42 protein-coding genes and 2 tRNA genes (1 of these 44 cut by a window edge) are annotated in these 48494 nt (G+C 39.2%); 20 read left to right on the forward strand and 24 right to left on the reverse strand.

Annotated features, from left to right (window positions below; genetic code table 11):
* The 7 genes from MWU56_RS15550 to MWU56_RS15580 all read left to right on the forward strand — a co-directional run.
* Window positions 1–1216: the 3' portion of an HD family phosphohydrolase gene (locus MWU56_RS15550; RefSeq protein WP_247045958.1), read on the forward strand. The gene continues 821 nt to the left of window position 1, outside the view; the window shows 1216 of its 2037 coding nt (coding positions 822–2037); the start codon falls outside the window, past its left edge; the stop codon is at window positions 1214–1216.
* Between the two features lie 110 nt (window positions 1217–1326).
* Window positions 1327–1410, forward strand: a tRNA-Ser gene (locus tag MWU56_RS15555).
* Window positions 1411–1427: 17 nt separating this feature from the next.
* Window positions 1428–1502: transfer RNA gene (locus MWU56_RS15560), tRNA-Pro, on the forward strand.
* Window positions 1503–1723: 221 nt separating this feature from the next.
* On the forward strand, window positions 1724–3004 hold the full coding sequence (locus tag MWU56_RS15565) for a site-specific integrase (protein WP_247045960.1): 1281 nt from the start codon (window positions 1724–1726) through the stop codon (window positions 3002–3004).
* 95 nt (window positions 3005–3099) lie between these two features.
* Complete coding sequence (locus MWU56_RS15570) at window positions 3100–3861, forward strand: SOS response-associated peptidase (protein WP_247045961.1); 762 nt, start codon at window positions 3100–3102, stop codon at window positions 3859–3861.
* Complete coding sequence (locus MWU56_RS15575; protein WP_247045963.1) at window positions 3861–4115, forward strand: hypothetical protein; 255 nt, start codon at window positions 3861–3863, stop codon at window positions 4113–4115. The genes MWU56_RS15570 and MWU56_RS15575 overlap by 1 nt, the downstream gene beginning before the upstream one ends.
* A 5-nt stretch (window positions 4116–4120) precedes the next feature.
* The gene (locus MWU56_RS15580; protein ID WP_247045965.1) at window positions 4121–4336 is read left to right on the forward strand and encodes a hypothetical protein; all 216 of its coding nucleotides are present in this window, start codon (window positions 4121–4123) and stop codon (window positions 4334–4336) included.
* Window positions 4337–4390: 54 nt separating this feature from the next.
* On the opposite strand, the gene MWU56_RS15585 is transcribed toward MWU56_RS15580, so the two are convergent.
* From MWU56_RS15585 to MWU56_RS15625, 9 genes are all read right to left on the reverse strand, one after another.
* The gene (locus tag MWU56_RS15585) at window positions 4391–5197 is read right to left on the reverse strand and encodes a DUF4138 domain-containing protein (RefSeq protein WP_247045967.1); all 807 of its coding nucleotides are present in this window, start codon (window positions 5195–5197) and stop codon (window positions 4391–4393) included.
* Window positions 5198–5199: 2 nt separating this feature from the next.
* The gene (gene traM / locus MWU56_RS15590; protein WP_247045969.1) at window positions 5200–6111 is read right to left on the reverse strand and encodes a conjugative transposon protein TraM; all 912 of its coding nucleotides are present in this window, start codon (window positions 6109–6111) and stop codon (window positions 5200–5202) included.
* Window positions 6092–6718, reverse strand: a complete 627-nt coding sequence (locus tag MWU56_RS15595; RefSeq protein ID WP_247045971.1) for a conjugal transfer protein TraK — start codon at window positions 6716–6718, stop codon at window positions 6092–6094. Before MWU56_RS15595 ends, traM begins: the two co-directional genes overlap by 20 nt.
* An 11-nt stretch (window positions 6719–6729) precedes the next feature.
* Window positions 6730–7569 (reverse strand): hypothetical protein, encoded by an 840-nt coding sequence (locus MWU56_RS15600; protein ID WP_247045973.1) that lies wholly within the window; start codon window positions 7567–7569, stop codon window positions 6730–6732.
* Window positions 7569–8174: a conjugal transfer protein gene (locus MWU56_RS15605; RefSeq protein ID WP_247045975.1), complete on the reverse strand. Its 606-nt coding sequence runs from the start codon at window positions 8172–8174 to the stop codon at window positions 7569–7571. Before MWU56_RS15605 ends, MWU56_RS15600 begins: the two co-directional genes overlap by 1 nt.
* The gene (locus tag MWU56_RS15610; protein WP_247045977.1) at window positions 8158–10581 is read right to left on the reverse strand and encodes a TraG family conjugative transposon ATPase; all 2424 of its coding nucleotides are present in this window, start codon (window positions 10579–10581) and stop codon (window positions 8158–8160) included. Before MWU56_RS15610 ends, MWU56_RS15605 begins: the two co-directional genes overlap by 17 nt.
* On the reverse strand, window positions 10574–10852 hold the full coding sequence (locus MWU56_RS15615) for a hypothetical protein (protein ID WP_247045979.1): 279 nt from the start codon (window positions 10850–10852) through the stop codon (window positions 10574–10576). Before MWU56_RS15615 ends, MWU56_RS15610 begins: the two co-directional genes overlap by 8 nt.
* Window positions 10852–11139: a hypothetical protein gene (locus MWU56_RS15620; protein WP_247045981.1), complete on the reverse strand. Its 288-nt coding sequence runs from the start codon at window positions 11137–11139 to the stop codon at window positions 10852–10854. Before MWU56_RS15620 ends, MWU56_RS15615 begins: the two co-directional genes overlap by 1 nt.
* Before the next feature lie 374 nt (window positions 11140–11513).
* Window positions 11514–12350, reverse strand: coding sequence for a sulfite exporter TauE/SafE family protein (locus MWU56_RS15625; RefSeq protein WP_247045983.1), 837 nt, complete (start codon window positions 12348–12350; stop codon window positions 11514–11516).
* Between the two features lie 979 nt (window positions 12351–13329).
* On the opposite strand from MWU56_RS15625, the gene MWU56_RS15630 reads away from it, so the two are divergent.
* From MWU56_RS15630 to MWU56_RS15680, 11 genes are read left to right on the forward strand one after another with little or no spacing between them, the layout of a single operon-like run.
* Window positions 13330–13764, forward strand: a complete 435-nt coding sequence (locus tag MWU56_RS15630) for a DUF5004 domain-containing protein (RefSeq protein ID WP_247045985.1) — start codon at window positions 13330–13332, stop codon at window positions 13762–13764.
* 22 nt (window positions 13765–13786) lie between these two features.
* Entirely contained in the window at window positions 13787–14752 is a 966-nt protein-coding gene (locus MWU56_RS15635; protein WP_247045986.1) for a DUF4961 domain-containing protein, read from the forward strand.
* Window positions 14753–14765: 13 nt separating this feature from the next.
* Entirely contained in the window at window positions 14766–17894 is a 3129-nt protein-coding gene (locus MWU56_RS15640; RefSeq protein WP_247045988.1) for a SusC/RagA family TonB-linked outer membrane protein, read from the forward strand.
* A 12-nt stretch (window positions 17895–17906) separates the two neighbouring features.
* Complete coding sequence (locus MWU56_RS15645; protein ID WP_247045990.1) at window positions 17907–19406, forward strand: RagB/SusD family nutrient uptake outer membrane protein; 1500 nt, start codon at window positions 17907–17909, stop codon at window positions 19404–19406.
* Window position 19407: 1 nt separating this feature from the next.
* On the forward strand, window positions 19408–22182 hold the full coding sequence (locus MWU56_RS15650) for a GH92 family glycosyl hydrolase (RefSeq protein WP_247045992.1): 2775 nt from the start codon (window positions 19408–19410) through the stop codon (window positions 22180–22182).
* Between the two features lie 39 nt (window positions 22183–22221).
* A complete protein-coding gene (locus MWU56_RS15655; RefSeq protein WP_247045994.1) occupies window positions 22222–25716 on the forward strand; it encodes a VCBS repeat-containing protein in 3495 nt (1164 codons plus the stop codon).
* Between the two features lie 7 nt (window positions 25717–25723).
* A complete protein-coding gene (locus MWU56_RS15660) occupies window positions 25724–28411 on the forward strand; it encodes an ROK family protein (protein WP_247045996.1) in 2688 nt (895 codons plus the stop codon).
* Between the two features lie 13 nt (window positions 28412–28424).
* A complete protein-coding gene (locus MWU56_RS15665) occupies window positions 28425–29774 on the forward strand; it encodes a sugar porter family MFS transporter (RefSeq protein ID WP_247045998.1) in 1350 nt (449 codons plus the stop codon).
* 6 nt (window positions 29775–29780) lie between these two features.
* Entirely contained in the window at window positions 29781–31763 is a 1983-nt protein-coding gene (locus MWU56_RS15670) for a sialate O-acetylesterase (RefSeq protein WP_247046001.1), read from the forward strand.
* Entirely contained in the window at window positions 31753–32940 is a 1188-nt protein-coding gene (locus MWU56_RS15675; protein ID WP_247046003.1) for a DUF4185 domain-containing protein, read from the forward strand. Before MWU56_RS15670 ends, MWU56_RS15675 begins: the two co-directional genes overlap by 11 nt.
* Before the next feature lie 25 nt (window positions 32941–32965).
* Complete coding sequence (locus tag MWU56_RS15680) at window positions 32966–34192, forward strand: DUF4185 domain-containing protein (protein WP_247046005.1); 1227 nt, start codon at window positions 32966–32968, stop codon at window positions 34190–34192.
* A 1-nt stretch (window position 34193) separates the two neighbouring features.
* On the opposite strand, the gene MWU56_RS15685 is transcribed toward MWU56_RS15680, so the two are convergent.
* The 11 genes from MWU56_RS15685 to MWU56_RS15735 all read right to left on the reverse strand — a co-directional run bounded on the left by MWU56_RS15685 (window position 34194) and on the right by MWU56_RS15735 (window position 42123).
* Complete coding sequence (locus MWU56_RS15685) at window positions 34194–34952, reverse strand: GntR family transcriptional regulator (protein ID WP_247046007.1); 759 nt, start codon at window positions 34950–34952, stop codon at window positions 34194–34196.
* A gap of 568 nt (window positions 34953–35520) precedes the next feature.
* Window positions 35521–35820, reverse strand: coding sequence for a type II toxin-antitoxin system RelE/ParE family toxin (locus MWU56_RS15695; protein WP_247046011.1), 300 nt, complete (start codon window positions 35818–35820; stop codon window positions 35521–35523).
* Window positions 35813–36061 carry a type II toxin-antitoxin system ParD family antitoxin gene (locus MWU56_RS15700; RefSeq protein ID WP_247046012.1) on the reverse strand — a complete coding sequence of 83 codons (249 nt, stop codon included), beginning with the start codon at window positions 36059–36061 and terminating at the stop codon, window positions 35813–35815. Before MWU56_RS15700 ends, MWU56_RS15695 begins: the two co-directional genes overlap by 8 nt.
* Window positions 36062–36230: 169 nt before the next feature.
* Window positions 36231–36362, reverse strand: coding sequence for a hypothetical protein (locus tag MWU56_RS16590; protein WP_262917845.1), 132 nt, complete (start codon window positions 36360–36362; stop codon window positions 36231–36233).
* A gap of 563 nt (window positions 36363–36925) precedes the next feature.
* Window positions 36926–37531, reverse strand: coding sequence for a class I SAM-dependent methyltransferase (locus MWU56_RS15705; protein WP_247046015.1), 606 nt, complete (start codon window positions 37529–37531; stop codon window positions 36926–36928).
* Complete coding sequence (locus tag MWU56_RS15710; protein ID WP_247046017.1) at window positions 37531–37782, reverse strand: hypothetical protein; 252 nt, start codon at window positions 37780–37782, stop codon at window positions 37531–37533. Before MWU56_RS15710 ends, MWU56_RS15705 begins: the two co-directional genes overlap by 1 nt.
* 250 nt (window positions 37783–38032) lie before the next feature.
* Entirely contained in the window at window positions 38033–38773 is a 741-nt protein-coding gene (locus tag MWU56_RS15715) for an SDR family NAD(P)-dependent oxidoreductase (protein ID WP_247046019.1), read from the reverse strand.
* Between the two features lie 77 nt (window positions 38774–38850).
* Window positions 38851–39417 (reverse strand): Crp/Fnr family transcriptional regulator, encoded by a 567-nt coding sequence (locus MWU56_RS15720; RefSeq protein WP_247046047.1) that lies wholly within the window; start codon window positions 39415–39417, stop codon window positions 38851–38853.
* A gap of 82 nt (window positions 39418–39499) precedes the next feature.
* Window positions 39500–40459 carry an alpha/beta fold hydrolase gene (locus tag MWU56_RS15725; protein WP_247046021.1) on the reverse strand — a complete coding sequence of 320 codons (960 nt, stop codon included), beginning with the start codon at window positions 40457–40459 and terminating at the stop codon, window positions 39500–39502.
* Between the two features lie 72 nt (window positions 40460–40531).
* Entirely contained in the window at window positions 40532–41095 is a 564-nt protein-coding gene (locus MWU56_RS15730; protein ID WP_247046023.1) for a TetR/AcrR family transcriptional regulator, read from the reverse strand.
* A gap of 677 nt (window positions 41096–41772) precedes the next feature.
* Window positions 41773–42123 carry a tRNA-binding protein gene (locus MWU56_RS15735; protein ID WP_247046025.1) on the reverse strand — a complete coding sequence of 117 codons (351 nt, stop codon included), beginning with the start codon at window positions 42121–42123 and terminating at the stop codon, window positions 41773–41775.
* A gap of 608 nt (window positions 42124–42731) precedes the next feature.
* Between MWU56_RS15735 and MWU56_RS15740 the strand changes: the two genes are divergently transcribed.
* Window positions 42732–43700 carry an IS110 family transposase gene (locus MWU56_RS15740; protein WP_247046027.1) on the forward strand — a complete coding sequence of 323 codons (969 nt, stop codon included), beginning with the start codon at window positions 42732–42734 and terminating at the stop codon, window positions 43698–43700.
* 102 nt (window positions 43701–43802) lie between these two features.
* Here the strand turns inward: MWU56_RS15740 and MWU56_RS15745 are convergent, their stop codons facing one another.
* The 4 genes from MWU56_RS15745 to MWU56_RS15760 form a co-directional block, all read right to left on the reverse strand.
* Window positions 43803–44780: a retron St85 family RNA-directed DNA polymerase gene (locus MWU56_RS15745; RefSeq protein ID WP_247046029.1), complete on the reverse strand. Its 978-nt coding sequence runs from the start codon at window positions 44778–44780 to the stop codon at window positions 43803–43805.
* A gap of 196 nt (window positions 44781–44976) precedes the next feature.
* Window positions 44977–45876 (reverse strand): retron St85 family effector protein, encoded by a 900-nt coding sequence (locus tag MWU56_RS15750; protein WP_247046031.1) that lies wholly within the window; start codon window positions 45874–45876, stop codon window positions 44977–44979.
* 152 nt (window positions 45877–46028) lie between these two features.
* Window positions 46029–47207: a toxin-antitoxin system YwqK family antitoxin gene (locus tag MWU56_RS15755; protein ID WP_247046033.1), complete on the reverse strand. Its 1179-nt coding sequence runs from the start codon at window positions 47205–47207 to the stop codon at window positions 46029–46031.
* Window positions 47204–47695 (reverse strand): hypothetical protein, encoded by a 492-nt coding sequence (locus MWU56_RS15760; protein ID WP_247046035.1) that lies wholly within the window; start codon window positions 47693–47695, stop codon window positions 47204–47206. The genes MWU56_RS15755 and MWU56_RS15760 overlap by 4 nt, the downstream gene beginning before the upstream one ends.
* 237 nt (window positions 47696–47932) lie before the next feature.
* On the opposite strand from MWU56_RS15760, the gene MWU56_RS15765 reads away from it, so the two are divergent.
* On the forward strand, window positions 47933–48494 hold a 562-nt coding region (locus MWU56_RS15765; RefSeq protein WP_247046037.1), incomplete at its 3' end, for an IS110 family transposase.

Raw genomic sequence — 48494 nt, forward strand, 5'->3', positions numbered from 1 at the left:
TCTGATCATGTTGTTTCTTTTCTTGAAAAGGTATCGGATTGAAATTTTTCTGAACAACAATAAAGTAACTTTTATCTTCTTTAATATCTTGTTGATGGTAGTTGCCACAACCTTGATGGTAAAACATTACGAAAACTACATTTACATGGTTCCCTTGTGTATTTTACCATTGATATTAAAAAACTTTTTTGATGCCAGATTGGGATTGTTTGTCCATGTTTTGACCGTTTTGATTCTTGGTTTTGTGGTGCCCAATAGTTTTGAGTATATCTTTTTGCAGATCATTGCAGGAATAGTTACCATTCTAACCGTTTCTGAGTTGTATAAGAGAGCGAATCTATTTATATCGGTAGGTCAGATTACCTTCATCTATATCGTTGGTTATTTCGCATTTCACGCCATTCATGAGGGTAATCTTCAAAATATTGAATGGACATTGTTTGGGGTTTTTGTGTTGAACGGTCTATTGACCCTTTTTGTACAACCACTTATTTATATGTTTGAGAAGGTTTTTGGACTTATATCCGATGTGTCTTTGTTGGAACTATCCGATACCAATTCTAAATTGCTCAAAGAACTTTCGGACAAGGCACCTGGTACGTTTCATCATTCGCTTCAGGTAGCCAACCTTGCCGAGGCCGCTGCTAACGAAATCGGGGCCAATGCCATGTTGGTTAGGGTAGGAGCACTCTACCACGATATAGGTAAAATGGAGAAGCCTACCTATTTTACCGAAAACCAGATTACCAATGTGAATCCACATGATGACCTACCTCCAAAAGAAAGCGCTAAAATTATAATTAATCATGTAATCAATGGGATCGAAATAGCAAGGAAATATAAAATTCCAGATCGGGTCATTGACTTTATAAGAACCCATCATGGAACCACAGTGGTTTATTATTTTTTAAAAAAACAGCAAGAGTTGGATAAAGGGACTGATCCAGATAACTTTAAATATCCGGGGCCAATTCCATTTTCTAAAGAAACAGCTATACTAATGATGTCGGATGCTGTTGAGGCCGCTTCTAAAAGCTTAAAAAACCCAACTTTTACCATAATTGATGAGTTTGTGGAGAAAATAGTAAAAGGACAAATGCAGGCTAATCAGTTTTTAAATGCCGATATTACACTTAAAGAAATAGAAATGGTGAAAAAAGTGCTCAAACAGAAGCTTACAAACATCTATCATTTGAGGGTGGAATATCCTGAATAGCAGGGTAGTGATAAAAGTTCCATTAAAAAAATCAAAAAATAGTTGCGATCTTACTTCTGAAAAGGTACATTTGCATCCGCATTTTCAGAATGTACGATCTTATAAAAACAGGAGAGGTGCCGGAGTGGTAACGGAGCAGATTGCTAATCTGTCAGCGCGTAAGTGCTGCCCGGGTTCGAGTCCCGGTCTCTCCGCTTTTTCCAATACACCTCGGGGTGTAGCGTAGCCCGGTTATCGCGCCTGCTTTGGGAGCAGGAGGTCGCAGGTTCGAATCCTGCCACCCCGACATTTATGGTTTAATTGACAACAATCAAAACCATAATTAATTGAAAGCCAGAAAATTAATATTTTCTGGCTTTCTTTGTTTTGGTCTGAAATCAAGGGTGAGGATGTCCTATATGATGTCCTATTTTTGTCGGGGATAATTCCTTAACTTGTACTTCCTGATTCGATTTTTCGTGTGATTTGACTTTCGCTTAACGGATTGTTCCATTTAATGCGAAGCACATGAACAGCTCTAATTCATTCAGTATCAGCTTTTGGCTAAAAAAGTCGGCCAGAAAAAAAGATGGGCGGATTCCCATTTACGCCCGAATCAGATTTGAGGGAAGATATTCAGACCTCAGTGTCCATAGAACAACTTTAGAAGAACGATGGTGTCCTATTTTGGGTAAAATCGATCATCGTGCCAATCAGGCGAACAGTATCAACCGATATCTTGATGATGTCCATGCCAAACTTATGGAATGCCATCGGCAGTTAATGGCCGAGGGAGCGGTGGTCAATGCGAAGATCATCAAGTTGCGCTACCTTGGAAAGGACAAGGTGGTCCGAACATTAAAAGATATCATAGAATTCCATCGCATCCATGAAATGCCCAAGCTGGCCAAGGGCACGATCAAAAACTACTCGGCCACTGAAACCTATCTATTGCGATTTGTCAAAAAGAGATATCGGAGCGCAGATATCAAATTGGCCTTTATCGACTATGCCTTTATTCTGGAATTCGAGACCTATTTGCGAAATTGTGAGTCCATAGTCAAGAATATATCCTTGAGCAATAATGGAATTATGAAACATATGGAGCGTTTCAAAAAGCTGGTCACCCTTGCTTTTAAGTTTGGGTGTATGCCCCAAAATCCTTTTACCCTTTATACCATGAAGTTTGAATCCTATGACAGTGATTTCTTGGAAGAGGAGGATATCCAAAAATTAAAAGATTTGGTGCTCAAAGAGTCGGGAATCCATGTGGTCCGAGACATTTTCTTGTTTTCGTGCTATACCGGATTGAGCTATATTGAGGTAAAGCTGCTCAAGCAAGGAGATATTGTCAAGGGTATCGATGGTGACCTATGGATCAATGTCAAACGTAAAAAGACAAAGACACCGGTAAAGGTACCGCTCCTATATCAGGCCAAATGTATCTTGGAAAAATATGCCGACCATCCAAAGCATGAGAATGAATCTACCCTTCTCCCGGTGTTTTCCAATCAAAAAGTGAACAAGTATCTAAAGACCATTGCCCAAAAGGCCGGTATCGATAAATACCTGACCTTCCACGTGGCCCGACATACTTTTGCTACGACCATTACGCTAATGAACAATGTGCCGATTGAAACCGTTTCCAAACTATTGGGACACACCAAACTATCGACCACTAAGAAATATGCCAGGGTACTTGAAAAGAAGATAAGCAAGGATATGTCACATTTGAAGAAGTTAATGGATGGAAATCAAAAGGAGGAAACTAAAGACAGGAGAAATTTTGGTATGAGGGTCATTAGGTGAGCGGTTAAGCGTAAAAGTTTTTATCCCTGATCCACTATTGGAAGTGATAAAAGATATAGGTATCTTAATGCCAGTATCATCAGACAACCTCAATTATGTGCTACGATGTCAAAGCCCAGTTGGAATCTCAATTGAAAAGGGCCATGCGAAATGCGGATGAACATAGTATCCGTGAGATCAAGGAAAAGTTGGTCAGGGAAACGGACCTGCCCTTGTTCCATGTGACCGGTTTTCAGCACCCCAAAATGTTCATATACACTCATGATAGTCCGAACTATCCCGTGGTGTCCCAATGGGGCTTGGTCCCCAGTTGGGCCAGGGACAAAAAGGATATCTGGAACAAGACCCTGAACGCCCGGGGAGAGACCATCTTTGAGAAAAACTCATTTAAAAAGTCCGCAAAGGACAAGCGCTGCATCATTTGTATCGATGGGTTTTACGAACACCACCACCACGGAAAAGAGACCGTCCCCTATTACATATCCCGAAAAGACAAAAAGCCCCTTTCATTGGCAGGGCTGTGGAACGAATGGACGGACAAGGAAACGGGGGAAGTATTGAACACCTTTTCCATAGTGACCACGGAAGGGAATCCCATGATGGCCGAAATACACAACAACCCAAAACTCAAAGGCCCACGGATGCCGGTCATTTTACCCGACGCATTGGAAGATGAATGGTTGGTCGAATACAGGGATGAACTTGACAAAAAGAAACTGGAGGAACTTTTAAGACCCTATCCCGAATCGGAATTGACCGCCCATACCGTTGGAAAGCTCCGTGGTAAACATGCCGTTGGCAACCAATCTGAAGCCACGGATTATTTTGAATATACGGATGTTAAAGTTGAATATTGATGGGAATATATGACTATATGGCCTTGTGTAAGGACAAACAATGGGAAATCCTTTGGGAAGATGGTATTTTCCTAACTTCCTATAAATCCATTGACTGTTGGTTTATACTCTATGCCATTGATAAATTTTTTGTGGAATTGGAGCTTTGCCCACTTAAGGGGACTATTTTGGGAATGGGCGTATTTGTCCATGGGAAAAAAATGGACAAGTACATCAATGGGGAGCTCCATCAAATCTTTGGATTGAGACCTTGATTACTATGGTATATTCATTGAAACTAGCGCAACAAGTCTACCATTCCACTGACTTTAAAAAAACATTATTTGCCAACTATATGACCAACAGTAATGGGATTGATATGCAAAAATACGCACGGTTGGAAAAAAGACTTCTCTGTATGGGTGTGTACGGTGTTGAGGATTACCATAGAAAGGTCACTGCCTATATCCGGTTCTTGGAAGAAGTGATTGAGTGAATCAAGGATTTAGGGAATTATTGGCTCTGCGTATCTCACTGCCACATTTGAAGTTTAAAAGCGTTTAATCCGATATTTTAAAACAGTTTTTCTGCTACCTTTCGATTCATTCAAATCAAACAAAACTATTTCACCCGAGATTGGAACAAATTTGGGAAGTACATATACAAACCGTTTTGTCTCACCGCTTTTAATAGTCTTTGGTTGCTTAAAACGAAATATTGGTTCTATTGATAACCCTTGGTAGGCCGTCCTTCGTTTGTTGGTGCCGATTTTTCTCAGGATATCCAGATAGTTCATTGCGAAATCGATCGTCGAGCTGTTTTGTATGGCAAATACCAAATACATCTTGTCATCCTTATAGGTCATGCTTTCCAACCCTAATCGTATTCCATTTTTACGTTTGGTTTTTAGTATACCATGTTTTTGATCTAAAAGAAGGTTACAGTTTTTTATGAGTTCGGGGTCATGGGTTGCTTTTTTCATTTCAATTGCCTTCTTCTCTGGCAAGGGCCATGCATTCCCGATACTTTTTTCCAATCCGATGAAATAGTTGAATTGGGGCAGTTCTTTTGCATATTGCAGTAGAAAGGTATAGACCCTGCCATCTGATGTCATGACCAATAAATTACTGGTTTTCCCCTCCACAGCTTGCAATAGACCGAAGTATCCTTCCTTTTCCCGGTTATAGGTAAATACAAAACCTTGATGTCCGGTTACTGCTTTTTGGATGGGAATTGGAAAGAACAGGGCCACATTTTGATGTTCGTTGGCATATAATGTATCCAAGGCTTTTTGTGCATGGGTCTCTATCGAAATTGCTGTGATAATGAGGATAAGGTAGATTTGTTTTAAATACATGGTCAGGGTTTTAAGGTTAACTGATAATTGTTCGGGATGGACACTTTAATGGCTCGGTTATCCTTTCGGAAGATTCCTTTGATACCACCCAGTTGTGGGATGCCCGGAATATTGACCGCGCCAATGGTCTTGTCCAAGCTTTGAGCTGCAATCTCACCCCGTAGGTGGTTCTCCACATAAATGCCCTCCATCCTATCCTGTGCATCATATCCTTTTAGTGATATGGTTTGATCGCCAATTTGGGAAATCTCGATCATGACCCTGTTGGGACGGATCTTTACAAAACCATATACCCTGGTGTTCTTTGATAGATGGATTGCATTGAAAATGGCATCGGTAGAGAGCCGTAGGTCCAAACGATGCCCCTCCCTGATCGTTTGCATGCCATCTACCCGGACCTTGAGCCCGTCTTCCAACGTATGGTTTACGGTTTCTGGATTCGAGGCAAAAAATAGCTGGTGTTCCAAACCGAGTACTTCAGGATCGGTCTTGTTTGGTTCGGGCAGGGCAGTTTCAGGTAGGTTGTTTTTTTGTTCTTTGACAAGCGGACGGGCAGTAGGTTTCGGGTTTAGGTTTTTGGGATACTTGCCTTGCCCTGTCTCAAGGATGCTATCGATGATTCGATGCTTTTCATATTCCATGTAGTCCGGATTGAAATACCCCTTGTCATCCACCATATGGTCCGGATACATGGAGGGGGCGGAAGATTCCCTTTCCTCCTCGATGGCCTCCAGGGCTTCCAATTTGGATGCATATTCCGTATTGTTTTCCTTCAGGTCGGGTACAGGTATACGGTCGGGGTCCAATTCAGTTTTCGTGTCCTTGCCAAAGGTCATTATGGAATAGGCAGTGATGAACAGAACCACACAGGCCAGGAGCAGTACAAATACGATTTTATTTTGCTGTAATTTCATTGATGTCCATTTTACGTAAGGAGTTTTCAAAAAAGTCCGTGATCAACAGGCCGTGCGGGTTGTGCGGAAAATTGCGCTCCACTGTAATCAATCGGCCCGAGGTGAGCAGTTCATAGGTGTCCGTAACGGTACCCCGGTTGATATGGAACACCGTCCGCGTTTCGAAACGATAGGGTTTTTGGTTCATATCAATAGTGGAATCGATTCGTTCCACCTGTTGTACCAGCGAATATTGTAGCAATCGGTTATAGAAACCATTGGCCTTTTTTTGCCTGTAAAGCGCGTCCACGGAACCATTGCCCAACCAAAGGGCCTTTTCCATATGGTCCCCATAACTGCCCGCATCGACCCCATAGAACCATTGATGGAACCGCTCCAAATGGGAAAGGGCCTCGACCTCCAGATGCTCTCGTTGGTCCACCAGTTCCAAGGGAATGATATCCCCCATATCACTCACCACAAAGGCACTGTTGAGCATAGCCCTGTGCATTCGGGTTACCATGGTTATGGAAATGATGCAGACCATTCCGGAAACGATGACCACGGCCAGGACCACAGCACGGTTCATTTGCAATTGTTGTTGAATGTTTTTAAAGGGTGCTTTCATGTATGTGAGTTTTATCCGGTGAACAATCGAAGGGTAAAGCTGGTAGCCTTTCGGTATAGTTTGAACTTGAGGAGTACGATAAAACCAATGGACCCGAACTCGATTATCGGTGCAAAGAATTCGTCGCCCCAGTCCGTTCCGAAGAGACTGCCCCAAAAGTTGGTGTTGATCTCAGTATACAGATTGTTCACGAATACATTGACCAGAAAAAAGGCGGGTACCAGCATGTAGACCCCCGCATAGAGTTTGAAATAGGTATAGGCCAAGTTTCGGAACTTTTCAAATACCGATAGACTGATGACCAAGGGAAAAAAGGCCTGAAGGATACCCAAAAGGAAATAACGTTCTGCCAAAAAAAGGGGATAGATAAAGATATCCAATAACCAAAGGAGCACTCCGATGATAAAAGCCAGCATCTTTAATCCATATAAGGGTGTGACCAAAGCTTCGTACAATATGGCCATGGCTTTCTTGGCGGCTTCCAGGGCACCCACGTCCCGTTCCAGGTCCACATCCTGCAGCTGCAAGGGGAGGAGTGCCGGAGCCGTGTCCCGGTATTGGGATTCGATGGCCACCAGTATCCCATCGAACGCCCCCAATACCTGTGTGGAAAAGAGGACCAATAATACAATCAAAAAGTTCTTGGCCAGTTCCGTTGGGGTAAGCCCCCAGGTGTGGCCATCGGTACCCGCAATACCCTCATTGTATTTCTTTAGGATATTGACCAAAAAGAACAGCACGGCCAGCCCCTTCATTCCTACTATGGTGTATTGTGAAAAGTCACTGTCCTTGATGGTCTGGAAGACCGCATCCACATATTCCAATCCTATGCCCAAAAAGAAGTTTGACATCAGTATTTTTTTTCACGATTGTTGATGATATCCTGCATCTTACGGAAGGAAATAATCTCCCGGTACCTTCGGGTCTTGACTTCCAGTTCGGCCACCATTTCTTGGGACTGCTCTTTCTTTTCCATCAGGATGGCCGTGCGCTCCGCATCAGTCATTTTTAGAAGGTCACTGGACAGGATCTGGTTGACAAAATCCAGATCATCGATGGCAGTATCCATGATAACCCCAAAGGAACTGGATATTTGGTTCACCTCATGGGCCTTGATATAGGGGGAGTTTAGAATATCCCTCAGGTCATCTTGGACCGTGTGAAACAGGATCTCATTGTTCTTGGCGAGCTCCTTTACCGCTTTCAATTGTTTTATGGTATTGCTGACCTTGACAATGTTCTCTTTTTGCTCTTTTAAAAAGTTTACGGTATTCAACAGTTCCGAGGTCTGTTTAGCGGATTCCAAGAGGGATTTGGTCATGCTGATAAAGTTGGTATTATCAAACACCGGCATCCCCTGGGCCGTGGCACGGCCAGGCAGGTTAATGGCCAAGATCAGGGCCAAGGCCAAAGTATAGGCCATGTTTCTGGGTCTAGTGCTATTTTTTGGATTCATATTCCGTTGTTTTTTGTTTTATAAATTCCTTGATGGCCTGTTCCATATCCCGGGTCTTTTCAAAACGTTCCATGATTTGGTGGTTTTCTGCCCCGTCCGTGAGATAGGCCGCATAGACCTCTGGGGGAACTTCCAGGCGAAAGACATTGCTTTCTTTGCCGATCTTGATAAAAATCTCGGTATACCTTCTATTCCCTGTCAGCTTGTTGCGGATGGACTTCAGTTGGTTCAGGTCATGGCCGGACAAACTCAGCCTGTCCTTTAATGCTTCATAACCCTTTTCGTTGCGCAGACTGTATATGACCTGGGTGTTTTCCAGAATACTGGCCGAAGTTGAATTTTCCGGTAGTTGGTTGATGGATTGCAAGACAATGCCAATGGCTCCATTTTGCTTTCGGATGGCCTGGTAATAGAATTCCACGCTTTCCAAAACATTCGGAAACTTCAATTGTTTGGCAAACTCGTCGAAAAGGATGATGCCCCGCTCCGAGCGGTTGCGCCAAATGGTTCGTTGGATGGCGGATTTGATGAGCTTGAGCATGACCGAAAGGATTTCCTTATTGTCCCGCACCTCGTCCAGTTCAAAGACAATCAGTCGTTTGTCCTCGATGGTAAAGGTCTGGTCTGCCCCGATAGTGAACAGAAAACTGTACAGTCCCCCTTCCACGTATTCCGATAGGATGTGCAAAAAGCTATAGACACTAAAGTCGCGTTCGTCCAGCCTGAGCTCTTGGAGCAAGCAATCTTTTTTACTGTCGACATAACGGTATAGTGACGACAGGGAATGTTGGGTCCGGATATGTTTGTAGTAATGCAACAATACTTTTTTTACGGCCACTTCCTTGGATTTGTTAACCTTGGTTTCCGCCAATAGTTCCAAAACGAATAGGGCGAGGTCCTCCAAACGTTCCGGTGTCAGGTCGGAATCATCACCGATATAAAAGGGATTGATGCCCAGGTTTTTTCCTTTCTCATATCTGAGGATGACATGGTCATCGGGATAGAGCTGGGCAAATTTGCTGTAGGACCCGCCTAGGTCGATAATGACCATTCGGACTCCCGATTCAAAATACTGTCTCAAAATATTGTTGGCCAAAAAGGACTTGCCTTCCCCAGTCGGTGCAAAAATGGCAAAGTTCCTGGCCTTGATGCGTTTTTTTTTCGCATCCCATACATCTTTGAGCACTGGGATATTGTAGTGCCTATCATTGAATGCCACGCCCTTATCATCGGAGCGGTAATTGGTATTGTTCAAGTACAGGCACAGGGCATGTTTCAGGTCGGTCACAAAAAGATCTTCGTTGGAGAAGTTGGTGGCATGACAAGGATGGGAATTTAAAAAGTAATGTTTCCGCTCTTCTCCATGGGGGTGGTAGGGGCGCACATCCAATTCTTTGAAACCGGCCTTGATCTTGGATGCTATTTCCTTGATGACACCTGGCTCGGTATGCCAGTAAACAAGGTTTAGATGACCCCTGATGATACGGGAACTTTCATCGGTATTGATCTGATCTACGATTTGCCGGATCTTTTTAAGGACGACCTTGTTCTGCGTTCCGAAATTTGAACTTTTGGAAAGTTCTTCGATCTTTTTGTCCAAGGCCTTGCGCCATCTGTGCCTGTCGTCCAGATACAGGATGTGGTTGATGATATGGTTCTCCTGTAGCTCCAATCCCAGACCATCGAGAAAACCTTGGTGAAATATAAAATCGTCCTGGGCAAAATTATCATTGGGGATACTGCTCTGGACCGTTTCCCCGAAGCACTGTTCATTGTTGACGGCTATCACATCAAAAAAATGGTCACCTATTTGGATGGGTCTTTGGTTCAGTTGGATATCGGTTTCAAAATCAAGATTGAACCCATTGAAATATGTATGGGTATGATCTAAGATAGCTTTGGTCTCCATTGGAGAAACGGCGATACTTTTGGAATTGTTGATATAGGCAACCGCATCGTTCACCGCCGTGATGAATCCGGCTACCTGTACATCCAATTTTCTGTGATATCCTTTGTCCATTCTTCGAAAGGGATTGACATATTTGGTAGCGTTCAATGTCTTGTCCAAAGGGAGTACAAAGAAGAGGTAGCTTTTATGGACCAAATATTCCCTTCCCTTAAAATGCCTATGGGTGGCTTTTCCCAAAAAGGTGGTATTGGGAAGGGATTCCGCAGTATATCCTTTCTTTTGATAGCAATCCTGTTTGTGGATCACGGTTCCGTTAGGGAGGGATTTAAAGGCTTGGAACCAGATGCCATGTAGTGTCTCAAAATCCGATTCGGAAAGGGAGTACACCTCCGGCAGGGCCACTTGATAGCACAGTAGAACATTGCCGTTGTTGGCAAAGACCACTTGATTTTGGATATCGAGGATAGGATGATAGGTGTTCAAGTTGATTTTAGTCATAGGGCAATGGACTCAATCGTTTAGTACTGATGGCATCGGGAAATTTTTTTTGGAGGGGGATTTGGAAAGGTCTTTTGACCCACCGCACCAATGCCCCATAAAGCAAGGCATTGAACAGCAGTAGGGCCACGATGACACCAAAATTGAAGGAAAAGATGATGACCAATAGGGAACCGATGACCGATACCATTTGTAGGACAAAAAGGGCTATGGGGAGTCCCATGACCATCGCTTGTTTTCGGATGTTCCGATAGACCTGATACCTTTTCATTAGACTACGATTCCAATGAGATAGGTAAAGATGCCCACGACGGCACCGGCGATAAGTACAAATACGAGTACACGTGTGATGCCTTTTTTAAGGTCTGAATTCTCCCCAAAAAAATGTCCGGCATTAAAAAGGAAACCTACTAAAAAGATGACCCCAAGGATAATGGGGAAGATGGCCCGGATGGTTTCGGAAATATCATTGACGGAATCCTCAATACCTCCGATCTGGGCCAAAGTGGAACTGGAAACAAAAAGTAAGAGGATGGTAACAAAAAGTGATTTTCGCATATCGTAAACGTTTTTGGGTTGGACGATTTTTGATACTTGAAAAGTACTTTGTATTCTATTTAAAAAACTGAAAATCAGTATTTTGTGTATATTATAGTATGTAGGGGATTATGGCATGGAATACACTGAATTGGTGTCAACCGATATGGGAAAAAAAGAGGGATTGTTGATAAGCTGATTTTGTAAAATGACAATATGGGAACAAAACGTCAAGTTGACCTCCTGGAGGGTTGGTATCTCTGGACTTTTAGATGGGCAGGGTCAGTAGAAGAAAGGTTGAATACATCGATTATGAAATAGTTTAGGTCTGACATGAGAAAGTTGTTTTAAAAACACAAGTAGATGTAATTTTTTTAAGAAAATACTTAGGGTAATTAAATAGTAAAAACATCAGAATCCAACACTAATCTAATCCCCACAATTAACAACAAAACTGCGAATGCTTTTTTCAAGGTTGCTGCAGGTAATTTATGTGCAAGTTTTGCTCCGATTGGTGCGGTGAAAAAGCTAGCTAAACTCACACAAATAAATGCATAAACATGTACAAAGCCAAACACGCCATTAGGTAATGTTTCTTTGATACTGGCATCAAGAAATTGCCCAAAGACAAGAAACCCAATTGCACCTGCACTTGCAATAGGTAAGCCACAAGCAGCTGATGTACCTACTGCATTCTGAATTTTCAAACCATAATTACTCAATAATGGAACCGTTAATGTACCTCCTCCAATACCAAAAATAGCAGAAGCAATACCAATAAAACCTCCTAAACCTGTTTGTCCAATAGGCGAAGGTAGTTTGCTAAAGTCATTTTCTTCCAAGGTTCTATTTTTCATAAGCAACATTTTTAATCCTACCAAAAATGCACCTACACCAATTATTACCTGAAGCGAATTACCATGGATAATAGATGTGATACCTGCACCAATTAATGAACCTATTACCAGTCCTGGTGCCATATGTTTCCATACATTCCAGTTTACGGCACCCCGACTGTGGTGAGCTCGAAGTGAACTAATAGATGTAACAATGATTGTTGCTAGAGATGTACCAATACCAATATGTGTAAGTGCAGATTGAGGAATACCTTGTGCTGTAAAAATGTAAATTAATGCTGGTACGATTACCATACCTCCACCAATTCCAAATAAGCCTGCAAGTATGCCAGCAAATGCACCCGCAGCGAGAAAGTAAAGAATAAATATATCCATGAATGGAGTAAGTAAATTGTTTTTTGTTTAAAGGTCGCTATATGGCAATATTAAGATGAAATGAAGCGTAAAAGTAGACCATTATTTGATTAATAAATTAGGATTATTCTACTTTTATACAGTACAGTTTTAAAGGGAGGAGCTCATCATGTATAAGAAGTTTGGAACAAGGCATATACTTGAAAAACACCTATACTCCAAACTATGGTCCCCAATGATAAGGTTCTACCAATAATTCGGTTAAAAGCAATGATAGTAAAGTTGACCTTGTAAGTTTTTAGTTGTTCCTGTTCCTTAAAAAAAAAACGATAAAGTATTCTGCTATAAGTAAAATGGAAGAGCGATAAAAATACAAGAAACAATACCGTCAAAACTTTTAAAAAAAAGCATACTTTTCAGTTTTTAGCGCGTCCAGAACAGCGGAAGCTTCAAAAAAGTTGATTACTTCCTCCAAAATGGCATTTAAGAAATCCATAGGTCAATTTATATAGGTTATTGTTAGTATAGCCAGTATGTGGACATAATAAATGTTGAATTTCAAATAGATAATATTTTTAAATGTATGAACATATGAACATAAGTAGATTTTCGATTTACGAAAACGTTTTATGGTGTTTTGACCTAAGAAGCACGAAAGAAGACTATTTGAATAGATTTTATAAAATTGTTAAATTTTCATGCAGTAGAATGATAATGAATTAAAAAAAGAACTTTTTTTTTGGAGAGATGAGATAATAATCTATATTTGAACATATGTATGAACATATGAACATATAAATATTGATTTCCCGCTTATTGACTGTTAGAGAGTTCTTTGTTTAGAGTGTTCAAAAAATAATTATTTAAGTTGTTGAGTTTAATTTTGAAAGAAAAAAGGGTGATATGGAGACATTGTAAAATAAGCCTTCGATCTTCCTTTTTTCTCTTTTTTGGCACGGCGGCCTTACCGTAAACTAACTAATTATCAAACTTTAGAGTTATGAAATGCTTACGATTAATTATGACCTTGTCGATTCTAGCCTTTATCAGCTGTGATGACGACCCTGAGCAGAACCCGGAAGGGTTTACCGAGTTTGTTGTTGATATCGAGGGGAATTGGAAAGTAGACCAAGTCCTCCAAAATGGAAACGACATAACGGCACTTATGGATTTTCAATCCTTTTCACTTCAGCTGGATTATGAGAATGGGGAGCCTTCGTCTTTCTCTTTTCCAAGTCAGACAGTTCCCTTTGTGTTAAGTGACCTCAGTGGTGATTGGTCCTTTGATGACCCTGTGTATCCTACAAAACTAAATTTTTCAGATGGTACCAGTTTGGATATTCAAGGAGCTGTTCTTTCTGGATCGAATAAGATGACAGTAATCGTCCCGTTAGGATGTTCATCAAATACCTATACCTATAAACTGAGCAAATAACAAGAAACCAATATGCACTAAAATGAAGAACAAACTAAACAAACTAAAACGCATTATTTTTCAACCAAAGGCACTGTTTCTATTGTTTTTGTTGTTGAGCATGTGCGTGACCATAACCAACGTAAACCAACCTTCATCCGTTACAGTTGGTGAACAAATGGATGTAACTATCGATGTTGACGTAGCACCTGCGGAGGATGCGGCTTATAATATCGTGTTTGGGGTTTTGGTTCCGGAAGCATGGGATATCGCTTCCAACGCAACGGTCACTTATACTTTGGACAACGGCGATGGGACCATGCGTTTGGCCAATGGCTCTGATCCCGACTATAAAACCCCTATAACAGATCTTGCAGGAATTGGTGAAAATTACGGTCTTGTGGAATGGGTAGTTTTTATTTCCGATCAAACTGTTTCGGGAGCCAATGGTGTAAACTTTTCGGGCCAAATTCAGCTTTCCATGGATGTGGGAACGGAAAATATTAAAACACAGTTAGGTTACATTGTAGGTACTTCCGGCTACGGTATCACGCCAGGGGAGACTGATATTAGATTTACTCCTTGCATGGAAGTTACCGGAGGGGCAAACCCTGTAATCGATTTATGTGGCCCCCTTCCATTTCCTGTAACCTTTCAACCCGCGGAATATACCTATGATGATATTATCCATATCGGTTTTGATGCAAAAAAAGGACCCGAAGGCGCTCCAACCGCCCTATCAGGGGCCACAGATGTTTATCTGTGCGCCAAAGCTGTTATAGATGGAGAAGCGGTGGTAGCATGCGATATTTCCGATATAACTAAAATGCGTTCGATTGGCACCGATCAATGGAATGTATCTGTTTGGCCAAGACAACTTTTTAATGCTCAGCCTAGTCAAGAAATAACAGATATCACTTTCAGTTTTAAAAACCAGAATGGGGATGTCGAGGTCAAGAATCCAGACACAGGTGAAGATTTTCAACTAATACCCAACTGTGCAAATTAAAAACATGACGATTATGAAAAATAGAATAAAAGGCCTTTTTGTCGTTTTTTTGATGCTTGGCAATCTACTTGCCTTTGCACAAAATATAACCATAAATGGGGTGATTACGGCAGAGGATGATGGTTTTCCGCTACCTGGGGCAAATGTGATAGTGAAAGGAATGTCCATTGGGGCATCGGCAAATTTTGATGGAGAGTATACCCTTGAGGTTCCCAATGAGGATGTAATCTTGATTTTTAGTTATCAAGGGTTCAGTTCCCGAGAAGTTACAGTGGGTAAACAGCGAACAATCAACATAGTGTTAAAAACAGATGTGAACGAATTGGATGAGGTAGTGATAATAGGTTATGGAAGTACGACCAAGAAGGACCTTACCGGATCTATTGCCACTATAAAGTCGGAAGACCTTGAGGCTGTCCGCTCCACAACGGCAGATGATTTTGTGCAAGGTAGAGTTTCCGGTGTGTTGTTAACACAAACCTCAGGTCAGCCGGGAGGAGCTACCTCCGTACGAATACGGGGCAGTAGTTCCATAAACGCAAGTAACGAGCCCTTGTACGTAATAGATGGTTTTCCGGTAGATAACAACAGCGATAACCTTTCTGCTGGTGTAGCAGAAGGCCCTTCCATAAACGCCTTATCTACCTTAAGTGCAAATGATATAGCATCCATCGATGTGTTGAAAGATGCATCTGCTACCGCTATATATGGGTCTCGTGGCGCCAATGGAGTAATTATTATTACTACCAAACGCGGGTTAAATGGGGAAGTTCAAATCAACTATGATACGTATGTTGGGGTAAGTAAGGTTATTCAGAAGTTGGATGTATTGGATGCCTCGCAGTTTGCGTTTTTTGTGAATGAATCCAGGTACAATGGTTCCGGTGAGCCAAGATTTTACACAGATCCAAATTCTTTTGGAGTGGGTACAGATTGGCAAGATGAGATTTTTAGGACAGCCATAACCAAAAGTCATGACCTTTCCATAAAGGGTGGTAATCAAGACATTAAGTACGCTATTTCCGGATCATATTTAGATCAGGAAGGCGTAGTTATCGAAACCGACTTTAAGCGCTACAATTTTAGGGTAAACCTCGATTTTAAAGCTACAGAAAAGCTTTCCATAGAAAACTCTTTGAGTTTGAACAAGACAGATTTCAATACGGCCAGAACAGAAACAACAGGAGGTACAGAAGTTGCAAGTAGTGCCATTACAGGGGCATACCAGTTTAATCCGTTGTTACCTGTTTTTGATCCTGAAGGAAATTATACCAAAGGTAATTTTATTGTGCAGAACAATGGAACCTTTGTAAACGATGTAAACAATATTCAAGAACAAATTCCAAATTTTCCAAGTCCGGTGGCCTTTCAAAATTTATCGGAAAGCCAGGGTAAGGCAACAAGAATATTGGACAACTTGGCCATTAAATGGAATTTTGCAGAGAAATTCCAGTTGAAGACAACACTCGGGGTGGATATGAATATCAATGAGCAATTTTACTTTAGGACAGAGGAAATAGACTTTGGGAATACACCAGGAGCTTTCGCTGCTCAGGCCAAGAACACGGCTACAAGTTATTTGGCGGAAACTACCGTAACCTACACCAACACATTTAGTAATAGGCATCGGTTGAACGCTTTGGTCGGGGCATCATGGCAAGATTTTAGCATAGAAACCCTTTCGGGCGATGCCTTGGGTTTCCCAACCGAGAATTTTGGTTCCAATAATTTGGGACTTGGCCTAAATCCTGGAGTAAATTCCAATATTATAGAATCACGATTGATTTCTTACTTCGGTAGGGTAAACTATATTTTGGACAACAAATATATTTTTACCGTTACTTCCCGAGTAGATGGTTCATCCAAGTTTGGCGATGGAAACAAGTATGGTTTTTTTCCTTCGGGAGCATTCGCTTGGAATGTTTCGGAAGAAGAATTTCTTCAAGATTCGGGCCTCTATCTTAAGCTGCGCTTAGGTTATGGTATAATAGGGAATGAGTCGATCGCACCATATTCCGCCCAATCAACATTTAAACCTACATACCATTTTTTTAACGACAATGCGGTAGTGGGACAATTACCCAGTACTCCGGCCAATAGTGCTCTTAAATGGGAACGTACCGAACAATACAATGTAGGATTGGACCTTGGTTTCTTTAATGACCGGTTGGGACTTACCATCGATGCTTACCAGAAGAATACGGACGATTTGCTGTTGAACCTGCAAGTGCCTTCGCAAACTGGGTACATTCAAAGTGTGGTCAATGCCGGAAGTGTTCGCAATCAGGGAATAGAGTTGGGCATCAATGCACAATTGTTCAAAGGTGGATTCAATTGGGATGTAAACCTAACAGGGGCATATAACAAGAACAAAATACTGGATCTGGCCGGTTTGGACAATATTCCCACAGGTTTTGGGATTTTGGGGATAACCAATTGGCAGTTGCTCGAAGAGGATGGTGAAATCGGGGCGTTTTACGGCTATGTTTCTGATGGAATCATTCAATTGGACGATGACCCCACGACCACTCCGACCTTTGCGACAGATACATTTACTCCAGGAGAACGTAAATACAAGGACCTGAACGGGGATGGGGTAATCGATGCCGATAACGACAGAACGTTTATCGGAAACCCTATACCGGAATATACTTTTGGTATCAACAACACGATTACATGGAATAATTGGGACCTTAACGTATTCATGCAAGGTGTATATGGTAATGAAATAGCCAACTTTAATAGGATAAACCTGGAAAACCTAAATGGACAGGGAAATGTTTTGTTGGAAGCATTCTCTAATAGATGGACACCGGAAAATCCAAGTAATACCTATACTAGGGCTGCGGATGGTCCCAGAAATATTGTGTTCTCGGATAACTATGTAGAAGATGGCTCCTATTTAAGGCTAAAATCCGCCACTTTGGGATATTCCATATCAAGTAAGTTCTTGTCCAAAATGAACATAAATAAACTCCGACTCTATGCTACCGGGAAAAACTTGTTCACCATCACCAATTATAGTGGGGTCGATCCCGAAGTAAGTTTTGGAGGTCAGAACAATAATTTGAGTGCCGGTGCGGACTTCGGCGGGTATCCAACATCTAGAACGTATCTGTTGGGCCTTAACATAAACTTTTAAAAAATCAAAATCATGAAACAATTCAAAAATTATAGAATTTACTTCGCTGCCCTGATTTTGATCATGGGTTGTGAAAGTGCCTTGGAAGAAGATGTGAAGACCTTTTATACCGAAGATACATTTTACCAAACAGAACAAGATGCCAAACTGGCCATAAACGGTATATATGGACATTTGGGAGCCACTTTCGATGAGACCCTGAATTCCAAAGGACTGTATTTTGCAAATTACTGGACAGCCAATGCTCTTTTATCGGATGAAGGGGAGACGAGTTTTAATCGAGGAGATGGCTACAACCAACTTTCGGCAATGGCACATACACCGGAGAACACCATAGCACTGGAAATTTGGTCCAATCTTTATTTAGGTATAAATGCAGCCAATATGGCCATTATCAATATCCCGGATATAGAAATGAACGAGGAGACCAAAGACGATTTATTGGGCGAAGCCTATTTTTTGCGAGGACTTCTTTATTTTGAATTGGTGCGTTTTTTCGGAGAAGTACCGTTACAGTTAGAACCTCAGACTGTTTTTACGTCCAGTGCATTTTTGGGCAGGGCATCAGTCTCTGAAGTCTATTCACAGATTTTTGCAGACTTGACCATTGCAGAAGAACATCTTCCAGAAGAACAAACAGGAATGGACAATGGTAGGCCCACTAATTGGTCGGCAAAAGCCTATTTGGCCAAGGCAGCGCTTCAACAAGGAGAAAGCCTTCAGCTTGCCAAGACCAAACTGGAAGATATTATGTTAAGTGGACGGTTCGGTCTATGGGAAGATTATGCAGATGTATTCAAGATAGAGAACAACAACGGAAAAGAGGTTCTGTTTGCAATAAGTTTTTTAGAAGGAACGGATTTGTTCACGACCCTTTGGGAAGGCGGGCATTTGGTATTTAGGACCCTTCCCGGAGGTGTTTACGATGGAAGACCCAATGGAGGAGGGCTTGAAATACCCACTATGGCCCTCTACGAATCTTTCGATGATGAGGACAGGAGAAAAGAAGTCACTTTTATGTCCGAAGATGTGGTCAACGGAGAATTGGTGGAGTTTAGTTCCCCACACATTGTAAAGTACTGGGATAGAGTAGCAGAACCCTTGGTAAATAATACGGCCAATGACCTGCAACTTATTCGGTATGCAGATATTCTCTTAATGTATGCCGAGGTATTGAACGAGCAGAATAGTGGCAGCACTCCCGATGCCTTGGATGCTATTAACCAAGTAAGAAGAAGAGCTAGGTTTGCGGACGGGGTAGAAAGGGATGTACTTCCCGATCTATCGGCAATGGGATATGATGCATTTAAGGAAGCTATATTGGAAGAACGAAAAAAGGAGCTGACATGGGAGGGTCACCGATGGTTCGATTTGGTTCGATTTGGCAAGTTGGAAGAAAAGGTCTCCGAAGCAAAGCCCGAAGTTCCTGTAGCGGCACGACATTACTTATTGCCTATTCCACAAAGGGAAAGGGATATTAACCAAAATTTGTCACAGAACCCAGGTTACTAAAATGAACAAAAAGTTTTATCAAGGATTAAAAGCAATATTTGTAATTTTCCTTGCCCTGACAACTTCAAGGTTGGATGCATCGGAAAACATCGCAGATGAAGCCAGACTAATAGCTTCTTCAGAATTACAAGGGAGTGAAGTTGCCAATTTAGTCGATGGTGTCATTAGGATGCACGGTATTGGCGAATGGGCCATTAAAGGTGAGCGAAGGGCATGGGGAGCTAATCTGTTGCCATGGCTTCAAATGGAGTGGGAAAGGGCTCGAAGCATAAATGCCATAGTTATTTATGATCGGCCCGGACTAGACGAACATACAGCAGGCGGCGTCCTAAAATTTAGTGATGGGTCTATTATCCGTGTAAACACCATCCCGAACAATGGAGATGCTAAAAGAATTGAGTTTCCTGTTAAAACTGTTGAATGGGTGCGTTTTGAGGTAAACGATGGAGAAGGACTTAACCTAGGACTTTCCGAAATAGAGGTGTTCGCATCACCAACAGACAGCGAAAACCCTTTGTTTTGGGTAAACCCGTTTATAGAATCCGCCAAGGGACGTTATTTTTTCTTCACGCCCGGGGCACACCCAATGGGAATGGTAGCTGCAGCTCCTGTAACTCGAAATAAGAATCAATATGGGGGAGGATACAACTATAACTCTACAGAGGTGTTGGGGTTCGAACAGATTCATGGTTGGTGTCTTTCCGGGATACAGATTATGCCAACATTGGGAAATATAGACCCCACTTTGGGTGATCAAGGTTGGAAGTCCAGTTTTAGTCATGATGATGAAATAGCCATGCCCGGATATCAACGCCTATATCTTAAAGAGCACCATGTGTGGACAGAGCTTACCAGTACCAAACGTACTACCCTGTATCGATTTAAATACACAAAAGCGGACAAGGCCAGTATCTTGACCAATTTAGGAGGGTATTTAGGGAACTCTACCATGATCAATGCAGATGTTCGCAAGGTCAGTCAAAATGAGTTGGAAGGTTCTTTTGAGTCAGCAGGTAGATTTTGGGGCGGTCCGGAAAAGGTAAAAGTGTTTTTTGTGATTCAATTTGATAAATCCTTTAAGTCCTTGAATGGTTGGAAGGACAACGAGAACCTAAACAATATCAACTCTGTAAAAGGCTCCAATGCCATGACCCGAAGGGATTCCGTCGTTTTTGCAGGGATTACCCAGAGCTATTGGGATGCTCCCACTACGGGAATTGCTGCCAATTATGATGTTGAGGCAGGAGAAGAAGTTCAAATGAAAATTGCCATATCGTACACCTCCGTGGAAAATGCCCGTAAAAATCTTCAAACCGAAGCTCCACATTGGGATTTTGACAGTTATAAAGAAGACTCGTTCAAAATTTGGGAAGAACAGCTGGGAAGAATTGCGGTGAAGGGCGGAACAGAGCAACAACGCGTAAAGTTCTATACCGACTTATGGCATATCCTATTGGGCAGAAGAATCCTAAATGATGTTAGTGGTGATTATCCAGATTATACCCAGGGAGAACGCCAAGGAAACTTTACCAAGGCCGATTTAAATGTTAGAACACTGCCAAAGGATAAGGATGGCAAGGCAAAGTTCAACATGTATAATTTTGATGCCCTATGGCTTACCCAATGGAACCTGAACATTGTTTGGGGATTGGCTTGGCCCGAGATTTTAGATGATTTTTCGGCCTCCTTGGTCCAATATGCAGATAATGGTGGGTTGCTACCTAGAGGCGCCATTGCAGGTGGATACTCGTATATAATGACAGGAAACCCGGCAACAAATATGCTGGTGAGTACCTACATGAAAGATCTGATGACCAAAACAAGTCCAAAACACGCGTTTCAGGTCATGAAAAACAATCACATGCCCGGAGGCATGATGAGCGACTCTGCGGAAGCCCTTGAGTTTTACATTGAAAATGGGTATTGCCCAGGTAATGCTGGCAAAACATTGGAGTGGGCTTTTCAAGATTGGTCACTGTCCCAGATGGCAAAAAAAATGGGCAGGACAAAGGAACAAGCTTATTTCTCCAAGAGAGCGGAAGGATGGACCAAATTATTCCACGCCGACTCAAAATTACTATTGCCCAAGGATAAGTCGGGTAATTGGGTACACACAGATTTATTATCTGGTCAAGGTTGGGTAGAGTCCAACGCATGGCAGGGAACCTGGTCGGTCTCCCATGGCATATCAAAATTGTCGCAGCTTATGGGAGGGAACGAAGCCCTTGCCGATAAGCTCAATTTTGCCTTTGAGCAGGCCGCTCCCGAAGATTTTGTATTTGGTTATTCCGATGGCTACGTTAGTTATGCCAATCAACCAGGTTGTTCCAATGCGCATGTTTTTAACCATGTTCAAAAACCGTGGCTCACACAATATTGGGTGAGAAGGGTAAATGAGCAGGCTTACGGAGCAACAACTGTAGATCAAGGATACGGAGGCCATGATGAGGACCAAGGTCAGATGAGTGGCGTTAGTGCCTTGATGTCCATGGGGCTTTTTAGCTTAACAGGGAACAATTCGATCACACCGACCTACGAAATTACGAGTCCCATCTTTGATGAGATAACCATAAAACTTAATCCAACGTACTACGAAGGAGAGGAGTTTACCATCAAAACTTTGGACAACAGCAAGGAGAATACCTATATCCAAGGGGCGACATTGAACAATAGGCCGCTCCAAAAGTATTGGTTCACGCACAAAGTATTTCAAAAAGGAGGAGAGCTCATTCTACAGCTAGGGCCCGAACCAAATACCAATTGGGGCATTGAATAGTAAAAATGACGAATAGCTTCCTTAGGGAAGAAGGCAGCAATGAAAAAAAGGAAGGTAACATTTGGAATTTGGTCTTTTCCGCTATTGATATTAATGGTCTCCTGTCAGAAGACTGTAGATCAAGGGGAATACCTTTTTGAGCCAATTGCTGCCGAAGCTTCCGGAATCCATTTTTCCAATGATCTTCCTTTGGATGATGATTTGAATATCCTTAACTATATCTACTATTTCAATGGCGGTGGTGTTGCAGTGGGAGATATAGATAACGATGGATGGGATGATCTATTTTTTACCGGAAACCAAGTTTCCAATCAACTGTTCCTTAATCAAGGTGGGTTAAAGTTTAAAAATATTACTAAGGAATCCGGTCTGGCGTCTGAAGGATGGTCTTCTGGTGTGAGCATGGTGGATATTAATACAGATGGTTGGTTGGACATATATGTGTGCAGATCCGGGCATTTAGATCCTGACCAACGTAAGAACCTGCTTTATATTAACCAAAAGGATGGAACCTTTGTTGAAATGGCCCATGAATATGGTTTAGCAGACCCCGCTTATTCTACACAAGCAGCCTTTTTCGATTATGATCTGGACGGTGATCTGGATATGTATTTACTCAACCATATGCACCAAATGACAGGAATGAACAATCCTGTACCAAGAAAACTGAACGGTGAATCTGAAAGTACCGACAAACTATACAGAAACGATGGTGTGGGGTCATTAGGGCATCCAACGTTTACAGAGGTCTCCCAAGAAGCAGGTATTACGATTGAGGGATTTGGCCTTGGTGTTGGGATAAGCGATCTAAATCAAGATGGGTACCCCGATATCTATGTGTCCAACGATTTTATTTCCAATGATATCCTCTATATCAATCAAGGTGATGGAACATTTATAGATCGGGCCAAGGCATATCTCAACCATCAGAGCCATAATGGCATGGGCAACGATATTGCGGATATCAACAACGATGGCCTTACCGATATTTTGGTATTGGATATGTTGCCGTCGGATAATCGCCGCAGAAAGCTAATGCTGAACAAACCCAATTATAACTTATTTGAATTCAGTAAAAGTTTGGGATATCAACCCCAATATATGAGAAACACCTTCCAGTTGAACAATGGCAAGCATGCCCCGTTCAGTGAGGTTGGCCAACTTATGGGAATAAGTAGCACCGACTGGAGTTGGGGAGGGCTAATGGCAGATTATAATGGTGACGGTCTAAAGGATATGTTCATTACCACGGGCTACTTGAAAGATATGACCGATCTGGATTTTATTGTATATCGGAGGAAACAGTTCAAATTTAGGACCCGAGAGGAAGCGGACAGTATATATTTGGCCAGTATAAACAAATTACCAGAGGTTCCACTCCAAAACTACTTCTATAAGAACAACGGAGGCCTGAATTTTGAAGATACATCATTAAAATGGGCACCAGGGTCGCTAGGATTCTCAAATGGTGCGGTGTACGCAGACTTGGACAATGATGGAGATTTGGATATTGCGACCAATAATATTAATGGAAAAGCCATTATACTTAAAAACAACTCACACCAACAAGGGGATGGTAAACGAGCTGGTTTAAAACTAAATTTTGAAGGTCCACAAGCCAATCCAAATGGGATAGGGGCGAAAGTATGGGTTTATGCAGATGGTAGTGTTCAATTTTTGGAAAACTACACCACACGCGGGTTTCAATCCAGTGTGGCGCCTTCACTGTACTTTGCTTTTCAAGAGCATAAGAAAAAGGACAGTCTAGTGGTAGTTTGGCCAGATGGAAAGAGAAAATCTTATGGCAATTCAGTCATGGACTCCATTGCAACACTTCGATATACGGATGCTACCGAAACAGTCTTGCCAAAAAGGGATATAGAAGAGGGGCGAATTTTTGCAAAGGTGGATGGGTTACTCCAGTTTGAACACCAAGAAATTCCATTTTCAGATTTTGATATAGAACCACTTATTCCACAGAAATTCTCTACTAGTGGGCCCTCACTTGCAGTTGCCGATGCAAATGGGGATGGTTTGGATGATATTTTCATCGGAGGCTCGCATGGCTTTTCCGGTCAACTTCATACACAAACCATAGCTGGGAAATTTATCTCCAATACCATGGAAATAGATGCTGAACACGAAGATGTTGGCAGTTTGTGGTTTGATGCGGACAATGATGGTGATAATGATCTCTACGTGGTCAGTGGCGGGTCGGAGTTTTCATTGATGAAACCGGGGTATTATCAGGATAGAATGTATTTAAATGATGGTCAAGGAAATTTATCCCTGTCCGTTGACGCTTTGCCCAATATGAATACAAGCGGAAGCTGTGTAGTTGTTTCGGACTATGATCAGGATGGGGATCTAGATCTTTTTGTTGGGGGAATGGTAGTTCCCGGAAGTTACGGGGTGTCTCCCAAAAGCTATGTATTGGAAAATAATGAAGGCAAATTCTCCGATGTAACTTTGATGAAGTTGGGTGAACAACAATTGGGCATGGTCTCCTCGGCACTTTGGACCGATGTGAACAATGATGGCTGGACCGATCTTATGGTTGTTGGAAAGTGGATGCCGATAACTATTTATCTAAATAAAAAAGGAAGCTTCGAAAAGATAGAATTGCCCATTTCAACAGGTTGGTGGAATAGCATCAATGGTGGGGATTTTGATAATGATGGGGATACGGATTATATCATTGGAAACCATGGGACAAACAGTGTTTATAGTGCAACAGAAGAATATCCGATGGAGCTATATGTAGGCGATTTTGATAGGGATGGAAAGATAGACCCACTTATTTCTCAATATAGCTTGAGTCCTGAAGGTGGTTTTAAAAGTTACCCATTGGCATCCAGGGATTTATTGGCGGAACAAATGGTTTCCATTAAAAGTACATATAAAAACTATCGTTCCTATGCCGATGTACAAATCAAGGACCTTCTTTTGAACAGTATGGAGGAAAACCCTATTAAGAAGGAAGTAAGACAGTTAAAAAGCTTATATGTTGAAAACCTAGGAGAGGGCAAATTCAAATTAAAGGAATTACCAATGAAAGCTCAATGGGCCCCGGTTATGGGTACCAATATCACTGATTTAGATCAAGATGGCAATCTCGATGCGGTCCTCATTGGAAATTTCTACGATTACGAAGTGGGTTATGGGCAGAACGATGCTTTTCTAGGGCTTGTTTTAAAAGGGGATGGCAAAGGGAACTTTGTACCTATGGACCATAAGGCCACTGGGTTTTTAATACACGGGAATGCCCGGGCCTTGGTCAAAGTTATGGGGCAAGACAAAGAATTTTTGGTGTCCTCACTCAACAGAGATAGTATTCAGGTTCATAAAACCCAGGGAGTGTTGGGCAATATAATAGAAATTCCAACTAATGCGAAATCTGGGATAATCACTTTAGAAAACGGAATAAAAAGAAAAATAGAATTCTATTACGGTGCGGGCTATTTATCACAATCCACCAAAAAGATTGTTTTGCCCAAGAATGCCCAGATAAAATTTAAAACTAACAAAGAATAGAGGCTCCATGCAGGATAAAAATACATACTATCTTGGTATAGATATAGGAGGCAGTCATTTTGCCATGGGTGTTGTTAATGCCAATTCGATGTCTTTACTAACAGAAACAGTGAATCGCTTTCCAGTGGATAGTGGATTAACCGCTCTTCCTGTATTGAGGCAATTAATTTCATCCATAAGGCAGACCTTTGAAAATTTCCAAAAACCGATTAATGGAATTGGTGTATCCGTGCCCGGTCCGTTCAATTACGAACAAGGTGTTTCACATATAAGAGGGCTAAATAAGTTCGATTCCCTTTATGGGGTAAATCTTAAACTGTTTTTGTGGGCACATCTGCAGGACACCTTGGAGACTATTGAACAGATAGCCTTTCTTAACGATGCTGATAGTTTTGTACTCGGAGAGACTTATTTCAATAATCTTCAAACGGGCAAAGTTTTAGGGGTAACTTTAGGTACAGGAATCGGTTCAGGATTTGTGGTCGATGGAGAAGTAGTCACAATTGACGAGAATATCCCAGACGAGGGTAACATTTATAACCTTCCCTTTAAAGAGAAAAGAGTAGAAGATTGGATTTCTACCCAATGGTTTCTGGATACTTACTTTAAAGTATTTGGCACGTCCGTGGACAATGTAAAACATATAGCCGATCAAGCGGAAACCTCTATAAAAGCAAAGGATATATTTGAACGGTACGGACGGTATTTAGGAGAAGTCATAAACTCTCTTTCGGACTCGTTTAAGCCTGAAGCCATTATTATCGGAGGCAGTATCTCAAAAAGTTATCACTTGTTCAACAACGCATTCGAAGCGTGTTTTACGATTCCCCCAAGTATTCGAATTACAAAAGGCACGGCCAACGCGGCCATATTAGGTGCCGTTATACATTTAACCATTAAACAGAATAAATTGAACACAAAAAGAAAAACGGAGCAGTATGTGATGCCAATGCGGGCAGATGAGTCTAAAAAAGGTGAAGGTTATACGGTTTACCCCTCTTTTGAGATTGCAACAGGGACCGTTTCCATGGGTGTTGAAAACCTTGTTGATGAACTTCCCAAAGAAGGATGTATTCTCATAGATGGTTATATGGGAGCCTACTGGGAGGAGTTTATGGGGCAACTTACCGCTGCCCTTCAAAAAAGGAATGTGGAACATGTCACTTATGATATGGCCTCGGCATATAAGGATGTCGAGAGCATTGAAAAAATGGTAGAACCCTTTTTGGGCGGGGACGACCCAGTTTTTGGAAAACTTTACCCAGGGAATCTTGAAGATTTTTTTGATGCAGATAAAGTAAAATCAATGCAATGTTTGGAAGGAGCGTTAAATATTTTTTATGGACCAGGAGCAGCCTTAAGTGGGCAAAATGGAACTATAGTTTATATAGATATACCAAAGAACGAAGTACAGTTCCGTTCCAGAGCTGGGCAAGTTGCCAATTTGGGTGATGTATTGGTAGAGGATAAAAAACAACAGTACAAGCGAATGTACTTTATAGATTGGCAGGTACTCAATAAACACAAACAACAACTTTTAAAGGATATTGATTTTATTATTGATGGGCAGTTTGGAAATAACATCACCTGGTGTACCGGTGATACCTTAAGGGAAGGTCTCCAAGAAATGACCTCGCATGCTTTTAGACCAAGACCGTGGTTTTCTCCGGGTATTTGGGGTGGCGATTGGATGAAAGAAAGGTTTGGGGAATTGGCCCAAGATGTTCCAAATTATGCATGGTCTTTTGAATTGATCGCCCCAGAAAATGGAATTGTGATATCTAAAAATGGGGTAAGACTGGAAGTTTCATTTGACTTTTTAATGTTCCAGGACAATCAAGGTATTTTAGGTGAGGCAGCAAGTGTATTTGGTACAGAGTTTCCGATTAGGTTTGATTACCTGGATACTGTAAATGGACAGAACCTATCCGTACAGTGTCATCCAACTGTAGCGTATATGCGAGAAAATTTTGGACATAATTTTACCCAAGATGAAACATACTATATTCTCGATGCCGAACCAGGGGCAAAAGTCTATTTGGGATTTAATGAAGGAGTTAAAAAAGAAGAATTCCAAAATGCCTTGGAACAGAGTCATAGCAAAGCAAAACCTATGAACGTTGAGGATTACGTCCAAACTTTTAACGCAAACAAGCACGATCTTTTCCTAATACCAAATGGTACGGTGCACTGTTCGGGTATAGGCAATATGGTATTGGAAATTAGCAGCACCCCTTACATATTTACTTTTAAAATGTACGACTGGATGCGAATGGATTTAGACGGGAAACCAAGACCTTTGAACATAGCCCGTGGTGTACAAAACCTAAATATGGAATGCCAAGGTGATAGAGTGGAAGCGGAGTATATCTCCAAGCCAGAAGTGTTGCAATCGGGCAATGACTGGAAAATGATTAAACTGCCAACACATCCCAAGCACTTTTATGAAATCAATAGATATGAACTTGATAGTGAAATGACCGTATCGACCAATGGGCAGTGTCATATCCTTAATTTAGTGGAGGGTACCAAGATTAGCGTTACGACAAATGGAAGGAGTATGGATGTACACTATGCGGAGACATTTGTGGTGCCGGCCGCCATAGGTAGTTATACCATCAAAAATTTAGGTGCGGGAACTGCCAAAGTGGTTGAATCCAACGTTAAGCCAGAAATTAGTAAAACGGGTCTATAAACAAGAACAAAGCATGGAAGCACATAAAAACTATTACCTCTTTAAGATTACGGCCATTGGAGCTTTAGGTGGTTTGCTGTTCGGGTACGATACCGCGGTGATCTCTGGCGCAATCGGTTTTATGGAAAGCAAGTTTTCCCTGACCCCAGCATTAAAAGGATGGGCTGTGTCCAGTGCCATTGTAGGCTGTGTTATTGGAGCTTTGACAGCTGGATATGTAGCGGATAGGATGGGGCGTAAAAAAGCCTTGATCATAACAGCGTTGCTATTTGCCTTATCGGCCATCGGGTGTTTGTTGGCACCAAATTTCACGCTTTTGATCGTCGCAAGAATCATTGGAGGAGTAGGAGTAGGTGCGGCTTCCATGCTTTCACCATTGTATATTTCAGAGATTTCTCCAGCAGAAAAAAGAGGCTCTTTGGTCTCTTTGTACCAACTGGGTATTGTGTTGGGAATAATTATAGTGTACTTCTGTAACTATTTAGTGGCACAATCAGGAGGTGAAGCTTGGAACATTGAATATGGATGGCGGTATATGTTGGGTTCTGAGGCCGTACCTGCACTACTGTTTTTGGTGGCCTTGTTTTTTGTTCCCGAAAGCCCAAGGTGGCTTTCCAAGAACGGCGACAATGTTAAAGCACTTCAAATACTGGAAAAATTGAATACCCGGGAGAAGGCACTAAAAACCCATCAAGAAATTCAAATGGCTTTAAAACAGGAAAAAGGCAAATTGTCAGAATTGTTCGAAAAAGGGTTTAGAACCGCGATCATTATAGGTGTTGTACTTGCGCTTTTTTCACAGATTACAGGAATAAATGCCATAATGTACTATGCGCCGGAAATATTAAAATCTGCAGGTTTTAGGGTGGATTCTGCTTTAATGCAGACCGTTTTGATTGGCGTGATAAACTCTATATTCACCTTTGTTGCCATTAAATATATAGACAAGGTTGGGCGAAAAAAGTTGTTGCTATGGGGAATAATGGGCATGATTATATGTCTTTTGGTTATAGGTTCGTTATATCATTTCAATGCGCTTCAAGGACCATGGCTGCTCATTTTTATATTGGGATTTGTAGCCTGCTTTGCATCATCATTAGGACCGATTCCTTGGGTAATCATTTCAGAAATTTTTCCTACAAAGGTACGTGGTGTTGCCATGTCCATATGCGTTATGGTACTATGGGTGGGGGTTATGCTCATATCACAGTTTACTCCGGTACTGTTAAGTGACCTTGGGCCATCATACACCTTCTGGCTTTTTATGGCCAACGCCATTTTCCTATGGATATTCACTTTAAAAATGATTCCGGAGACCAATGGACAAACTTTGGAAGAAATTGAAATGGGCTGGAAAAAATAAAGCACTATGATAAAAACACATTTAAAATTATTGTGGGCAACTTTTATGTTTATACCCTTGCTCGTATGTGGACAGGTTGAATTGCCACCGGTATTTTCATCTAATATGGTATTGCCCCGTAATGTGGATATTCCCATTACAGGAAAGGCCAAACCAAAAACCAATATAACGGTAACTATTGGTGAACAATCTCATAAGGTCAAATCTAATAGTAAAGGTAGGTGGGAAATACTTTTAGATCCTATGCCCCACGGAGGTCCTTTTATTCTTGAGATTAAAGAAGAGCAGGGAGATAAACTGGTCTTGGATAATTTATTGGTGGGAGATCTGTGGCTTTGTGCGGGGCAATCCAATATGCAATATACACCCAACATGCTAAATTATAAGGAAACTCCGGATGATGATTACATCGCTCCAAATCTAAGGTTATGCTCAGTGTGGGTAGGTCAAGATTATCTTCCAAGGGAGAAGGTGTCCAATGCGGTTTGGCAGGAAGTTAACAAGGAAACAGCAAGAAATTTCAGTGCTGTTGGGTATTTTTTTGGAAAAGACTTGGTCAAGGATAAGAACATTCCTATAGGGTTGATCAGCAGTAACCTCGGGGCAACCACTATAGAAACTTGGATGGGAATGGATGTACTTAAAACTTTTCCACAGTTCGATGAGGTCACCGAAAAAATATCCAAAATCAATAAAAGCTATGAAACTATAGAAAAGGAGTTTAATAAAACCCGAAAAAAATGGGATAGCAAATATTATTTAAAAGGACCTGGATTGGATGAAAAATGGTACGAACAAGGTTATGACTATTCGGATTGGGAGCAATGCACCCTGCCTGCATTTTTTAGTGAATTTGGATATGCCTCTCACGATGGTAGTATGTGGTTCAAGCGTACTTTTGATTTGGATACCGACCAATTAAAGAATGATTTTAATATTGTTCTCAACCAAATTGATGATTATGATAGGGTATGGGTAAATGGTGTCCAAATTGGTGAATCTTTTGGAAAAAGTAATTTTAGAAACTATACTGCACCCAAGGAAATTCTTCTGGAAGAAGGTAACCTACTTACGGTACGGGTCTTTGATATTGGTGGCAAAGGAGGGATTTATACCAATGCTTTTTGGGGAAATCCCGTTCTGAACGGTACTTGGAAATATAAAAAAGGGATAAGTATAGATAGTAGTAATTTCCCTAAGCCGGAAGTAGGCAACGGAAGCCCTTTTTCGCATCCTATGCTCCTGTACAATGCCAGTATAGCTCCCTTGCATAAGTTGCCGATCACCGGGGTAATTTGGTACCAAGGCGAAGCCAATGAAGCTAGAGCTGTGGAATATGCCGACTTGTTGCCTGCAATGATCAAAGATTGGCGAGAAAAATGGAACCAGCCCGAAATGCCATTTCTGGTGGTACAATTGGCCAACTATAAGCAAGAGGATAAAATACCTGCAAACAGTAACTGGGCCGAGTTACGCGAATCCCAAATGAAAGCTTCAATTTTGAAAAATGTGGATATTGTTACCACCATCGATATTGGAGATGCCAATGATATTCATCCCTACAATAAAAAAGAAGTAGCAAAAAGGTTGGCATTATTGGCCAAGCATTACAATTACGGTGAAGAACTTAAAAAAGGCCCAGTTTATAAGTCCCATAGCCTAACTAAATCATCTATTTTAATTCAGTTTGATACCTATGGAAGTAAATTGACTAGCAAGGATAAGTTTGGATATTTAAGAGGCTTTGCCATAGCTGGCGAGAATGGTGAGTTTAAATGGGCCAAAGCCGAATTGGTCGATACCAATACGGTAAAGGTGTACCATGAGAATGGCAATGATCCAAAGTATGTAAGATATGCTTGGTCGGACAATCCCGGGCCATTAGATCTAATAAATACAGAAGGACTGCCCGCCTTTCCTTTTCGAACAGACAATTTTGAGTTGAGCACTTCCAAGAATACATATCAATACGATCCGCATGCATTTTAAATATAAAATAGGAAGCTTTCTAATAGCACTATTGTTGACCATCAATAACATTTGTTCACAAGAGGAGTCGGCAGAGAATACCAGTTCATATGAGTTTCAGGCATCGCCTGCCCCTGAGTGGACGGCATTAATGGTACGAACCAAAGGTTGGTTTGGTGCCGATGGAATATTTACCATACCGTTGGACGGAATAGAAAATCAAGGAGATACAGATAAGGAGACCCTCTTTATTTTTAGTGACACTTACATTGGAGAAGTAATAAACAATGTGCCAAAACCTGGTAATGTAATGGTGAACAATACCACCGCATGGATGAAGGGATTGGAACCAAAGAAATCGGCCATCGATTTTGAGTATAATTTGGATAGTGATGGAAAACCAACATCGTATTTTGTTCCGAAAAATAAAAATGCTCGAGACAATGAATATTTTTGGTTGGGGGATGGGTTTATAAATCACCAAAAAAACAACGCACTTTATGTATTTGCCTATCATGTGCATAAAACTGGACCAAATGTTTTTGATTTTGAGCAGACCAATGTAGCATTGTTAAAAGTTGAAGACCCTACTAAAGAAGGAATCTCAACATCGACTCAAATTACGACCGATTTAGGGTTTGTGCACCCAACAGAAGGACGTGTGTATTTTGGTAGCGGACTTTTTGTGAACACTAAAGAAGCCAATGCACCAAACCCAGATGGATATGTTTACATCTACGGTATCATGGAAAGGAAAAAATCCTTGATAGCCGCACGGGTACGACCAGAAATTATTGAGAATATTAATGAATGGCGATTCTGGAACGGTAAAACATGGGTTGTGCAAAAGGAGGAAGTTGTGGAAATAACCAATGCAATTTCCAATGAGCTTAGTGTAACACCAACAGAGGACGGTAATTTCTTGCTCACTTTTACGGTTCTGGGCCTGTCCGATAAGGTAGGTATCCGTGTGGGGACCAGTCCTGTAGGTCCATTTGGTCAAATCCATGAAGTGTACACCTGTCCTGAATATAAGGAAAAAGGACTTTTCCCTTACAATGCAAAAGCGCATTATCATTTATCAAAACCGGGAGAACTGTTGATCAGTTATAACACAATAACCCTAAATTTTTGGGAAGATATTCAAAAGGATGCGAGTATATATCATCCTCGATTTATAAAAGTAAAATATAAGTAACGGGCAACGGACCTAAAAAAAGTATATGAAAAACTGGATAAATAAGTATTTAATTACCGCAGGAGCATTATCAATTGTCTTGGCCGGCACAAGCTGTAAAGATGAGACAAAGAAGAAACCGGCCGAAGAAAATAATGGGAATACGGAGGCTATCGGTGCCAATGTTTCATCAGAATGGAGCCAACTCTTTATTAAAAATGAAGGATGGTTCGGTGGAGACGGAATTTTTGGGATTCCTATGGATGGTAAAGAATTTGTAACGGCAACAGATAGTACAATCACACTTTTCACTTTCGGGGATACTATGATCGGGCATCATGATGGTAAAACTTTAGTGCCGGAAGATTTTCAAATGATAAATAACTCCGTTGGGATTTTGCAAGGTAAGACACCAAATAAAAGTCAAATTTCTTTCCATTGGAAAGAAGGTGAAGATCCAAAGGACAAAGCCCTTTTTAATCCAAATACGCCCAACTCCGAAACAGATGATTATTATTGGTTAGGGGATGGGTTTGTAAATACCGAAGGAGATGATAACCTGTATATTTTTGCCTATCCTGTTCGGGAAAAAGATACTACAGGTATAGGAGGCTTTAATTTTCAACAAGTAGGGGTAAACCTATTACAAATTCCGAAGGGTAGTAAACCACCGTATTTAGATCATGCCCAACTGGAGACCCCATTTTTTGATTCGGAGACCCAGACTTCATTTGGAAGCGCCATTTATGTGAACACTAGGTCTGCAGGAGCTCCTGATTCAGATGGCTATGTTTATACCTATGCCGTGTCAAACCAAGAAGGTACCAAAGGCCTGTTGGTGGCCAGGGTACAGCCAAAAAACTATGTAAAGTTTGATCAGTGGAGGTTCTGGAACGGGCAAGATTGGGTTCCAGAAATGGGAGACGCCACCATAATAGCTAGGGATGTATCCAATGAAATGAGTGTATCCCCTACATCGGATGGCAGAATTGTATTGACCTACCAACGGTTTACCATGGGGCCAGAAGTTGCCATACAAATTGGAGAGTCTCTCGTTGGGCCGTTCGGTGAACCCGAAATAGTTTATAGGACAACGGAAAACAAATCTAATGAAACCTATTTTACCTATAATGCCAAAGCTTATCCCCATCTATCTAAACCGGGAACACTTTTAGCTAGTTACAATGTGAATTCTTTCGATTTTTGGACGGACATTTTAAAAGACCCCAATCTATACCGACCAAGGTTTCTGGAAATTCCATTGGAACGGTAAGCTATCGTTTAATATCTATACTGTAAGTAAATTGATCGGCCCTGTAATAACCTATATTGTATTCTATAGGTCTGTTTCCAGGGTCGTAAACTACCCGTTTTCTTTGAAGAATGGCAGAGTTCACTGGAACCCCCAATTTTACCGCAAGGAATTTATTGGCCAGAATAGCACTTATCTGCTCTCTGGATAGAACAGGTATGGTATGGTATTCATGCTCAAGGATATCGTAGAGGTGACGTTCAAAATCCTCATTGCCGGTAATACCAATTCTTGGATGAAAATAACTTATAAAATACACAAAAGGACCATTGTCCAAACCCCGTAGTCGCTCCAGTTTAAAAAGCTCATGTCCCTCCTTTACCTCTAACTGCTCTGAAATATCCGTGTCCGCTTTTATTTGGGATACCTTGATTTCATAATTTCTGAAGTCAATACCTTGGGCGTGCATTTCTTGGCTAAAACTGACCCAATTGGAAAGTTTGGTCTCGACCTGTTTTTTGGCCACTTTGGTACCTACCCCTTTTTTCCTTATCAATAATTTTTCTTGGACCAATCTATTAGTGGCTTGCCGAATTGTATTTCTTGAAATTCCAAGTCGTTTGGACAGGTCAACTTCTTTAGGTAGGAATTTACCATTTTGGTATTCCGGGTCATTGATCATATCCCTTAATATCTTCTCAACTTGAAGATGTAAGGGTACAGGACTATCATGATCGATACTAAGGGACTTAAGAGTTTGTATGTTCTTTTGTTCAGACATTATACAAACTTATAAAATTTGAACGTAACAATAGAAAATCATTATAAGGTAAACTTTGGCCAGTGTTTTGATTTTGATTATCCGCAAGGGAATCGAGTGCAATATTTTATATACTCTTGGATTATATCCTCATTTCTCTTTAAGTAGGACCATTTTCCGTGTCTTGTTGAAATTAATAATCCACATTTTTCCATGTTATTTATATACGTCGAGATAGTAGACTGGGATAGACCTGCTTTTTCTTGAATATAGGTAACACAAACGCCATCATTAAAATGCTTCAATGTTTCATGTGGAGGAAAGTTCGTTTCAGGTTTTTTCAATCACTCCATGATCTGCACTCTGGTTTGATTCGATAAGCATTTACCTATTTCTGTAGCCGTTCTTAAATTCATAATACAAACACATCTATAGTTTGCGATATGTGAAAATGTTTTTCATGCATTTTAACGGAATCTCTGTATGGAGCTTGTTGCCAACGGATTTGGCTATGGTTTCGTTACGGAATGGTACGCGAGTATCATTCAGCCGTAATGAACTATAGCCGTCTTTGTTGGGTGTAGTTTTTTTATTCGATTATTCTATTTTTTAAATCCATTCTCTCGTGTAGAATTCTGATTATTTCAATTCTATCATTTGACATTTGCTGATAAAATATTATATGCTTTCCAGATTTTAGTCCTAGTAAGTTTTTGTTTATTCCGTAATATTCTGTTCCAATATCGGGATTATCTCCAATTCCATTACAAGCCATTTTAACTGTTGCATAATATTTATCAGCTTGCTTTTCAGACCATTTTTCGAAAGTGTAATCCCAAATACTATTTAAGTCATCAATAGCTTTTTGTCTCAGTATAACGTTAGCCATTCTTTCTTTTTTCAGCTTTTAGTCTTTTCAGATTTTCATCAAAATCAAAATCCTCAACTATTGGACTGTTCAATCCTTCTTGTATTGCATTTCGCAATGCAATTGCTTTACTTTCTTCATTTTCCAACATTCTGAGTCCAGCTCTGATAACTTCACTAACGTTTTTGTATCTCCCAGCAGAAACTTGAGATTGTACAAACTGGTCAAAATAATTCCCGAGTGATATTGATGTATTTTTCATTTTTTTAATTTTTTATTAAAATTACCTAAAATTGGTAAAAACTCCAAATTATCGATTTTGCTCAAATTACACCCAACGCCCTGCTAAACGCAGTGACGTTCGGGATTTTAAATTAGGTGAATTTTTTACAAATAATTTGAAAGACATTAAGAACGTTTCCAAACTGCTTTTAGGTATTGTTGGTACGGGTTTTTACTGTTTTCAATAGTGGGGCCGAAGGGCTTCCTGTCCCGACCGTTTTGGCAATTTGGTTTAGCAGGGCGTTGGGACGGATGTCCAAGGGACGGGAATTGCGCAGCAAGTAGCAACTTGGTTAAGGACGAGTCAAAATGTTTGCCACGGTTTTGTGTATGATTTCGTTGCGTGTTTAAGCGCTAAAGTTAGCAAATAAATCACAGATAGAAAGTCCGCGAGGACTTTCGTAAGTAGTCTAAAACCAGGCAATTAATTTTATACAGCTTAAGTTTGATTCTCTTTAAATTGATAGTATAAATCAGAAAGAACAAAAGAGAGAATTAAGGTTAGTATATACGGTGAAGCTTTGGACTTCGAAAACAATGATAATCCCCTCTCTTTTACTGCTCCGATCACGTTCAGTTTTGTGAGACCTTAGATTTCGTTTTCAAGTTGTTGTGGCCAAGGTAGTCTGCTCTTTCATAAAATTCGTTTGATTCTATTGTAGTCTTAATATTATCTATAAACTTCTTGGTATTCACTTCTTCCATATTGTGGGCAACGGATAGTATATGAAAAGTAGGTGATTTCGAAACACAAAAATTTGCGGTTAAGCACAAAGTTTGATACGAGCCGAAAGCCTTGAACTTACTGCGATTTCACCTATTTTAAATACATTGTTATCGCTTTTTATTCTTTTTTCGTACACTTAATTAAATAAAAAGGGTAGTCCTCAATGACTTCGGTAATTTCAAATAATCCAAATCGACCAAATTCTTTCTCTATTGTTTCTTTATCGTAGAAGAAAATTTTAACACCACCAAACATTTCATAACGGTCTGTACTTATCTGTGTTCCTTGTCCGAAAGTTTGAGCATCTTTTGTGATAGCTGTAAAAACCATATGTCCGTTTTCTGATAATTGGTTAAAACAGTCTTGGATAAGTTTTTTTCTTTCTTCTTGGTCTAATAAGTAAATTAATCCATAACAAAATATTCCATCAAATAATTTGTTGTCAAAAGGCATTTCAGTTACTGAACCGTGATGAATTATTACATCATTACCAAAATGTTCGTGTGCTAAATCAATAGCGGTTTGTGAGATTTCAATTCCCGTTACAGAAATTCCATTATCTCTGAAAATTTTAGCATTCCGACCATAGCCAATTCCTGGAATTAGAATGTTCTGTATATTCTTTTCAACAAAGAAGTCATTTGTCAAAATAGTAGATTTTGCAGGTGATGATCCCCACATTTCTTTTTTGTCTTTAAATGCTTCTTCCCAAAATTCAGCCATTATACACAGATTTTATCTTCTAAAATATGGCATTTAAGTCCTAATCTATTTAGTGAAGTGATTATTTCGTCAGAATTAAAGTTGTCTCCTTCAATTCTCAAAATAGTATGTCCACAAGGAAAACTCAATGCTGTTTCATTCTCATTCAAGTCGGTGTTTATTTTTAAATCTGAGTAGTTGCTGAGAATTGATTTTACAGCTTTGTCCGCTTGATTTTGATTTTCAATGTTTGTAATAAATACTTCTGTCATTGTTGTTTGTTTTAAATTTTTAGTGTCGTTTTTTAATTGCCCATAACGATTAGTATAAGAAACGTAGGGCAGTGGATAAGCAATTTTTTTCGGTTTATTACTTAGTTAAAAATAAGTGTTTTGCATTTTTTTAAAAGCCAAATTTCATTTTTAGTGGACTTTGTAAATAAACACAATAGCTTTGGTCAAGCACAAAAGCCCTATGCTTTTTTTATACATTGTCAGCGGTTCGTTGTTTTCCTCTTTATTATTACCAAGCAATTTCCTCTGTTTCAGGATTTGTTTCTTCACTAAAGAATTTTCCTGTTGAACCGTTTTGGTCAATTGTTGCATATTTGACAACTCTTCTAGCTGCTGTTTCCACTTCTCCTCCATTTCCGAAAGTGAAATCTGTAGCAGTTAATCCCGGACAAACGGCATTTATTTTAAAATTTGTATCACGTAATTCGTGAGCTAAATGAATCGTGTACATATTTAAAGCGGCTTTAGAAGCTGCATAAACGGCATATTTAGCATAGTTGCAAGCGGGCCAGTTTGGGTCACTTTGAAAGGCTAGAGAACCGACACTTGTACTTAAATTTACTATTCTTGGTTCTTCGGACTTTTTAAGTAACTTGATAAATGCGTTGGTAACTCTTGATGTTCCTATAACATTTACATCAAATGCAGCTTGAAACTCTTCTGGTTTGGCTTCTAAGGCGGTGTATGGTTCATTTCCTCCATTAACACCAGCATTGTTTATTAAAACATCCAAAATATCGGTTTTTCTACCAATTTCTTCACGAGCTGTTTTGACTGAATTGTCATCTGTTACATCTATTTGAATATCTTCAACATTGGTTAAATCTTCCGCTTTCAGCTTATCAACAGCCGAAGCACCATTTTGGTTGCTTCTACTCCCGATATAAACGTAATACCCTTTTTGTAATAATAATTTAGCTGTAGCAAAACCAATACCTTTGTTGGCTCCTGTAATTAATACTTTCTTCATTTTGTTTCTTTTTTAATGATGAAGCAAAATTCTGTCGATTTAAAAAGATTTGATTTACCAAATGATAAAAAGTATTTTTAGCTTATATTTTTTCGAATTCGGCTTAACGATTGTTGTGTTACTCCTAAATAAGATGAAATATATGATAGAGGTATACGATTAACTAATGAAGGATAGTTTTCTATAAATTTCAAATAACGTGTCGTAGCATCTTGGGAAATTACAGGATTTTTTCTGGATTTTTGATACATACAAATTTGAACCATCTTACTCTTTATAGCATCCCACTCCACAATAATTTGTGAAAGTTCTTCCCAATTTTGTCTTGAAAAAACAATAAGCGTACAGTCGGTACAAGCTTGTATATAATCTGATGAAACGGTATTCGCCTCAAAATTCACGTAATCGCACATGATACTGTTTTCTTGAATAAAACAACGTGTTATTTCTTCTCCTTTGTTGTTATAATAACAACCTCTAAAAATACCTTCTACTACGAATGCAACTTGTCTCGGTATTTTTCCTGCTTCGGAAAAGTATTCACCTTTATCGAGCGTTGCTATTTCAACTTTTCTCTTTATTAGGTCAATTTGTCGTTGATTTAGTTGACCAAATTCAAGTAGATAGTTTATTAATTCGTCCATATTACTAAAAATTGCCATTTCATTTTTCTTGGAATTTGTCAAGTAGTAGAAAATATTGATTTGCTTTAATCGTGCTGAAGGATTACTGAGCATTCATAAAATATCGTATTTTGGATATAATCTCATCACCATTTTCTTCAAGAGCAAAATGCCCAGTATCATAAATATTATAATCTATTTTTTTTACATCTTTCTTAAATGCTTCTGCACCGCTTTCTGGAAAGTACTCATCATTTTTTCCCCAAACAACTAATAATGGCGGCTGGTTATCTCTTAAATACTGTTGCCATTTAGGGTATAATTTTAAATTATTTTGATAGTCGTACCATAAATCTAAATTTACTTTGTGTGCATTAGGACGTGACATTCTTATATAATCTAAATGCCACGTATCGGGATTAATGTTTTCAGGATTTCTAGTACCGTGAGTATATTGCCATTTTAAACCTTCTAGTGTAAATGCCGGTAACAAAGCTTTTTCGGTACTATCATTTCGGTTTTTCCAAAATTCTTTAATTCCTGCCCAAGCTTCCCCAATACCTTCTTCATAAGCGTTCCCGTTTTGAGTAATAATTGCGGTTACCTTTTCTGGATTTGCAGTTGCAATTCTGAAACCGATAGGAGCTCCATAATCCTGCATCATTATGGCATAAGAGTCTAAGCTTTTTAATTCAATAAATGATTGCATTGTGTGAGCCAAATTATCAAAGGTATATTCATATGTTTCAGGAGAAGGAAAATCACTATTACCAAATCCTGGATAATCTGGAGCTATTAAGTGAAATTCATCACCAAGTTGATTAAGCACTTTTCTGTATTGATGTGATGATGATGGGTAACCGTGTAACAATAAAATTGTTGGTTTACTTAGGTCTCCAACTTCTCTATAAGCAATTGACACGCCATCAACTATTGTTTTTCTGAATTTAATTTGATTCATTTTAGTTTCAGATTTTATGTTCTTTTTTTGTTCGAATGTATTATTTGTACAGCCAATACATAATGCTATACACATTATGAGAATCCATTTGGTTTTTTTCATATCAATTGATATTATAGTTTCAAAACAGTGGTAAACAACCGAACGTTCGTTAAAATACTAGGGTAAATTTTTTTAATTTTTTGTATAGATTGTTTCAATGTTTTTTAAGGTATTCATAAAAATATTGGGGTTATTAAAGCCTTTCGAAACGATAAGACTACCTTGAATATCAATAAGTACTTGAATTGCTTTTTCTTTTGCTACTGCTTGGGTTAAATCAAATGCGATACCAACACTTGTAAAAGTATCCACCCAATGTGACATAGATTCGTGTATGAGTTGATTAATTATCTCTAATCTTGATTGTGTAGAAAAGGCCTGTAATAAACACGAACTATTACCATTATTATAAAGTTGTTGAATGGACAACAATCCGTTTTTAAGTCTTTCTTCAGCAGGTAAAGATTGATTAGTTAATGTGTTAAAAATATTTTTCTCTACCCAATTATTAATATTTAACAATACAGCTTGTGCCATTTCTTGTTTACCTTTGGGAAACCTATGATATAAGCTTGCTTTTTTTAACCCAGTAACTTCTGCTAATTCAGCCAAACTTGTTCCTTCATATCCTTTGCTTTTAAATAATTTTGCAAAGCGATTAAGCATTTCTTCTTCTTCTATTTTTTGTGGTCTCATATTGCAAATGTATAAATTGAAAAGTATTTTACCAAACGTTCGGTTATTAACTTATGCGAATTGTTGTACCGTAAATAATTACCCTTGATTAGTTATGATATACTGTATATATAAGTTGTTGATTGTAGCAAGTGAGGAGCGAGCGCATGAATAGAACCTGATGGAAGTAAGTAGTTGTATTCGTTGGTATTCAAATTATTATGTAAAAAAGGTTGTTTTTTCCAAATTCGGGTATTTCGTTATCGTCTAAATGTGGGAGCATTATTGTTTGTATAATTAAATGCTAGCTGTCAGGATGTGAAGTGGATATTTGTAGTTTTCCAGAGGTTTTCAACTAGGCATTTAGCTTTTCATATGCACTTCTGCGACCTTGATGTTTATCAATATCCTCCTTATTACACTTTTTTCATTTTCATTCTCACACTGTTCAAGCGCTTTATTGTACTGCTCTAGTTTGTTGTTTATGTAATCTAAATGGCGTCGTATTTTCTTTTGCTTGAACTCCGTTGTGTACTCTCTTATTGGTTTTGATATGTATTCAAAGTTAATTCAAACAGTCAACATGCTCCTATCTCATACTCCAGTCAAATGTAGTAAGTCCAATAGCTAATTCTATTCCAGAAGTTGACCCTGTTGTCAGAGCTACTCTTTTCGTGATTTCGTTATATTTTTGATTGTTATCCAATGCGTGTTCCATTTTCAATCTTTCTTTCAGGTTCGATTAAGGTAACTTCCTTGTTTCCGCCGACTCCTCCCAAAACTAAACATTCACTCATTATATTTGCAATTTGTTTAGGGGGAAAGTTAAGTACTGCAATTATTTGTTTTCCTATTAATTTTTCAGTATCATAAAGTTTGGTTATCTGTGCAGAAGTTTTTTTAGTACCAAATTCACCAAAATCTATAACCATTTTGTAAGCTGGGTTTCTTACTTCTTTAAATTGCTCGGCAGAAATAATGGTTCCTACTCTCATTTCAACGTTCATAAACTCATTCCAAGTTAATTCCTTTTCTTTTATTTGTTCCATTTATTTTGATGTCTTAATTTATCTATTCAGTTTTTAAATTGTGCCTAACGGTTTCGTGTATGAGCAGTAGCGGATTTTAACCCACTAAACTGTCAAATAGCACCGACCTTTGAATTAAAGTTTTACGTTTCAAAAATAGCACTGAACCCGCTATTGCTTATACACAACTTAAGTTTGATTCTCATTAAATTGATGTAATAATCAGAAAGAACAAAAGAGAGAATTAAGGTTAGTATATACGGTGAAGCTATGGACTTCGACTACATTGATAATCCTCTCTCTTTTACTACTCCAAGCACGTTCAGTTCTGTGAGACCTTAGATCTCGTTTTCAAGTTGTTGTGAGCGGAAGTAGCCAGTTCTTTCATAAATCATTACTTATGAATAAATATAAAGAAACTTTTGGAGTCGACATCAGTAANATGTAATAATCAGAAAGAACAAAAGAGAGAATTAAGGTTAGTATATACGGTGAAGCTTCGGACTTCGACAACATTGATAATCCTCTCTCTTTTACTACTCCAAGCACGTTCAGTTCTGTGAGACCTTAGATCTCGTTTTCAAGTTGTTGTGAGCGGAAGTAGCCAGTTCTTTCATAAATCATTACTTATGAATAAATATAAAGAAACTTTTGGAGTCGACATCAGTAAGGATGTCTTTGATGTACATGGTAATGACACAGGTCACGACCAGTATAAGAACGACGAAACGGGGTTCGGGAAATTCCTTAAGGAATTACCTAAAGGTTCATTGGTCGTTATGGAAGCCACCGGTTATTACCATTACAGGCTTGCGCAGTTTCTTTACAAAAATGGAGTGCTCGTTTCCGTGGTAAACCCATTGTCGATAAAGCGGTTTATCCAGATGAAATTGGCCAAGGTGAAAACGGACAAGAGCGATGCCAGGGCCATCTGTGACTATGCCCTGGTCAATGAGGTCCCTCTTTACGGTGCCCTGACCGATAACCAAAGTGAGTGTTTACAGTTGTTCCGGTTATTGGATGCCTATCTGAAACAGCGCACCGCGACCAAGAACAAGATACATGGGGAGGATGTTCTGGGCGTCCCATCAAAGTTCGTATATCGCTCCTTGGTGCGCAACAAGAAACAGTTGGACAAAGAAGTTGTGGCCATCGAATCAAAAATTCTATCATTGGTTAAAGGGGATCAACAGGAACAATTGACCTTGTTGACATCGATACCAGGGATAGGGCAAAAGACAGCGTTGTTCTTAATTGTGGTTACAGATGGTTTCCGTAAGTTCGAAACGGCATCACAGCTTTGTAGTTACGTTGGTATAACCCCAACGATACGGGAATCGGGAAGCAGTGTCAGGGGCCGGGCCCGGATCAGTAAGGTGGGAAACAGGAAACTGCGTAACCTATTGTTCCTGTGTTCGTTCAATGCCTGTAAGCACAACAGGGCCTGCAAGGAGATCTATGAGCGGATAACGGCAAAGGGCAAGAGCAAGAAGCTGGCATTGATCGCAGTGGCCAACAAACTACTCAAACAGTCCTTTGCCATTGCGAAATCAGGCAGGCCGTACGATGAATCGTATGTTTCGGTGTTGCCAAGGTAGTTTTTGATAAAAACAGCATAGAAATGGCCCGGGGAATTTGATTTATGGATCTATGGGCCTGGAACAATAGTGTTTCGGATTAAAGAAGAATTTACTTGTTTTTTACCTCAGTTCTTTGTTGGCAATAGTTATTTTTTCCACAAGCGTTTTCGGATGTGCCTTTTTTAATTCCGTAACATATTTGTAAAGTTTTTTATATCGCGGTTTATCTACGCTATTTAAATATGAAATCCAGCCGTTTACTTCATTTAGTAAGACTGTGTTTTTTTGTTCTTTAGGTTTTGTAAGGTGGTATATTTTTGACCTCACAAGTCTATATTTTGTTTTTCCAATTCCAAATCTATTGTTCGAGATGACTAATCCCGTTATTCTTTTTGCTCGACTTGCTCCAGCCATTCGTGTTTTTTTAGGATTTATTAGAAAACCCTCATCTTCTATAATGTTTTTTACTACTGGTAAAATTTGAATGGTATTTGCAGGGTGAAGTCCAGAAAAAGATAAATCATCTGCGTATCGTGTATAAGTAATTCCTCTTTTTCCAACATAACCTTGAATACGTTTGTCTAGTTTCCAAGTTATTAGATTAGCCAATTTCGGCGAACAAGGACTTCCTTGTGGTAAAGAACTATCACAAGTACAAATATTCGTAAGCATTGTCGATATTAGCTTATTATATCCTATTGACTTAAATACATTATAAACCTGAATGTCAGTTACAGTTCCAAAAAAATCTGATAAATCAATTGTAAGCATACAATTAGCATTTATATGAGGTCTTGCGTTGTCTGCTGTTGAACTTCCTTTTTCAAATCCTTTGCAAGAATCAGAAACCTTTAGTTTGTTTAGAATATTTACTAATATCCAAGCCTGTAATCCTTTAAGGTTTTTACTTGGCTGACAAATTGTTCTTGTACCTCCAGATTTTTTCTTTATTGGAAATTTTTTATAATGAAAGTCCGACCTTTCTGATAATTGATAAAGTGTGTATTTTGAAAGGTGTGTAATTTGAGAGAAATCATCGATTGTTTGGATTATTGGTAGTCCAAGCATATTCAATCGTATGTTTTCGTTTTTTGCCATTTCTTTGTTAGAATGAAGGAAAGAAAGTTCTTTATACTTCTCAATAGTTGAGTGAAATTTAAGGATATCTGAGGTGTCGAAGATATCCTTAAAATTTGCGATGATAGTATCTAAGTTTAAAACTCGAGCGTCGGAACAACACTCACTCGCTTTTTTTATTACATAACGTAACAAAAAGCGTCTAAAAAGAACTTTCTTAAATCTTCATTTTTCTATTTCTTAATTTAAAATTTAATATTTCTAAGCGTAGTTTATCTAACGCTTCTGTTTCATCTTGTACCTTTATTCTACTACTTATTTTTCTTAGTTTTTCAAATTGTTCTAGACCTAAATCCGTTAATTTATAACCATCAATTGTAAACTCTACAGCTTTCTTTTTTGTAAGAGTTGTCAATGCTGTTCTGGTAGCTTCAAAGGAATTAGAAATATCATCTATCGCTTCTCCGACAATTTTACCCAATGTTAAATCATTTATTGGCTCAAGTAAATATATTGTTGGTAATAAAAAACTGTCCAATTGAAGCAGATTGACTGATTTTGTCTTTACTGCACTATTTTTTCTAGTGAAATTAATCGCGTATTTAATTTCATCCATTTCGTTTGATAAATCATTTGGGTCTATAAAAAGCACTCCACTTTTATTAGCTTTTTTAATTAACTTTATTGGACCTTGATTTATAAAACTTTTATTTTTCTTATACTTTTCATCTATTATGCATACAATCTTTGCTCTCAATTTTTCATTGTTTGCAAATGCACCAAGTTCTGCAAAAGAACCGGGACTTTCAGGAATCATTAATATTACGTCAACACTATCAGCAAGTAAATTCTCTAATGACAATAAATCTTTGCTTTTTGAACTATATAAAAGTTCATCAAAAATATCTTCTGGATATATTATTTCATACCAATAGGAATTCCAGAAATTTTTAAACTCATTTGCTATCTTATATCTCAATTTGTCTTTCAATGAGATGTCAGCTCCACATAAGAACATATTGATTTTTAAAGTATTCAGCGGTTTGTAAAAGTCATCGCGAATTCTTTTCGCTAGCTTTTTACAATCTTCATCTGATATTTTTCTTTGTGTGCTCAATGTTTCTTTATAATTATTGTCAACGGTCTTGTATAAGCGCAGTAGCGGTTTTCACGCATTAACTTTTTGGCTTATAACAGACCTTAAAATTATACTTTTCTTTGGTTTTATCACTTTACCCGCTATTGCGCTTATACGTTGTTGGCATTTCGTTATTTTTTCACTCCGAGTGTTTCTATTATTTCCAAAGGTTGGTCAATCCTTTTTAGTTTCTTCTCTAAATCTCTATTTTTCGTATTTCTTAATTCGCTTATCTTTTCAGATAACTCAATACCCAAAGTTAACAAATCGACTTTCTGTTGCAAATCGTCTGTCTTTCTCAATTCAGCCTTGACATAATTTGTTGCAATGACATAGGCATTATACAAATGTTTCTTTTTGGTCTTATAAACTGTTTCGTCAAAAAGCATTGACCCAGCTTTATCTTCCACTACATATAATTTCTCAATGTTTTTGATTTGTAGCTCGAACTCTTTCGATTGCTCATTGACCTTTTTGGTCAAAGCAAGTCTTTCTTCTTCAATTCTTTTTATTCGTTCGGTCTCTTTTTGTTCTGCCAATCGTTTTTCTTCAAGTAGTTTTCTTTTCTCTTCTTCTTTTTTGGCTTTTGCTATTTCCTTTTGGTGAGCTATTTCTTGTTCTTCTGGTGTTTGCATTCGCTTACCCAATTCGTATAACTCTTTTGATTTTATTGTGCCGTCTTCGTTATATTCAATCCAAGCGCCATCTTTTTCGTCATTTACTAAAAATCCTTTTACTTCTAAATAGCCAGATTTGCTCCAACCTAAATATTCGCCGTCAATTTGTTCGTTTTCATTTAATGTATATTCAGCAAATTTGTTCCCATTTTCGTAGTACTCAAAGCTTTTCCCAATCTTCAATATTTTTTTCTTTTGACCATTTGGAAAGTAAAATATATTGCTGACGAGAATGTCATTTTTATAAGTCTGTCTGAATTCTAAATACCGTTTACCGTTTTCGCTAAAATTATATCTCAACCTTTCGCCATTCAATTGGCCATTTTTGTAATTAGCTATATCGGATATTTTACCTAAACTCTGAACTCCGCCATAAGTGACAGAAGCCTCGTTTGCTCCAACATAAGTTGTTGATTTACCATTCAGTTTGTTGTTTGTATAGTTTCTATGTTCCAATAAGTTTCCGTATTCATCGTAAAGTTTATAATAACCGTTTATTGTCGGCGTATTTGGCTTAACTTGATAAACTTCTTTTAATTTGGTTTTGGCATAAGGGTCATAATAGGTTTTTACCAATGTTTGAGAGAAGATAAAATTTGAGACGAATAAAAGTAATAAGGTTAATTTTTTCATTTTATTGATTTGCAAGGTTTGTGAAATACGTTATCGAAAGCTTTTTCCATTTGTTCTCGGATTAATTTTGAGCTATTCTTCATTTTGTGAACTATTACAATCCATTTCCAATCTTTGTAAGGTTCTTGATTTATATTTATTCCATTGATTTTGTCTTCAATTTTTAAGCAAACTTTGTAATTCGGTTCGTTGTTTTTTCTTGTCGAGTTATAATATTCATTTGAAAGATGACTTAAAAGTCGTTTTTTAATAAAGTATGAATGTCCTCTATAAATAGCTTTCAAGTTTTCATATTCAAATTGACACGGGTTTTCCTCAAATGTTTTGTTAGTTAGAATGATATAAAAACCAGTTCCGTAATAAATCTTTTTGAGGTCATTTTCTGTTTCGACCTTTATAATTTGAATGTCACTATTAGGTTTAGAATAGTCATAATTTTTAAAGTAGTCTTTTAAATCCTCTGCAATTGATTTGGATGTGTCCTCCATCAAAACAGCAATTATTTTTATACGTCTTAAGTTTGATTCTCATTAAATTGATGTAATAATCAGAAAGAACAAAAGAGAGAATTAAGGTTAGTTTATACGGTGAAGCTTCGGACTTCGACAACATTGATAATCCCCTCTCTTTTACTACTCCAAGCACGTTCAGTTCTGTGAGACCTTAGATCTCGTTTTCAAGTTGTTGTGGCCAAGGTAGTCTGCTCTTTCATAAAATCATTTCTTATGAATAAATATAAAGAAACTTTCGGAGTCGATATCAGTAAGGATGTCTTTGATGTACATGGTAGTGAATATGGTCATTCCCGATTTAAAAACGATTCTTCCGGTTTTAGGTTGTTTATAAAATCATTACCTCAAGACAGTCTTGTGGTCATGGAGGCGACCGGCTATTACCACTATCGACTTGCACAGTTTCTTTACAAAAACGGGTTGGCCATATCGGTAGTGAACCCTTTGTCGGTCAAGCGTTTTATACAGATGAAACTTGCCAAGGTAAAGACGGACAAGAGTGATGCCAAAGCTATTTGCAATTATGCATTGTCCAATAAGGTTCCCCTGTACAATGCCCTGACCGATGTACAGGCAGAGTGCCTTCAGCTCTTTAGGTTAATGGATAGTTATCTGAAGAAGCGTACAGCTACAAAGAACAAGATTCACGGAGAGGAAGTTCTGGGTATTCCATCCAAGTATGTTTACAGGTCTTTAAAACGTGACCTCAAACATTTGAACAAAGAGGTGAAAGGAATCGAAGACCGTTTGTTGGGACTTGTAAAACAGGATCAAC

The sequence above is a fragment of the Allomuricauda sp. F6463D genome (genome assembly GCF_023015965.1).
In the GTDB taxonomy this organism is placed as follows: Bacteria; Bacteroidota; Bacteroidia; order Flavobacteriales; family Flavobacteriaceae; genus Flagellimonas.

Coding starts and splice junctions, on each gene's coding strand:
- MWU56_RS15585 (WP_247045967.1), bottom strand. CDS start 5,197: ATGTATTTAAAACAAATCTACCTTATCCTCATTATCACAGCAATTTCG.
- MWU56_RS15635 (WP_247045986.1), top strand. CDS start 13,787: ATGAAGAACAAACTAAACAAACTAAAACGCATTATTTTTCAACCAAAG.
- traM (WP_247045969.1), bottom strand. CDS start 6,111: ATGAAATTACAGCAAAATAAAATCGTATTTGTACTGCTCCTGGCCTGT.
- MWU56_RS15645 (WP_247045990.1), top strand. CDS start 17,907: ATGAAACAATTCAAAAATTATAGAATTTACTTCGCTGCCCTGATTTTG.
- MWU56_RS15700 (WP_247046012.1), bottom strand. CDS start 36,061: ATGAAAAATACATCAATATCACTCGGGAATTATTTTGACCAGTTTGTA.
- MWU56_RS15605 (WP_247045975.1), bottom strand. CDS start 8,174: ATGAATCCAAAAAATAGCACTAGACCCAGAAACATGGCCTATACTTTG.
- MWU56_RS15570 (WP_247045961.1), top strand. CDS start 3,100: ATGTGCTACGATGTCAAAGCCCAGTTGGAATCTCAATTGAAAAGGGCC.
- MWU56_RS15705 (WP_247046015.1), bottom strand. CDS start 37,531: ATGGCTGAATTTTGGGAAGAAGCATTTAAAGACAAAAAAGAAATGTGG.
- MWU56_RS15680 (WP_247046005.1), top strand. CDS start 32,966: ATGAAAAACTGGATAAATAAGTATTTAATTACCGCAGGAGCATTATCA.
- MWU56_RS15740 (WP_247046027.1), top strand. CDS start 42,732: ATGAATAAATATAAAGAAACTTTTGGAGTCGACATCAGTAAGGATGTC.
- MWU56_RS15660 (WP_247045996.1), top strand. CDS start 25,724: ATGCAGGATAAAAATACATACTATCTTGGTATAGATATAGGAGGCAGT.
- MWU56_RS15745 (WP_247046029.1), bottom strand. CDS start 44,780: ATGGCAAAAAACGAAAACATACGATTGAATATGCTTGGACTACCAATA.
- MWU56_RS15630 (WP_247045985.1), top strand. CDS start 13,330: ATGAAATGCTTACGATTAATTATGACCTTGTCGATTCTAGCCTTTATC.
- MWU56_RS15710 (WP_247046017.1), bottom strand. CDS start 37,782: ATGACAGAAGTATTTATTACAAACATTGAAAATCAAAATCAAGCGGAC.
- MWU56_RS15735 (WP_247046025.1), bottom strand. CDS start 42,123: ATGGAACAAATAAAAGAAAAGGAATTAACTTGGAATGAGTTTATGAAC.
- MWU56_RS15595 (WP_247045971.1), bottom strand. CDS start 6,718: ATGAAAGCACCCTTTAAAAACATTCAACAACAATTGCAAATGAACCGT.
- MWU56_RS15600 (WP_247045973.1), bottom strand. CDS start 7,569: ATGTCAAACTTCTTTTTGGGCATAGGATTGGAATATGTGGATGCGGTC.
- MWU56_RS15620 (WP_247045981.1), bottom strand. CDS start 11,139: ATGCGAAAATCACTTTTTGTTACCATCCTCTTACTTTTTGTTTCCAGT.
- MWU56_RS15565 (WP_247045960.1), top strand. CDS start 1,724: ATGAACAGCTCTAATTCATTCAGTATCAGCTTTTGGCTAAAAAAGTCG.
- MWU56_RS15715 (WP_247046019.1), bottom strand. CDS start 38,773: ATGAAGAAAGTATTAATTACAGGAGCCAACAAAGGTATTGGTTTTGCT.
- MWU56_RS15760 (WP_247046035.1), bottom strand. CDS start 47,695: ATGGAGGACACATCCAAATCAATTGCAGAGGATTTAAAAGACTACTTT.
- MWU56_RS15695 (WP_247046011.1), bottom strand. CDS start 35,820: ATGGCTAACGTTATACTGAGACAAAAAGCTATTGATGACTTAAATAGT.
- MWU56_RS15625 (WP_247045983.1), bottom strand. CDS start 12,350: ATGGATATATTTATTCTTTACTTTCTCGCTGCGGGTGCATTTGCTGGC.
- MWU56_RS15730 (WP_247046023.1), bottom strand. CDS start 41,095: ATGAGACCACAAAAAATAGAAGAAGAAGAAATGCTTAATCGCTTTGCA.
- MWU56_RS15640 (WP_247045988.1), top strand. CDS start 14,766: ATGAAAAATAGAATAAAAGGCCTTTTTGTCGTTTTTTTGATGCTTGGC.
- MWU56_RS15610 (WP_247045977.1), bottom strand. CDS start 10,581: ATGACTAAAATCAACTTGAACACCTATCATCCTATCCTCGATATCCAA.
- MWU56_RS15650 (WP_247045992.1), top strand. CDS start 19,408: ATGAACAAAAAGTTTTATCAAGGATTAAAAGCAATATTTGTAATTTTC.
- MWU56_RS15615 (WP_247045979.1), bottom strand. CDS start 10,852: ATGAAAAGGTATCAGGTCTATCGGAACATCCGAAAACAAGCGATGGTC.
- MWU56_RS15670 (WP_247046001.1), top strand. CDS start 29,781: ATGATAAAAACACATTTAAAATTATTGTGGGCAACTTTTATGTTTATA.
- MWU56_RS15655 (WP_247045994.1), top strand. CDS start 22,222: ATGAAAAAAAGGAAGGTAACATTTGGAATTTGGTCTTTTCCGCTATTG.
- MWU56_RS15755 (WP_247046033.1), bottom strand. CDS start 47,207: ATGAAAAAATTAACCTTATTACTTTTATTCGTCTCAAATTTTATCTTC.
- MWU56_RS15685 (WP_247046007.1), bottom strand. CDS start 34,952: ATGTCTGAACAAAAGAACATACAAACTCTTAAGTCCCTTAGTATCGAT.
- MWU56_RS15725 (WP_247046021.1), bottom strand. CDS start 40,459: ATGAAAAAAACCAAATGGATTCTCATAATGTGTATAGCATTATGTATT.
- MWU56_RS15665 (WP_247045998.1), top strand. CDS start 28,425: ATGGAAGCACATAAAAACTATTACCTCTTTAAGATTACGGCCATTGGA.
- MWU56_RS15720 (WP_247046047.1), bottom strand. CDS start 39,417: ATGGACGAATTAATAAACTATCTACTTGAATTTGGTCAACTAAATCAA.
- MWU56_RS15580 (WP_247045965.1), top strand. CDS start 4,121: ATGGTATATTCATTGAAACTAGCGCAACAAGTCTACCATTCCACTGAC.
- MWU56_RS15675 (WP_247046003.1), top strand. CDS start 31,753: ATGCATTTTAAATATAAAATAGGAAGCTTTCTAATAGCACTATTGTTG.
- MWU56_RS15575 (WP_247045963.1), top strand. CDS start 3,861: ATGGGAATATATGACTATATGGCCTTGTGTAAGGACAAACAATGGGAA.